54 protein-coding genes (2 of these 54 cut by a window edge) are annotated in these 57,671 nt (G+C 42.4%); all 54 read left to right on the top strand.

Annotated features, from left to right (window positions below; all coding sequences use genetic code 11):
* Positions 1–789 carry the 3' portion of a flagellar biosynthesis protein FlhB gene (flhB, locus tag JOC33_RS08095; protein WP_205091987.1) on the top strand. 300 nt of this gene lie to the left of the window's left edge, so the window shows 789 of its 1,089 coding nt (coding positions 301–1,089); its start codon lies beyond the left edge, outside the window; its stop codon occupies positions 787–789.
* Positions 790–801: 12 nt separating this feature from the next.
* Positions 802–2,835, top strand: a complete 2,034-nt coding sequence (flhA, locus tag JOC33_RS08090; protein WP_205091986.1) for a flagellar biosynthesis protein FlhA — start codon at positions 802–804, stop codon at positions 2,833–2,835.
* Positions 2,832–3,935 carry a flagellar biosynthesis GTPase FlhF gene (gene flhF, locus JOC33_RS08085; RefSeq protein WP_205091985.1) on the top strand — a complete coding sequence of 368 codons (1,104 nt, stop codon included), beginning with the start codon at positions 2,832–2,834 and terminating at the stop codon, positions 3,933–3,935. The genes flhA and flhF overlap by 4 nt, the downstream gene beginning before the upstream one ends.
* A complete protein-coding gene (locus JOC33_RS08080) occupies positions 3,928–4,791 on the top strand; it encodes a MinD/ParA family protein (RefSeq protein WP_205091984.1) in 864 nt (287 codons plus the stop codon). Before flhF ends, JOC33_RS08080 begins: the two co-directional genes overlap by 8 nt.
* Positions 4,792–4,797: 6 nt before the next feature.
* Entirely contained in the window at positions 4,798–5,862 is a 1,065-nt protein-coding gene (locus JOC33_RS08075) for a protein-glutamate methylesterase/protein-glutamine glutaminase (protein WP_205091983.1), read from the top strand.
* 12 nt (positions 5,863–5,874) lie between these two features.
* Complete coding sequence (locus tag JOC33_RS08070) at positions 5,875–7,905, top strand: chemotaxis protein CheA (RefSeq protein ID WP_205091982.1); 2,031 nt, start codon at positions 5,875–5,877, stop codon at positions 7,903–7,905.
* A gap of 47 nt (positions 7,906–7,952) precedes the next feature.
* Complete coding sequence (locus JOC33_RS08065; protein WP_205091981.1) at positions 7,953–8,423, top strand: chemotaxis protein CheW; 471 nt, start codon at positions 7,953–7,955, stop codon at positions 8,421–8,423.
* Between the two features lie 6 nt (positions 8,424–8,429).
* Positions 8,430–9,065, top strand: coding sequence for a chemotaxis protein CheC (locus JOC33_RS08060; protein WP_205091980.1), 636 nt, complete (start codon positions 8,430–8,432; stop codon positions 9,063–9,065).
* Entirely contained in the window at positions 9,058–9,555 is a 498-nt protein-coding gene (locus JOC33_RS08055) for a chemotaxis protein CheD (protein ID WP_205091979.1), read from the top strand. The genes JOC33_RS08060 and JOC33_RS08055 overlap by 8 nt, the downstream gene beginning before the upstream one ends.
* Positions 9,555–9,866 (top strand): hypothetical protein, encoded by a 312-nt coding sequence (locus JOC33_RS08050; protein WP_205091978.1) that lies wholly within the window; start codon positions 9,555–9,557, stop codon positions 9,864–9,866. The genes JOC33_RS08055 and JOC33_RS08050 overlap by 1 nt, the downstream gene beginning before the upstream one ends.
* 44 nt (positions 9,867–9,910) lie before the next feature.
* A complete protein-coding gene (locus JOC33_RS08045; protein ID WP_205091977.1) occupies positions 9,911–10,684 on the top strand; it encodes a FliA/WhiG family RNA polymerase sigma factor in 774 nt (257 codons plus the stop codon).
* A 312-nt stretch (positions 10,685–10,996) separates the two neighbouring features.
* A complete protein-coding gene (locus tag JOC33_RS08040; protein WP_205091976.1) occupies positions 10,997–11,470 on the top strand; it encodes a hypothetical protein in 474 nt (157 codons plus the stop codon).
* 158 nt (positions 11,471–11,628) lie between these two features.
* Positions 11,629–12,378 carry a 30S ribosomal protein S2 gene (gene rpsB / locus JOC33_RS08035; RefSeq protein ID WP_205091975.1) on the top strand — a complete coding sequence of 250 codons (750 nt, stop codon included), beginning with the start codon at positions 11,629–11,631 and terminating at the stop codon, positions 12,376–12,378.
* A 127-nt stretch (positions 12,379–12,505) separates the two neighbouring features.
* The gene (gene tsf, locus JOC33_RS08030) at positions 12,506–13,390 is read left to right on the top strand and encodes a translation elongation factor Ts (protein WP_205091974.1); all 885 of its coding nucleotides are present in this window, start codon (positions 12,506–12,508) and stop codon (positions 13,388–13,390) included.
* Positions 13,391–13,530: 140 nt separating this feature from the next.
* The gene (gene pyrH / locus JOC33_RS08025; protein WP_205091973.1) at positions 13,531–14,253 is read left to right on the top strand and encodes a UMP kinase; all 723 of its coding nucleotides are present in this window, start codon (positions 13,531–13,533) and stop codon (positions 14,251–14,253) included.
* Positions 14,254–14,255: 2 nt separating this feature from the next.
* Positions 14,256–14,813 carry a ribosome recycling factor gene (frr, locus tag JOC33_RS08020; RefSeq protein WP_205091972.1) on the top strand — a complete coding sequence of 186 codons (558 nt, stop codon included), beginning with the start codon at positions 14,256–14,258 and terminating at the stop codon, positions 14,811–14,813.
* 181 nt (positions 14,814–14,994) lie between these two features.
* Entirely contained in the window at positions 14,995–15,762 is a 768-nt protein-coding gene (locus JOC33_RS08015) for an isoprenyl transferase (RefSeq protein WP_205091971.1), read from the top strand.
* Positions 15,763–15,777: 15 nt separating this feature from the next.
* Positions 15,778–16,566 (top strand): phosphatidate cytidylyltransferase, encoded by a 789-nt coding sequence (locus tag JOC33_RS08010; RefSeq protein ID WP_205091970.1) that lies wholly within the window; start codon positions 15,778–15,780, stop codon positions 16,564–16,566.
* Positions 16,567–16,639: 73 nt separating this feature from the next.
* Positions 16,640–17,785 carry a 1-deoxy-D-xylulose-5-phosphate reductoisomerase gene (gene dxr / locus JOC33_RS08005; RefSeq protein WP_205091969.1) on the top strand — a complete coding sequence of 382 codons (1,146 nt, stop codon included), beginning with the start codon at positions 16,640–16,642 and terminating at the stop codon, positions 17,783–17,785.
* A 15-nt stretch (positions 17,786–17,800) separates the two neighbouring features.
* Positions 17,801–19,057 carry an RIP metalloprotease RseP gene (rseP, locus tag JOC33_RS08000; protein ID WP_205091968.1) on the top strand — a complete coding sequence of 419 codons (1,257 nt, stop codon included), beginning with the start codon at positions 17,801–17,803 and terminating at the stop codon, positions 19,055–19,057.
* Positions 19,058–19,339: 282 nt separating this feature from the next.
* Positions 19,340–21,040 carry a proline--tRNA ligase gene (locus tag JOC33_RS07995; protein ID WP_205091967.1) on the top strand — a complete coding sequence of 567 codons (1,701 nt, stop codon included), beginning with the start codon at positions 19,340–19,342 and terminating at the stop codon, positions 21,038–21,040.
* A 206-nt stretch (positions 21,041–21,246) separates the two neighbouring features.
* Positions 21,247–25,539 (top strand): PolC-type DNA polymerase III, encoded by a 4,293-nt coding sequence (locus JOC33_RS07990; protein ID WP_205091966.1) that lies wholly within the window; start codon positions 21,247–21,249, stop codon positions 25,537–25,539.
* A gap of 303 nt (positions 25,540–25,842) precedes the next feature.
* The gene (gene rimP, locus JOC33_RS07985) at positions 25,843–26,316 is read left to right on the top strand and encodes a ribosome maturation factor RimP (RefSeq protein WP_205091965.1); all 474 of its coding nucleotides are present in this window, start codon (positions 25,843–25,845) and stop codon (positions 26,314–26,316) included.
* 15 nt (positions 26,317–26,331) lie between these two features.
* Entirely contained in the window at positions 26,332–27,447 is a 1,116-nt protein-coding gene (nusA, locus tag JOC33_RS07980; RefSeq protein WP_205091964.1) for a transcription termination factor NusA, read from the top strand.
* Positions 27,448–27,459: 12 nt separating this feature from the next.
* The gene (rnpM, locus tag JOC33_RS07975) at positions 27,460–27,732 is read left to right on the top strand and encodes an RNase P modulator RnpM (RefSeq protein WP_205091963.1); all 273 of its coding nucleotides are present in this window, start codon (positions 27,460–27,462) and stop codon (positions 27,730–27,732) included.
* Positions 27,729–28,043 (top strand): YlxQ family RNA-binding protein, encoded by a 315-nt coding sequence (locus tag JOC33_RS07970; RefSeq protein ID WP_205091962.1) that lies wholly within the window; start codon positions 27,729–27,731, stop codon positions 28,041–28,043. Before rnpM ends, JOC33_RS07970 begins: the two co-directional genes overlap by 4 nt.
* Before the next feature lie 4 nt (positions 28,044–28,047).
* Complete coding sequence (gene infB / locus JOC33_RS07965) at positions 28,048–30,168, top strand: translation initiation factor IF-2 (protein ID WP_205091961.1); 2,121 nt, start codon at positions 28,048–28,050, stop codon at positions 30,166–30,168.
* Positions 30,165–30,443 (top strand): DUF503 domain-containing protein, encoded by a 279-nt coding sequence (locus JOC33_RS07960; RefSeq protein ID WP_205091960.1) that lies wholly within the window; start codon positions 30,165–30,167, stop codon positions 30,441–30,443. The genes infB and JOC33_RS07960 overlap by 4 nt, the downstream gene beginning before the upstream one ends.
* A gap of 31 nt (positions 30,444–30,474) precedes the next feature.
* Positions 30,475–30,828, top strand: a complete 354-nt coding sequence (gene rbfA / locus JOC33_RS07955; protein ID WP_205091959.1) for a 30S ribosome-binding factor RbfA — start codon at positions 30,475–30,477, stop codon at positions 30,826–30,828.
* Between the two features lie 96 nt (positions 30,829–30,924).
* On the top strand, positions 30,925–31,818 hold the full coding sequence (gene truB / locus JOC33_RS07950) for a tRNA pseudouridine(55) synthase TruB (protein WP_205091958.1): 894 nt from the start codon (positions 30,925–30,927) through the stop codon (positions 31,816–31,818).
* A 39-nt stretch (positions 31,819–31,857) separates the two neighbouring features.
* Positions 31,858–32,796 (top strand): riboflavin biosynthesis protein RibF, encoded by a 939-nt coding sequence (gene ribF, locus JOC33_RS07945; protein WP_205091957.1) that lies wholly within the window; start codon positions 31,858–31,860, stop codon positions 32,794–32,796.
* Positions 32,797–32,927: 131 nt separating this feature from the next.
* Positions 32,928–33,197: a 30S ribosomal protein S15 gene (gene rpsO / locus JOC33_RS07940; RefSeq protein ID WP_205091956.1), complete on the top strand. Its 270-nt coding sequence runs from the start codon at positions 32,928–32,930 to the stop codon at positions 33,195–33,197.
* A 329-nt stretch (positions 33,198–33,526) separates the two neighbouring features.
* Positions 33,527–35,659 (top strand): polyribonucleotide nucleotidyltransferase, encoded by a 2,133-nt coding sequence (gene pnp, locus JOC33_RS07935; protein WP_205091955.1) that lies wholly within the window; start codon positions 33,527–33,529, stop codon positions 35,657–35,659.
* 284 nt (positions 35,660–35,943) lie between these two features.
* Positions 35,944–36,867: a polysaccharide deacetylase family protein gene (locus JOC33_RS07930; RefSeq protein WP_205091954.1), complete on the top strand. Its 924-nt coding sequence runs from the start codon at positions 35,944–35,946 to the stop codon at positions 36,865–36,867.
* Positions 36,868–36,887: 20 nt separating this feature from the next.
* The gene (locus JOC33_RS07925) at positions 36,888–37,127 is read left to right on the top strand and encodes a YlmC/YmxH family sporulation protein (protein WP_205091953.1); all 240 of its coding nucleotides are present in this window, start codon (positions 36,888–36,890) and stop codon (positions 37,125–37,127) included.
* Between the two features lie 579 nt (positions 37,128–37,706).
* The gene (gene dpaA / locus JOC33_RS07920) at positions 37,707–38,603 is read left to right on the top strand and encodes a dipicolinic acid synthetase subunit A (protein WP_205092467.1); all 897 of its coding nucleotides are present in this window, start codon (positions 37,707–37,709) and stop codon (positions 38,601–38,603) included.
* The gene (locus tag JOC33_RS07915) at positions 38,600–39,199 is read left to right on the top strand and encodes a dipicolinate synthase subunit B (RefSeq protein ID WP_205091952.1); all 600 of its coding nucleotides are present in this window, start codon (positions 38,600–38,602) and stop codon (positions 39,197–39,199) included. The genes dpaA and JOC33_RS07915 overlap by 4 nt, the downstream gene beginning before the upstream one ends.
* Positions 39,200–39,297: 98 nt before the next feature.
* Entirely contained in the window at positions 39,298–40,344 is a 1,047-nt protein-coding gene (gene asd, locus JOC33_RS07910; RefSeq protein ID WP_205091951.1) for an aspartate-semialdehyde dehydrogenase, read from the top strand.
* A 27-nt stretch (positions 40,345–40,371) separates the two neighbouring features.
* Positions 40,372–41,589, top strand: a complete 1,218-nt coding sequence (gene dapG, locus JOC33_RS07905) for an aspartate kinase (protein WP_205091950.1) — start codon at positions 40,372–40,374, stop codon at positions 41,587–41,589.
* Between the two features lie 32 nt (positions 41,590–41,621).
* Complete coding sequence (gene dapA / locus JOC33_RS07900; RefSeq protein WP_205091949.1) at positions 41,622–42,488, top strand: 4-hydroxy-tetrahydrodipicolinate synthase; 867 nt, start codon at positions 41,622–41,624, stop codon at positions 42,486–42,488.
* Between the two features lie 367 nt (positions 42,489–42,855).
* Entirely contained in the window at positions 42,856–43,605 is a 750-nt protein-coding gene (locus JOC33_RS07895) for a ClpP family protease (RefSeq protein ID WP_420825704.1), read from the top strand.
* Positions 43,605–43,814: a YlzJ-like family protein gene (locus JOC33_RS07890; RefSeq protein WP_205091947.1), complete on the top strand. Its 210-nt coding sequence runs from the start codon at positions 43,605–43,607 to the stop codon at positions 43,812–43,814. The genes JOC33_RS07895 and JOC33_RS07890 overlap by 1 nt, the downstream gene beginning before the upstream one ends.
* A gap of 235 nt (positions 43,815–44,049) precedes the next feature.
* Entirely contained in the window at positions 44,050–46,359 is a 2,310-nt protein-coding gene (locus JOC33_RS07885; protein WP_205091946.1) for a DNA translocase FtsK, read from the top strand.
* Between the two features lie 500 nt (positions 46,360–46,859).
* The gene (locus JOC33_RS07880; RefSeq protein ID WP_205091945.1) at positions 46,860–47,585 is read left to right on the top strand and encodes a GntR family transcriptional regulator; all 726 of its coding nucleotides are present in this window, start codon (positions 46,860–46,862) and stop codon (positions 47,583–47,585) included.
* A 124-nt stretch (positions 47,586–47,709) separates the two neighbouring features.
* Entirely contained in the window at positions 47,710–48,828 is a 1,119-nt protein-coding gene (locus JOC33_RS07875; protein ID WP_275576976.1) for a BMP family lipoprotein, read from the top strand.
* Positions 48,829–49,012: 184 nt separating this feature from the next.
* Complete coding sequence (locus JOC33_RS07870; RefSeq protein ID WP_205091944.1) at positions 49,013–50,539, top strand: ATP-binding cassette domain-containing protein; 1,527 nt, start codon at positions 49,013–49,015, stop codon at positions 50,537–50,539.
* Positions 50,539–51,585: an ABC transporter permease gene (locus JOC33_RS07865; protein ID WP_205091943.1), complete on the top strand. Its 1,047-nt coding sequence runs from the start codon at positions 50,539–50,541 to the stop codon at positions 51,583–51,585. The genes JOC33_RS07870 and JOC33_RS07865 overlap by 1 nt, the downstream gene beginning before the upstream one ends.
* A gap of 1 nt (position 51,586) precedes the next feature.
* Positions 51,587–52,546, top strand: coding sequence for an ABC transporter permease (locus JOC33_RS07860; protein ID WP_205091942.1), 960 nt, complete (start codon positions 51,587–51,589; stop codon positions 52,544–52,546).
* A gap of 169 nt (positions 52,547–52,715) precedes the next feature.
* A complete protein-coding gene (gene yfmF, locus JOC33_RS07855; protein ID WP_205091941.1) occupies positions 52,716–54,005 on the top strand; it encodes an EF-P 5-aminopentanol modification-associated protein YfmF in 1,290 nt (429 codons plus the stop codon).
* A complete protein-coding gene (yfmH, locus tag JOC33_RS07850; protein WP_205091940.1) occupies positions 54,006–55,298 on the top strand; it encodes an EF-P 5-aminopentanol modification-associated protein YfmH in 1,293 nt (430 codons plus the stop codon).
* A gap of 5 nt (positions 55,299–55,303) precedes the next feature.
* Entirely contained in the window at positions 55,304–56,023 is a 720-nt protein-coding gene (gene ymfI, locus JOC33_RS07845; protein WP_205091939.1) for an elongation factor P 5-aminopentanone reductase, read from the top strand.
* Positions 56,024–56,115: 92 nt separating this feature from the next.
* Positions 56,116–56,376 (top strand): DUF3243 domain-containing protein, encoded by a 261-nt coding sequence (locus JOC33_RS07840; RefSeq protein WP_205091938.1) that lies wholly within the window; start codon positions 56,116–56,118, stop codon positions 56,374–56,376.
* 220 nt (positions 56,377–56,596) lie between these two features.
* Positions 56,597–57,388: a DUF3388 domain-containing protein gene (locus tag JOC33_RS07835; protein WP_205091937.1), complete on the top strand. Its 792-nt coding sequence runs from the start codon at positions 56,597–56,599 to the stop codon at positions 57,386–57,388.
* Positions 57,389–57,408: 20 nt separating this feature from the next.
* Positions 57,409–57,671: the 5' portion of a helix-turn-helix domain-containing protein gene (locus JOC33_RS07830; protein WP_205091936.1), read on the top strand. It continues 682 nt past the right edge of the window; only the first 263 of its 945 coding nucleotides appear in the window; it begins with the start codon at positions 57,409–57,411; its stop codon lies beyond the right edge, outside the window.

The raw sequence follows: 57,671 nt of genomic DNA, 5'->3' as shown, positions 1-57,671 counted from the left end.
CCGATCATGGGTGTTGCCATCCTGGCAGGTCTTGCCTCCAACTGGCTTCAGCTAGGTTTTCTTTTTACAGCAGAACCACTGAAGTTCAAACTGGAAAAAATCAATCCTATTCAAGGAGCGAAAAAAATTTTTTCCGCCCGGGCTCTTGTCGAGCTGGTGAAGTCTTTGCTGAAAATAACTATTGTCGGTTCTATCGCATTCGCTGTCATCTGGATGAATAAGGGTGAAATGATGATGATGTCCCTCCATTCGCTTGATGGTGTGCTTGCGTTCTTCGGCCGTACCACCATAGTCATGGGAGTTACATCTGCTTTAGGTCTGCTTTTGATTTCTGTCCTTGATTACAGCTATCAGAAATTCGATTATGAAAAGAGTATCCGGATGTCAAAACATGATATTAAAAATGAACATAAAAACATGGAAGGCGATCCATTGATCAAGTCTAAAATTAAAGAAAAGCAAAGACAGATGGCGATGCAGCGGATGATGAGCGAAATTCCCGATGCAGATGTCGTCATTACGAACCCAACACACTTTGCGATTGCCATTCAATATAAGGAAGAAAAAGGAGATGCTCCTTATGTTGTTGCGAAAGGTGTCGATTTTGTAGCACAACGAATCAAAGATGTCGCCAAGGCGAATCAGGTCATCATGGTTGAAAATCGTCCGTTGGCAAGAGCATTGTACCAGCAGGTGGAAATCGGACAGCCGATTGGGGAAGAGTTTTACAAAGCTGTTGCAGAAGTCCTTGCATACGTCTACCGAATCCAGAAGCAAGTCCAGAAGTAAGGGGAGAGAGAAATGGCACCGAAGGATTTATCGGTATTATTAGGAGTTATATTAATCATTGTCATGTTAGTCATACCCTTGCCGGGCTGGCTTCTCAGCTTTTTGATTTTAGTGAATATTTCTTTATCACTAATCATCATACTCGTTGCAATGAATATGAAAGAAGCCTTGCAATTTTCCATATTCCCATCGTTATTATTATTGACCACCTTGTTCCGTCTCGGTTTAAACGTGTCCACAACACGGTCCATATTATCAAAAGCGGAAGCAGGGGGCGTTGTTCATACATTCGGTTCTTTTGTTATCGGGGACAATCCTCTCGTCGGGTTTGTTGTTTTCGTCATACTGGTTATCATCCAGTTTCTGGTGATCACCAAAGGGGCCGAGAGGGTATCTGAGGTCGCGGCACGGTTTACACTTGATGCTATGCCTGGAAAGCAGATGAGTATTGATGCTGATTTGAATGCAGGCATGATTTCAGAGCAGCAGGCAAAAGAGCGAAGGGAAAAAGTGGAGCAGGAAGCAGATTTTTATGGAGCGATGGACGGTGGAAGTAAATTCGTCAAAGGGGATGCCATCGCAGGTATCATCATAGTATTGATGAACATCATGTTTGGTTTGATTATTGGTATTGTACAGATGGATATGGGTTTTGCAGAAGCGGTGGATACTTACATGAGGCTTACTGTAGGTGATGGACTCGTAAGTCAAATACCAGCACTTTTGATTTCAACCGCCACAGGTATTGTGGTGACCAGAACAGCTTCTAAGGGTAACCTTGGGACCGATGTATCTGGTCAGCTCCTCCAAGACCCAAAACTGTTGTATATCGCTGCAGGAACGATTTTCTTTTTAGGGTTGACACCCATTAATTTCTTCTTGACTACGATGATTGCTTCTGTATTAGCTTTCGGCGGCTACTGGCTGTCACGCACTGGAAAGGAAGAAGAGTTTGAAATAACTGAGCAGGAAGAAGCTGAAGAAAGCACTCAGATGAAGTCACCGGAAAATGTCATAAGTTTAATCAGCATGGATCCAATTGAATTTGAGTTTGGCTATGCCCTTATACCTATTGCCGATACCAGTCAAGGCGGTGACTTACTTGACAGGATTGTAATGATCAGACGCCAGCTCGCCATCGAGCTCGGCATTGTGATTCCAGTTGTGCGAATCAGGGATAATATTCAGCTTGGACCCAATGAATACCGCTTAAAAATCAAAGGAAATGAAGTAGCAAGGGGCGAGCTTTTACTGGATCATTATCTTGCTATGAGTCCTGGGGTTGATGATGAGAGCATTGAAGGGATTGACACACAGGAACCGGCATTCGGGCTTCCGGCTAAATGGGTAACAGAAGAGGTAAAGGATGAAGCAGAACTGTCGGGGTATACAGTAGTGGACCCGCCTTCCGTTGTTTCCACCCATATTACGGAAGTTATCAAGCAGCATTCCCATCAGTTGCTTGGAAGACAGGAGACACAGCAGTTGATTGACCATTTGAAGGAGTCTTACCCAATTTTAGTGGAAGAAGTTACCCCTGATCCCCTATCTGTTGGGGATGTTCAAAAAGTATTAGCTAAATTACTTAGAGAAAACATTTCTGTGAAAAACCTGCCGATTATATTTGAAACACTAGCTGACTTCGGGAAAATGACGAATGATACGGAATTGTTGGGCGAATATGCAAGACAGTCGTTATCTCAGCAGATTACAAGGCAGTTTGTAAAAGATAATCAATCTTTAAACGTACTAACCGTTTCGGGAAAAGTGGAAAAATTACTGGCAGATCATATTCAGCAGACAGAGCATGGCAGTTATTTGGCTTTAGATCCGGAAACACAGCAGACGATTATCCAATCGGTTGCAGAGCAGGCAGAAAAAATGTCATTACAGGAGGAAACAACTGTCGTCCTTTGTTCTCCGGCAGTAAGAATGTATATGAAACAACTGCTTGATCGTTTCCTGCCCCAGGTGATCGTGCTGTCTTATAACGAATTAGAACCGACGATCGAAGTACAAAGTGTGGGAGTGGTGAACGTAGCATGAAAGTGAAAAAGTTTGAAGCTAAGACAATGCCAGAAGTCATGCTCCAAGTGAAAAAAAACCTGGGAGAAAATGCTGTCATATTGAATTCAAAAGTTGTCCATCGTGGCGGTTTTCTGGGTATGTTCAAGAAAAAAAATATTGAAGTCGTAGCAGCAATTGATCCCTACGCTGATAATCCAGGCAAATCCCAAGTTGAAGTTAATTCCAAGCAATCAACTTCATCTCCATTTTCTATACAGAGTGAAAATAATGCAATTATGAAAGAAATCCAGTCACTGAAAAAAATGATGGTTAATCAGCAAAAATTGGATTCGGCCATTACAGGTCCAACACAAGAGCTTTGTGAATACCTGTTATCCCAGGAGCTGGATCAAAAATTAGTAGAAGAATTAACATTACCTGTTATGGAAAAAGAACCTGGTTCCCTTCTCGAAGCGAAAGAGGAATTAGCAAGAACTTTAACTTACCAAATGAAAGAATATGCTTATGGTGGGCTGGATTATGAAAAACAATATATCCATCTTGTCGGCCCAACCGGAGTAGGAAAAACTACTACTATTGCAAAGATTGCCGCCGAAGCAGTGTTAAATCATGGAAAGCAGGTGGCTTTCATTACAACTGATACTTACAGGATTGCGGCTATTGACCAACTGAAAACGTACGCAAGAATATTGAATATCCCGGTCGAAGTCGCTTATTCGATCGAAGACTACTTGAATGCAAGGGATAAGTTCAAGGAATACGATTTAGTATTAGTAGATACAGCGGGCCGAAATTTCCGCGACTCTAAGTATATACACGAACTAAAAAAAATCATAGACTTTAAATCTAATATAGCAACCTATCTCGTATTGTCCTTAACTTCACGACAGCGAGATATGCAGGAAATCTATGATCAGTTCTCCAGCATTCCGATTGAAAAGCTAATCTTTACTAAAGCTGATGAAACTTCCAGTATTGGTGCTGCTATTCAAATGATGTTTCATAACAGTGTGGGAGTCGCCTACCTGACAGATGGACAGAATGTGCCAGACGACATTAAATCTGCAACTCCAGAGTTGTTCATTTCCCGTTTAGTTGGTGAACTTCAACATGCATGATCAAGCACAGGCTCTCCGCGATCGGCTCCACAATAAAGCTCAAGCGGCTACTGCTAAAACAATTGCTATTAGCAGTGGTAAAGGGGGTGTAGGAAAATCAAACATCGCACTTAATTTCTGTCTGGCATTAACGGAAGAAAAGAAACGTGTGCTGCTGATTGATTTAGATATTGGCATGGGTAATATCGATATTCTCATTGGAAAGACTTCTACGTATAATTTTACTGACATTTTCAGTCGAAATTTGCCAATTCGTGATATTATTGAACTAGGACCAAAAACCCTTTCCTATATTGCCGGAGGGTCAGGGATGAGTGATATTTTCCATATGGATGAGCCGCAATTTAATATTTTTATGAACCAATTTGAGCAAATGGTAACGGAATATGATTATATCGTATTTGATCTGGGGGCTGGTGCAACAGAGGAAGGGCTTCATTTCATACAGGCGGTCGATGAAGCAATGATTATTACAACGCCTGAACCGACGTCTATGACAGATGCCTATGCCATGATCAAGCATATATACCGTGTCCAAAAAAATTTGAAGATTTACATTCTCGTCAATCGTGCACTTACTAGCGGAGATGGAAAACGGTCTATCGACAGGTTAGAGAAGGTGGTAAGACAGTTTTTAAATAAAGATGTCCACCCACTTGGTATTTTGCCGGATGATCGCGGTGTCCCTCAGGCAGTGAAGGAACAAGTGCCATTTCTGCTTCATGACGAACAATCGCCGGCGGCAAAATCTATCAGGATGATAACCAGACAATATTTAGACGAATCGATAGATTTGGATCGAAAACCATCCTTCCGTTTTTTGTCCAAATTAAAAAGACTTCTGGCAGAAAGGTAGAAGAACATGACAAAAATTAAGGTAATGGTGGTTGATGATTCAGCATTCATGCGGAAAATGATCAGTGCCATGCTGGAAGATGACCCAAGAATCGAGATAGCAGCCACGGCGCGAAATGGGAAGGATGCACTGGATAAAATAAAAGTACACCACCCAGACGTCATAACACTGGATGTAGAAATGCCCGTTCTGGACGGATTGAGTACACTCCAGGAAATTATGGCTGCTGATCCTGTTCCTGTAGTCATGTTATCAAGTCAGACAACAGCCGGTGCTGACAGTACCATTAAAGCGATCAATCTTGGGGCAGTGGATTTTTTGTCAAAACCTTCCGGCGCCATTTCTTTAAATATAGAGACAATTAAACGGGAATTTATCGAAAAAGTGGTAATGGCCTCCAAAGCAAATATCCAGCCATTAGTTAGAAGCCCGTTACTGGAAGAAGACATTCCCTTAAAAAAACCTAACAAGAGCGCACACAAAACCCCGCGAAGGAAAATAGTTGCTATTGGAACATCTACAGGAGGACCACGGGCACTCCAGGAAGTATTGACTACACTTCCGAAAGACTTCCCTGCTCCCATCTTAATAGTCCAACATATGCCTGCAGGATTCACGCAATCACTCGCCAGGCGTCTGGACACGTTATCTGCAATTAAGGTAAAAGAAGCGGAAGATGGTGAATGGATAGAAAATAGTACAGCATATATCGCACCTGGTGATTATCACCTTACTATACATAACAAACCAGGTGACAGGCTTGCAGTCAAATTACATCAATCCGAACGAGTTAAAGGTCACCGTCCATCTGTAGATGTCATGTTGGAATCTCTCGGAAGTCAGTCGGCCTACATACCAATTGTTGTGATCATGACAGGCATGGGTGCAGACGGAACAAAAGGACTGAAGATATTAAAGAATGTCTATCCAGAAACAACGGCAATCATAGAAGCAAAGGAAACGGCAGTAGTTTTCGGTATGCCGAATGCTGTGATAAAAGAAAATTTGGCTGATGAAATTGCTCCTGTCGGAAACATTGGTGCAGTAATGCAAGTTCATGCAGGAGTGTAGGAGGTTCTATTAATGGATGTGAATGAGTATCTGGATATTTTCATTGAAGAAAGTAAAGAGAATCTGCAAATGGTTAATGACCAATTACTGAGGCTTGAAGAGACCCCGAATGATCTTTCGATTGTTGGAGAAGTTTTCCGAGCCGCACATACTCTTAAAGGGATGTCAGCGACCATGGGATTTCAGGATCTCGCTGATTTGACTCATAAAATGGAAAATGTTCTGGATGCTGTCCGGAACGAAATAATATTGGTTACCCCTGAAATGCTGGATGTTGTCTTTGAAGCAGTCGAAGCTTTAGAGGCAATTGTCGTTGATATTGCAGAAGGCGGTCAAGGAAATCATGATGTGGCAGAAGTAGTAGAAAAATTAGGAACCATAGAGGCGGGAGAATGGGCGGGTTCCATTCAGACCAATTCAGAATCCGAATTGGATAATGCCAGGATATTTACTCTGGATGAATTTGAAACAGCTGTACTGCAGGAAGCGAAGGAAACCGGCTATCATCACCAGGAAATAAAGGTGAAGCTAAGGGAAGATTGTCTCTTGAAAGCTGCGAGAGTTTTTATGGTTTTCGAGATTTTGGAACAAGTGGGAGAAGTGATAAAAACAATCCCTACAGTCGAAGATTTGGAAAATGAACAGTTTGACCAAGCGTTCACCATTCTGATTGCAACAAAAGCCGCAGGAGAGGATATCCAAGCGAGAGTCCTAAAAGTCTCTGAAATTGAAGAAGTACTTGTCGTTCCTTTTGATATGGAAGCTGATCACAAGAATAACAGGGTATCTGATGTAATTAAGAATGAGACAATTGAAACTGGTGATCATGAAGATCCTCAAGAGGCAAGTTCTCTTTCAAATGCGGTCAAACCTAAAGCAGGAAGAAGTGTTGTCTCAAGTAAAACGATCCGGGTTAACATTGATCGGCTTGATGTTTTAATGAATCTTTTCGAGGAATTAGTGATTGACCGCGGAAGATTAGAACAAATTTCAAAAAGTCTTGAACATAACGAATTGGAAGAAACTGTGGAACGGATGTCACGTATCTCTGGTGATCTTCAATCTATTATATTGAATATGCGCATGGTTCCGATCGATCAGGTGTTTAATAGGTTCCCTCGAATGGTCAGGCAGCTTGCCAGAGACCTTGGAAAACAAATTAAGCTTGATGTGAGTGGTGCTGATACTGAACTGGACAGAACTGTCATCGATGAAATTGGGGATCCCCTCGTCCATCTCATCAGAAATGCAATTGATCATGGTATAGAATCACCTGCAGAAAGAAACCAAAAAGGAAAGCCCCCAGAAGGGACTGTAGAGCTAAAAGCTTACCATAGCGGCAATCATGTCTTCATAGAAATATCCGATGATGGGGCAGGAATCAGGAGGGAGAAGGTCGTTCAGAAAGCGATCCACAGTGGAATTATCACTCATGCACAGGCAGACAAGCTTACCGACAAACAAGTCTATGAACTTATCATGGCAAGCGGGTTTTCCACAGCGGATGCTGTCTCAGAAGTTTCGGGCAGAGGTGTGGGACTGGATGTGGTTAAGAGCACGATCGAATCAATTGGCGGAACGATTGAAATAGATTCTGTACTTGACCAGGGAAGTACATTCTCCATTCAGCTTCCACTGACACTATCAATCATTTCCGTCATGCTTGTCCAAATACAAGAGGAAAAGTACGCGATTCCATTAAACTCTATTATTGAAACAGCCATTGTGAAAAAAGAAGACATCATGCATGCCCACAATAAGAAAGTGATTGATTTTCGTGAAAAAGTAGTACCATTAGTTTTTTTACAAGATATCTTTGACATACCTGGTCCACCAGAAAGTAATGATTATTATTCTCTGGTCATTGTAAGAAAAGGGGAAAAGATGGCCGGATTAGTTGTCGATTCTTTCATCGGCCAACAGGAAGTTGTGTTGAAATCACTTGGGGATTATCTAACCGGAACTTATGCTATTTCAGGAGCAACTATCCTTGGGGATGGGCAAGTGGCATTGATTATGGACAGTAATGATTTAATCAAATGAGGCAATGATGTTTTTAAAAGAATAATAGGAGAAAGAAGGACGAGTAAATGAGTGATTACAAGAACCAGGATTTGAAAGTGATTGTTTTTCAGTTAAACAATGAGGAGTATGCCGTCCCTGTAAACCAGGTAGGTTCGATTGAAAGGGCTCAGCATATTACCAGGGTGCCAAGCACAAAGGAATTTGTGAAGGGAGTCATCAACTTAAGAGGAGTAGTAACTCCTATTATAGATTTGAGAAGCAGGTTTGGTTTGGAAGAAGCTGCGCATACCGAAAGCACAAGGATTATTATCGTCTATATGGATGAGCTTGAGGTCGGCATTATTGTTGACGCTGCCAATGATGTCATTGATATTCCTGCAAACTTTATTGAACCACCTCCAGAGGTAGTAGGAACGGTTGAAGCGGAATATATTCGCGGTGTTGCCAAACTGGAAAATCGCTTGCTGATATTATTGAATCTTCATAAAGTCCTTAACGAAGAAGAAGCAAACTCTATTAAGTCCATGGAAGGGTAGTCACTGATGTCGTTCATTGATAAATTCACCATTTCCCATCTGGATGCTTTAAAGGAGGCTGGGAATATCGGGGCAGGGCATGCTGCAACATCTCTATCACATTTGCTTGACAGGAAAATAAATATGCATGTCCCATCGGTCAAGCTTGCCAGTTTCGATGAGATGATGGATATTGCAGGAGATTCGGACAGAAAGGTGGTTGCCGTTTTTTCAAGGATTCATGGGGAAGCCCCTGGTAATATGTTTTTCGTCCTGCCACCTGAGCAGGCTTCCAGGTATATAAAAATAATGACGGGTAACAACGATTTTCAACTAGACAAGCCCCCGCTTGATGAAATTGGACTTTCTGCATTACATGAACTTGGCAATATATTATCAGGCTCCTACATATCATCATTGGCTGATTTTACAAACCTTGATCTCTATATAACAGTCCCAGCCTTGACAATTGATATGTTTGGAGCTGTCATGAGTCATGGACTCCTTGAAATATCTCAAGTGAGTGATTATGGAATTGTCATTGAAACCACTGTTGCAGAAGCTTCTGCTACCGGACAAATCACTGGTCATTTTTTTCTTCTTCCGGACCCAGAGTCTTATCACAGGATATTTCTTGCATTGGGAGTGGAATCAGATGAATGACGCTCCTCACATCATAAAAGTCGGCATAGCTGGAATGGAAACAGTTCAAGCTCCAGATATTATAAGGACATCAGGTCTAGGCTCTTGTGTAGGGGTTGTCGTTTTCGATAAATCGAGAAAGATGGGAGGCATGTGTCATGTCATGCTTCCTGACAGCAGCATGGCGAAAAGCGGGTCACCCAATAAAGGTAAGTACGCTGACAGCGCCATCGATGAGCTTATAAAAATGCTGCTTCAGGCAGGTTTGAAAAAATACACACTTAAGGCGAAGCTGGCTGGGGGTGCCCAGATGTTCCAGTTTACCTCTGCAGATGACAAAATGCGTATTGGTCCCAGGAATATCAAAGCGGTTAAAGATAGGCTCAGTCTGCATGGCATTCCTGTGTTAGGGGAGGATGTGGGAGGGAACAGCGGCAGAACAATTGAATTCGATCCTGATACGGCTATGCTAACGATCAGGAGTGTGAATAAGGGGGTAGCGGATATTTAATGGCAGGAAGCTTGTTTTGGAATTTGACCTTTTCAATAATTGCTTTTTTATTATCTTTTACTTTTTCAATTATTTCTAACACGCTTAATACTTCTATGGTGAGAGCTGCTGCCGCTTTCTTTATCTTATTCTTATTCACATTTTTGTTCCGCTTGCTGGCAGGTTTTGTGAAAAAAAGTCAACGACCAATTAAAAGAATAAAGGAAGACACTGAAGAAAAGACCGATCACTTTTCAGAAGGTAATCAGTATAAGGATCTAGCTAATGCTAAAGCAGCATCAGAAACGATCAGATCCTTATTAAATGAGTAAGACATTCATATTCAGCAATTTAGAAAGCATCGAGGAGGGATTGTATGGCTAACTCGCTATCACCACAAGAACTAGAGTTATGGAGTCTGTGGCAGCGTCATCAGGATGCCGAAGCAGCAGATGAATTAGTCAGGAAATATGTCCACCTGGTCAACTTCCACGTACAGCGTATTTCTGCCCATTTGCCTGGAAGTGTCAGTAAAGAGGATATAAAAAGCCTTGGTTTACTTGGCTTGTACGACGCTTTAAAGAAATTTGACCTTGAGAGGGATCTAAAGTTTGATACATATGCATCTTTCCGTATTCGAGGTTCTATCATTGATGGACTCAGAAAAGAAGATTGGCTTCCACGATCTATTCGTGACAAATCCAAAAAAATTGAACAGGCTTCAGAGCAGCTGGAACAAAAGCTGCAAAGACAGCCTACGTCGGGAGAAGTGGCAGCTTTCCTCGGAATCGAAGAAGGCGAAGTAGTAGAGGTAATGAAAGACTCCTTATTTTCAAATGTACTATCTATGGAAGAGCACACAAAAGACGGGAAAAGCGATCAGAAAGAAGGGATCGGGTATTCGTTGCCGGATCGAAATACTGTACCACCAGAAAGCAGAATGGTACGTAATGAAAACTATCAAGAACTGGCTGAAGGAATTAAACAATTAAAAGAAAAAGAGCAGCTCGTAATTAGTCTTTTTTACCATGAGGAATTGACACTTACTGAAATCGGTCAAGTTCTGGGCTTGACAACTTCGCGTATTTCTCAAATACACGCCAAAGCTTTGTTCAAATTAAGAAATAACCTTACCGAACTCGTACACTAGTGATAAAAAAACGTGGTTTACAAAACAGTAAGTTAAGGGATTTTATAATGGAATCATCTCCTTTTTAAAAAATAGATATCTATTTGTCGCAGACAGAAATACATACTTGATAAAACTTTTCATGTCTATAGAAAGACCGGAATCATCATGTCCAAGCATCCGTGATTTCACACCAGTAAAATTCAGAAGAAATTTTGAGAATAATAGTGCCGAGAATCAAGGGGAAAGACCGACTCCTGGTAAGAAGCATCTAAGCATGACGATTAACAGCTATAAAGATGAATATTAGATTACAGTAGGTGACAGCAGATTATGACAACATTTTTATTAATTCTCAGCTTTTTGTTACATGGGGTAACCATCCTCGTACTCATAACAATGGCACAACGCCTCAAAACATCTGAAGAATTGGAAAAACGTCAACAAAACGTTTCAGAGGAAATCGAGCAACTATTTACCGCTTATCTTATGGAAATTAAAGAAGAAAACGAAAGATTACAATACTTGCTTGATTCCAGTGAACAACATTCCTTCACTGGAAAAGAATCTCAACCGCCGAAGACAGAAAAAGAAAAAAAGAGCAATCCGGTAATATCATCTCCCGAAAAGGAAGGCTATCATCCCCCTCTTCCAGATGAAGATACGATAGACTACCGACCATCCCTTCAAACTCAGATCATAGCCTTGCGGAAGATAGGGGAATCAACCGAAAGTATCGCGAAACAGCTGAACCTCGGCAAGACGGAAACTGAGTTGTTCCTCAAATTCAACGAACGAAAAATGTGATTACTACTTGATTGCGGCAGAAGCTTGTGATATATTTACTTTTGGTGTCAATACACACGTCTGTGGATTCCTTTTAACGGTGCTCTTTATAAAAAGAGTTTTAAAAGGGAGATGAAAGAGGCGGAGGATACTAAAAAACCAAAACAGGAGGAAGAAAAATGTCTGTAATTTCAATGAAACAGCTACTTGAAGCTGGTGTTCATTTCGGACACCAAACTCGCCGCTGGAATCCGAAGATGAAAAAGTACATCTTCACAGAAAGAAACGGCATCTATATCATTGACCTTCAAAAGACGGTTAAGAAAGTAGATGAAGCGTTCAACTATGTTAGGGATATCGCTGCCGATGGAGGCAACATCCTTTTTGTTGGAACGAAAAAACAAGCGCAGGAAACAGTGCGTGATGAAGCTACCCGTTGTGGAATGTTCTACATCAACCAACGCTGGTTAGGTGGAACACTAACAAACTTCCAAACTATCCGCAAACGTATCAATCGTCTTAAAGACATTGAGCGTATGGAAGAAGACGGCACTTTTGATGTCCTGCCTAAAAAAGAGGTAGTCGGACTTCTTAAGGAAAAAGATCGTCTTGTGAAATTCCTTGGCGGTATTAAAGAAATGAAGAGTCTGCCGGATGCAATCTTTGTCATTGATCCACGCAAAGAGCGCATTGCGATCGCAGAAGCACACAAACTGAACATTCCGATTGTCGGAATTGTTGATACAAACTGTGACCCGGATGAGATCGATTATGTCATTCCGGCGAATGACGATGCCATCCGTGCTGTCAAATTGCTTACTTCCAAAATGGCAGATGCTGTTTTAGAAGCTAAACAAGGCGAAGAAACTGAAGTTGCAGAAGAAGAAGCTGCTGAATCAGAAGCAGATGCTCAAACTGCAACAGAGTAACGAAGGTTTCAAAGGTGATAAGAGGGGAGAACCTTTTATCACCTTTTTTAAACAATAAGATTGACACAGAACCATTACTTGGGATATGTCAGAACAGTATAATTTGTCAATTTAAGGAGGAAATAGTATGGCAGTAACTGCAAAAATGGTAAAAGAATTACGTGAAAAAACAGGTGCAGGGATGATGGACTGCAAGAAAGCTCTTCAAGAAAACGATGGAGACATGGATAAATCCATCGAATGGCTTCGTGAAAAAGGTATTTCTAAAGCCCAAAAGAAAGCGGACCGTATCGCAGCAGAAGGATCTGCTCACGTACACACCGACGGAAATACAGCAGTGTTACTTGAAGTAAACTGTGAAACAGATTTCGTTACAAAAAACGACCAATTCAAATCACTTCTGGAAGAATTAGGAAAACACCTACTGAACCAAAAGCCTGCAACCGTAGAAGAAGCATTGGAGCAGAAGCTTCATGGAGAAGGCGATACTGTCAACGAATACATCACATCAACCATTGCGAAAATCGGTGAAAAGATTTCCCTTCGCCGTTTCACAGTGCTTGAGAAAACAGATAACGACGCTTTCGGCGCGTACATTCATATGGGCGGCAGCATCGGAGTTCTGACTCTTCTTGAAGGTACTACGGACGAAGCTGCTGCAAAAGATGTCGCCATGCACATTGCAGCGGTGAACCCACGTTACGTTTCTCGTGATCAAGTCTCCGAAGAAGAAGTCAACAAAGAGCGTGAAGTGCTAAAAACCCAAGCATTGAATGAAGGCAAGCCTGAGCATATTGTCGAGAAAATGGTAGAAGGACGACTTGGCAAGTTCTTTGAAGAAATCTGCCTGCTTGAACAAAGCTTTGTTAAGGATCCGGACCAGAAAGTAAAGCAATATGTGAAGGATAAAGGCGCTACTGTCAAAGGCTTTGTCCGTTATGGTGTGGGCGAAGGCATGGAAAAGCGTGAAGATAACTTTGCTGAAGAAGTTATGAGTCAGGTAAAAAAATAATTAACCTTTTGAAAAATGGGGGACACATCGTGTTCCCTATTTTCAAACGTGCTACATAACAAGATAAATGTGGCAGATTGCAATTTTACAAATAAAATAATTCATAATAATTACAGAATAAGAGATATACGGAGGTTACTATGACTGCAGCGCGTTACCGTCGAATCGTATTGAAATTAAGTGGTGAAGCCTTAAGTGGGGAGCAGGGATACGGCATTGATCCTGCTGTCATCCAATCTGTAGCGAAACAGGTCAAGGAAGTTGCCGAGTTAGGCGTGGAAGTAGCCGTTGTCGTTGGCGGCGGTAACATATGGAGAGGAAAAGTCGGAAGTGAAATGGGAATGGACAGGGCAAACGCTGATTATATGGGGATGCTGGCGACAGTAATGAATTCCCTCGCCCTCCAGGACAGCTTAGAAAATAATGGAATCCCGACACGTGTCCAGACCTCTATTGAAATGAGGCAAGTGGCAGAACCGTATATCCGCCGGAAAGCGATCAGACACTTGGAGAAAAAGCGAGTTGTCATATTTGCTGCGGGAACTGGGAACCCATACTTTTCTACCGATACCACTGCAGCCCTGCGTGCGGCGGAAGTGGAAGCGGATGTTATCTTGATGGCAAAAAATAATGTCGATGGAGTCTATGATTCTGACCCTAAACTCAATAAAAATGCTGCTAAATACGACCGGCTTTCCTACCTTGAGGTTTTGAATGAAGGATTGGGTGTCATGGATTCAACGGCATCTTCCTTATGTATGGACAACGACATTCCTTTACTGGTATTCTCAATAACAGAGGAAGGGAACATTAAAAAAGCGGTTCTTGGTGAAAATATTGGAACGATTGTAAGGGGGAAATAAACATGGGTAAAGAAGTAATCAATGAAACGAAAACAAAAATGGAGCAGGCGGTCCAGGCCTATTCCCGTCAACTGGCTACGGTCCGTGCAGGCCGCGCCAACCCAAACCTTCTGGACAGTGTCAATGTGGACTATTACGGAGCATCTACCCCTCTGAACCAGCTTGCGCAGGTTTCTGCACCTGAAGCCCGCCTTCTGGTAATTACACCATATGATAAGTCGGCGATTGCAGAAATCGAAAAAGCAATCCAGAAAGCCGACCTTGGTCTTTCGCCATCCAGTGATGGTAATGTAGTGCGCATTAATATTCCTGCTTTGACAGAAGAGCGCAGGAAAGATCTTGTCAAAGTCGTCGGTAAATATGCGGAGGAAGCTAAAGTACAAATCAGGAATATCCGCCGCGAAAGCAATGATAAACTGAAGAAAGCCGAAAAAGACGGAGACTTGACTGAAGATGAACTGCGCGGGTATCAGGATGATGTCCAAAAAGTAACTGATGAGTACGTTTCCAAGGTTGACGAACTATCTAAGAATAAGGAATCCGAAATTCTAGAAGTATAAGCTCATCTGGCGACGATATCTATCCGTGTTAAAAAATAAGCCGCGCTGCAACTTTTGTAAGCGCGGCTTTCTATTTTTTCAGGTAGATATATTGTTAATTAGTTAAATATGTCATTTGCAGCATGATATGGGATTATAGTATATAATAATAAGATAAGTATCCTTATTGGAGGATGTAGTTATGCCGATCAAACTTCCATTCTTGAAAAATAAAAGCAATACCAATATCCAGAACCTCCGTCTGGATAAAGAACTTCTGCCCTGCCATGTTGCAATCATCATGGATGGGAATGGCCGGTGGGCAAAAAGTAGAGGAATGCCACGAATAGCGGGCCATAAAGAGGGTATGAATGTTGTGAAAAGAATTGTAAGATACGCCTCTGATCTCGGCATAGATATCTTGACGCTTTATGCATTTTCGACGGAAAACTGGAAGCGTCCAAAGAAAGAAGTCGATTTCTTAATGAAGCTCCCAATGGAATTTTTGAATACATATCTTCCTGAACTCATTGAGAAAAATGTTCGTGTCGAAACCATCGGTGATTTTGACCGGCTGCCGGAGCATACAAAGAAAGCGGTCCAGGAAGCGAAAGACCGGACAGCTGATAACACAGGTCTTATATTAAATTTTGCATTAAACTATGGCAGTCGCAATGAAATGATTGAAGCAGTTAAACAGGTTGCAAAACAAGTGCAGGAAGGTGAAATTAATATACAGGATATAGATGAATCCTGTTTTACAGATCATCTTTTCACCGCTGATCTGAAAGAGCCTGACCTGTTGATACGGACAAGCGGCGAGCAGCGGCTGAGCAATTTCCTGCTTTGGCAGCTTGCTTATAGCGAGTTCTGGTTTACGGACGTATTTTGGCCGGATTTCGACGAATCCTATTTTGAGAAGGCCCTCTACGATTATCAAAACAGAAAACGTCGTTACGGCGGTATCTAAGGTGTTGAACTAATAATGAAACAGCGAGTTATCACAGCAATAGTCGGAGTATTGATTTTCCTTCCTCTGGTAATTCTTGGGGGGTATCCTTTCCAGATATTTGTATATCTCATCGCAAGCATTGGTATATTCGAATTAATGAGAATGAAAAGGATTGCGAGGTATTCGATACCTTCTCTGCTTACATTGCTGCTTTTATGGGCTCTGATGTTCCCTACTGATTGGAGCGCAGAGCTTGGAATAATCGTTCCGAAATCCGAGTTGACATTATTTACAGTACTGCTGCTTCTCAGCTATACCGTACTGGTGAAAAACAGGTTTACGTTTGATGATGCTGGTTTTTTACTGCTTTCTGCCATTTATGTAGGTATGGGGTTCCATTACCTGATTGAAACTCAAGATGCGGGTCTGGAATATGTCTTCTATTCCCTGTTCGTCATTTGGGCTACGGATACAGGTGCCTATTTCTTCGGCCGTACATTCGGAAAACGCAAACTTTGGCCGAAAATCAGTCCTAAAAAGACAATTGAAGGGGCGTTAGGCGGAGTAATTCTGGCTTGCATCGTAGCTTTTGTATTTCAGATTGTATATCCACTTCCGCCTGGCATGCTGATAGTATTATTTGTCACAACCCTCGTTTCAGCCTTTGGCCAGATTGGAGATCTTGTTGAATCTGCCTTTAAACGACATTATGCTGTTAAGGATTCCGGCAATATCCTCCCCGGGCATGGAGGTGTCCTTGACCGTTTTGACAGCTTGATATTTATTTTGCCATTATTGCACTTTATCAATTTCGTAGGGTAGTAAAACGGGTAACTGTATATATAAGTAGTTTTGTCTTCTTTTTAGGCATCAAGGTGAGGAGAGTTATTTATTTATGAAGCAGATCACGTTACTTGGGGCTACAGGTTCAATAGGTCTTCAGACAATGGAAGTCATCCGGAACCACCCTGACAACTTTCAGCTTTATGCATTGGCATTTGGAAAAAACGTAAAAAAAGCATTTCCGCTGATTCGTGAATTTAAGCCATGTAAAGTGGTGGTTCAGGATGCTCATGCAAGAGAATCAGTTAAGAGAGAGTTCCCTGATGTAACAGTTTTATCAGGTACAGAGGGAATGATAGAAGTAAGTACGGATGACAAGGTTGATATATTGTTGAATGCTGTAATGGGAAGCATTGGCCTTCCAGCAACTCTTGAAGCGATTAAAGCGAAAAAGAAAATCGCGATCGCAAACAAGGAAACACTTGTTACTGCGGGTCATTTAGTCATGGAGGAGGCAAAAAAACACCATGTTGACCTGCTCCCGGTAGATAGTGAACATTCTGCTATTTATCAGTGTCTGAATGGAGAGAAAAAGAGAGACATAAAGAGACTGGTCCTAACCGCTTCAGGAGGAAGCTTCCGGGATAAGACTAGAGCTGAACTTGAAGGTGTAACTGTCGATGATGCCTTAAACCACCCCAACTGGAGCATGGGGGCGAAAATCACAGTGGATTCGGCATCTATGATGAATAAAGGACTGGAAGTGATTGAAGCTCATTGGCTATTCGATGTACCTTATGAAGATATAGATGTACTTCTTCATAGGGAAAGCGTTATCCATTCCATGGTCGAATTTGTGGATAGAAGTGTGGTGGCTCAGTTGGGAACGCCGGATATGAAAGTTCCTATCCAATATGCCCTTACCTATCCTGATCGCCTTGATTTACCCATGACAAAACGTTTAAACTTAGAGGAAATCGCCAAATTGCATTTTAAAGCAATGGACTACGAGCGCTTCCGTTGTCTTCAGATGGCATTTGATGCTGGTAAAGAAGGTGGTTCAATGACTACAGTCTTAAACGCAGCTAATGAAGAGGCTGTCGACCTATTTTTAAATGGGCAGATATCTTTCCTTGATATTGAATCATTCATCGAGCAAGCAATGGAGCGTCATCAGACGATTCAACAGCCGGATTTAGATACGATTTTACAAATCGATCAAGAGACGAGACGACAGGTGCGCTCGTACTCAAAATAAAGGAAGGTGCTTCTTTTGACTACAGTTATCGCTTTTGTACTCATGTTCGGCCTGCTTGTCTTTGTACATGAGTGGGGGCATCTGATATTTGCCAAACGGGCAGGGATGCTGGCCAGAGAGTTTGCAATCGGGATGGGACCGAAACTATTCGCGTTCACGAAAAACGAAACCCTCTACACGATTCGACTCCTGCCGATCGGCGGTTATGTCCGTGTGGCAGGAGAGGACCCGGAAATAGTAGAGCTTAAAGCCGGGCATCATGTTGGTCTTGAGTTCAATGAGTCGGGAAAAGTCAGCAAGATCATCGTGAATAATAAATCAAAGCACCCTCATGCAAGGGTGATTGAAGTAGAAAAAGCCGATCTCGATCATAAGTTAATGATAGAGGGATATGAAATAGACGAAGACGAAAAACTTTATTTTGAAGTAGATCCTAAAGCACAGTTTGTTTTAGATGAAAAAGAAACACAGATTGCGCCATACAACCGACAGTTCGCTTCCAAATCAGTACTTCAACGCGCCATGCAGCTCTTTGCTGGCCCATTAATGAATTTTGTATTGGCTATGATCATCTTTTTCATTCTTGGATTTATTCAAGGAGTTCCAGTCAACGAAGCCAAACTGGGTGACATTATTGCTGACACTCCTGCTGAACAGGCAGGTCTGCAGGCAGGGGATGAAATCGTCTCGATTGATGGAGAGCAGGTTTCCACTTGGGAAGAATTCACTGAAATCGTCCGTGACAACCCAGGTGAAGAACTGGATATGACAGTCCTTCGAAATGGAGAAAGACAGGAAGTATCCGTAACTCCTGACAGTCTGAAGCAGCGTGATGTAACGATTGGACAGATTGGTGTAGAAAGGGCATTCGATGATTCTTTTATCAAGACGATCCAATTTGGTTTTACCCAGACATATGAATGGACCAAGCTGATCCTGGTCAATTTAGGAAAGCTCGTAACGGGGCAATTCTCTTTAGATATGTTATCGGGACCTGTGGGTATCTATGATGCTACGGACAGAGTCGTCCAGACAGGGTTTATTAATTACCTGATGTGGACAGCGATTTTGAGTATTAATCTGGGAATTGTTAATTTGCTTCCATTACCAGCCCTTGATGGCGGAAGACTGTTGTTCGTTGGTATTGAGGCTGTAAGGGGAAAACCTATTGATCCTCAAAAAGAAGGGGTCGTGCATTTTATAGGTTTTGCTTTACTGATGCTGCTGATGCTGGTAGTAACCTGGAATGATATCCAACGATTATTCCTATAATAGCCGCTATTGCCCCATACAGAAGAGGCCCATACTTTTTACAGACAGCTGGAAGTAAAGCAATTTCACCATATGCTTCTTTACTTCCAGTTTTTTTATACTTTAAGAAAGTTTAACTTTGTTAAAGTATTAAAGTATAAGTAAAACTAAGGCTTTCGCATAAGTACTTGGCGACAGGCCAAGTTATTCTAAATTAAGATGTGGTACCCGGTATCCGATTCCGGGGTATGATTCAATATAAGAAGCCAGTTAAACATGAGTATTAAATAGAGGTGTTTATATATGAGACAAAGTGAAATGTTACTCCCTACTCTAAGGGAAAATCCAGCTGATGCTGAAATTAAAAGCCATCAGCTCCTGGTAAGGGCAGGTTATATTCGCCAGGTAGCTTCTGGAGTATACAGTTTCCTTCCAATTGGTAGAAGGGTGCTTAGAAAAGTGGAAGAAATCGTACGGGAGGAAATGGAAAAAGCAGGCGCACATGAAATGTTGATGGCTGCACTACAGCCTTCCGAGTTATGGAAAGAAACGGGAAGGTGGAATACATTCGGCCCTGAATTGATGCGAATGCATGATCGCCATGAGCGGGAATTCGCACTTGGGGCAACCCACGAGGAAGTCATCACCAGTATCATCCGCGATACGGTAAACAGTTATAAAAAACTGCCGCTGACTGTCTTCCAGATTCAGAATAAATTCCGAGACGAGAAGCGTCCAAGATTTGGCCTGCTGCGTGGCAGGGAATTTTTGATGAAGGACGCCTATTCTTTTCATGATTCATTTGAAAGCCTGGATGGTACCTATCAAAAAATGTTTGATGCCTATTCCAACATCTTTCGCCGGTGTGGCTTGAATTTCCGTGCAGTAATCGCTGATTCAGGCGCAATGGGCGGTAAAGATACCCATGAATTTATGGTGCTTTCTGATGTAGGGGAAGACACAATCGCTTATTCAGACACGTCACGTTATGCTGCGAATATTGAAATGGCCCCAGTCGTGACTACTTATGAACAATCAGCTGAAGCACCTAAAGAGATGAAGAAAGAATCAACACCTGGGCAGAGAACGATGAAAGAGGTAGCAGATTATCTGGGTCACAGCCTTGATAAAGGTTTGAAAGCTATCATGTTTAAGGTAGATGACCAGTTTGTAATGGTCGTTACAAGAGGCGACCATGAAGTGAATGATGTTAAGTTGAAAAATTTGTATGATGCAAGTTTCCTTGACTTAGCTTCCGAAGAAGAGACAAAATCATTGATGGGAACAGGTTTTGGGTCACTTGGCCCTGTCAATGTCCCAGAAGGCGTTGAAGTGATCGCAGATCTCGCTGTTGAAAAAATGGTGAACGCTTCGTGCGGTGCCAATGAGGAAGGCTGCCACTATGTAAATGTTACTCCTGGTACGGATTTTGAAGTTTCTCAGTATGCGGACCTCCGGTTCATACAGGAAGGGGATCCCTCGCCAGATGGAGAAGGGACCATCAAATTTGCCAGAGGCATTGAAGTGGGACATGTTTTTAAACTGGGTGAATTCTATGCAGAAAAAATGAATGCCTCTTTTCTGGATGATCAAGGTAAAGCAAAAACGATGATTATGGGCTGTTATGGTATCGGGGTTTCCCGTACTCTTGCTTCGATTGTCGAACAATATCATGATGAGAAGGGAATTACTTGGCCTGGTACCGTTACTCCTTTCCATGTTCATTTGCTGGTTTTGAATCCGAAGAAAGAAGAACAATTAAATCTGGGAGAAGACCTCTATCAAAAATTGCAAGCTGCCGGAATTGAAGTGCTGATTGATGACAGGAAAGAGCGCCCTGGTGTCAAATTTACTGACAGTGATTTGGTTGGAATACCATTACGTGTTACTGTTGGTAAACGGGCAGGCGAAGGCATTGTAGAATTGAAAGAACGAAGTACAGGGGAGCAGTCAGAAGTGGAGAGTGCTTCTGTGATTGGGCAGATTAAGAAGTATTTATCCTGAGGAATGACCAGATAAATTAAACTTGATTTAATGGATATACCCTTGCTACATTTAATAGTACAAGGGTATATTTTCTTGTTTGAAAATCAAACGTTAATTATGATCTAATCACTCTAAGGGCCTATAAATCGCATTACAGGATAGAATTGTCGTACAACAGAGAGAAATACAGCCATGGAGGCTGCCGAGGATGGGGAGGAATCATCATGGATGTAACAAATAGGGAGAAAATGAAGCTGCTGATTGATCAGATAGATTTTCCAAAGGAAATCGCTGATGAACATCTGGTTAACGGCAGTTTAAAGAAACTGGAGGTTTATAAGCAATTAAAAAAATGGCATTTTCATTTTGAAATGGATGCCCCTATGCCCCCTTCTGTTTATCAGTTATTTACAGCAAAACTTCAAGAAGGTTTCAGGCACATAGCCGAAGTGGACTGGACGATACATACTGCCAGCCAGGAGTTGCAAGACGGAGACCTTAATGCTTATTGGAAGTGCTTTATTGAATCAATACCTAAACTTTCCCCCGCCTATAAGGATCTGGTCGAACAACAGCAGCCCGAAATCAATGGCAACAAAATCCTGGTGACATGCCGTAATGAAGCAGAAAGCCACGCTGTACAAAAACGTTTGCATGAACCCCTGCTTGATTTTTGTAAAAAAGTCGGTATTTCTCCTTGCATGGTAACAACAAGAGTTAAAAGTCAGGAGGAAGAAATCAAGAAATTCCAGGAGGAAAGGAAAAAAGAGGATCGCCTTTTTGTAGAGCAGGCTGTTAAGGAAAAAGAAGAACGTGCCAAACAAAGTGCAGAAAGCGAACATCAAGGACCAGTCATGATCGGCTACAACATTCAGGAAGAGCCAGAACAAATGGGCGAAATACAGGAAGAAGAGCGCCGAAAAATTGTACAGGGCCACGTTTTCGATGCCGAAGTGAAAGAACTTCGATCTGGAAGGCATCTGTTATTGTTAAAAGTGACAGATTATACTGATTCATTTTCGATCAAAATGTTTTCCCGCGGTGATGACCATGCTGAAAAGTTCCAGGCCATTAAGAAAGGTATGTGGATTAAAGCAAGAGGCAGTATTCAGACTGACAATTTCACTACAGAATTGACAATGATGGCAAATGATATTAATGAGATTAAACCAGTGCTGCGGATGGACAAGGCCGAAGAAGGAAAAAAACGCGTGGAATTGCACTCCCATACGACGATGAGCCAGATGGATGCTCCTGTTTCTCCTTCCCGTTTGATCGAAACAGCCGCACGATGGGGACATGATGCAATTGCAATCACCGACCATGCGGTGGTTCAGGCATATCCGGAGGCACACGCTGCAGGCAGCAAACACGGTATTAAAATCATTTATGGTGTGGAAGCTAATCTGGTTGATGATGGGGTGCCAATCGCCTACGAAGAACAGGACCGGGAGCTGGATTCGGATACATATGTTGTATTTGACGTCGAGACTACTGGACTTTCAGCTGTTTACGATAAAATCATTGAGCTTGCCGCCGTTAAAATCAAAGATGGCGAAATCATCGATCGGTTTGAGTCATTTGCAAATCCCCATCATCCTTTATCCCAGACGACTATCGACTTGACGGGAATTACCGATGATATGGTTAAAGATGCACCGGAGATTGGCGATGTCCTGAAACGTTTCCATGAATGGACTGGTGATTCTATTCTTGTTGCCCACAATGCAAGCTTTGATATGGGCTTTTTAAACGCCGGTTACAAAACTATCGGCATTGGTAAATCAGAACTTCCAGTCATTGATACACTCGAACTTGCGCGTTTTCTCGTACCAGAATTGAAAAATCACCGGCTGAACACATTGTGTAAGTATTTCGACGTAGAGCTGACGCAGCATCACAGGGCCATTTATGATGCGGAAGCAACCGGCTATCTGATGTGGAAACTTATTAAAAAAGCGTTGGCCAAAGGAATCACCAACCATAAACATTTAAATGACTATATGGGGGAAGGTAATGCTTATCAGCGCTCCCGTCCGCATCATTGCACTTTGCTCGCTGCAAATTTCACAGGGCTAAAGAACATTTACCGTCTTGTGTCCCATGCTCATGTCGATTATTTTTACCGTGTACCAAGAATCCCTCGCTCTAGGCTCGCCAAACTTAGAGAAGGGATATTAATAGGCTCCGGCTGCGACAAAGGGGAAGTTTTCGAGACAATGATGCAGAAGTCGGAGGATGAAGCTGAACAAGCAGCTCAATTCTATGATTATATTGAAATTCAGCCCCCGGGAAACTATCATCACTTGATCGAGAAAGAGCTTGTACAAAATGAAGCACAAATTTATGATATTTTGAAGAAACTGACTGCTTTGGCAGAACGCCTTGGCAAAAAAGCAGTCGTTACAGGAAACACACATTACGTGGAACCGCATGAAAAAATGTACCGTCAGATTTTGATTTCCTCTCAAAACGGGAATCCGCTCAATCGCCAGACGCTCCCGGAAGTTCATTTCAAAACCACTAACGAACTGTTGGAAGAATTCTCATTTTTAGGAGAAGAGAAGGCTTTTGAAGTGGTGGTGCACAATTCACAGGCGATTGCAGGGGATATTGAAGAAGTCTCCCCTGTTAAGGATGACTTGTTTACTCCTAACATTGAAGGCGCTGATCAGGAGATAAGGGAAATGTCTTACAATCGTGCCAAAAGCTTATACGGGGATCAGCTCCCTGAACTCGTAGAAAAAAGGCTGGAAAAAGAACTGGACAGCATTATTGGACACGGATTTGCAGTCATTTATCTAATATCCCAAAAGCTTGTAAAAAAATCCTTGGATGACGGTTACCTTGTAGGGTCCCGTGGCTCGGTCGGTTCTTCCTTTGTTGCGACAATGACGGAAATTACCGAGGTTAATCCTTTGCCGCCGCACTATGTATGCCCGAATTGCAAAAATCCGGAGTTCTTTACGGATGGTTCTGTCGGCAGCGGATTTGACCTGCCGGAAAAAGCCTGTCCTGATTGCGGGGAGCCTTTGAATAAAGATGGCCAGGATATTCCGTTTGAAACGTTTCTTGGGTTTAAAGGGGATAAGGTGCCGGATATTGATCTGAACTTTTCAGGAGAATACCAGCCACAGGCCCATAACTATACAAAAGTGCTGTTCGGGGAAGAAAAAGTCTTCCGAGCAGGTACAATCGGAACTATCGCTGAAAAAACGGCTTATGGTTATGTGAAAGGTTATGCAGGCGATCATGAGCTGCAATATAAAAATGCAGAAGTTGATCGGCTTGTCCAGGGATGTACTGGAGTAAAACGGACTACAGGTCAGCACCCAGGGGGAATTATCGTCGTACCGGATGACAAGGAAATTTACGATTTCACACCAATTCAATTCCCAGCCGATGATACAAAATCAGAATGGAAAACAACTCACTTTGATTTCCATTCCATCCATGATAATCTCCTAAAGCTGGATATACTTGGGCACGATGACCCGACAGTCATTCGTATGTTGCAGGATTTAAGTGGAATCGATCAGAAAGAAATACCCGTTGATGATCCGGAGGTAATGAAAATCTTCAGCGGTCCGGAAGCACTCGGGGTAACGCCTGATCAAATCTTGTGTAAAACGGGTACACTTGGTGTCCCGGAGTTCGGTACTCGGTTTGTCCGTCAGATGCTTGAAGATACAAAGCCGAAAACCTTTGCTGAACTGGTCATCATTTCCGGTCTTTCCCACGGAACGGACGTTTGGCTGGGGAACGCACAAGAACTGATTAATGATGGGATATGCTCTCTGCCAGAAGTAATCGGCTGTCGTGATGATATCATGGTGTATTTGATGCATAAAGGTCTTGAACCATCGCTTGCATTTAAAATCATGGAGTTCGTGCGTAAAGGCCGTGGGCTGCAGGACGAATGGATTGAAGCAATGAAAGAACACGGTGTACCGGACTGGTATATCGAATCCTGTAAAAAAATCAAATATATGTTCCCGAAAGCCCATGCTGCCGCTTATGTATTGATGGCTGTACGGATAGCTTATTTCAAGGTACATTATCCGATTTACTTTTATGCCGCTTATTTTACGGTCCGGGCAGGGGACTTTGAACTGGAAACGATGATCAAAGGCTCGGAAGCCATCCGGATGCGTATCGAAGAAATTCTTGCTAAAGGCAACGATGCAACACCAAAAGAGAAAAGTTTGCTTACGGTTCTCGAGTTGTCACTGGAAATGTGTGAGCGGGGTTATTCTTTCCAGAGTGTCGATTTATATCGTTCCAGCGCTACAGATTTTCTTGTTGATGGGGACACTCTTATTCCACCGTTCAATGCTGTGGATGGATTAGGGACAAACGCAGCAATCAGTATAGTGAAAGCACGGGAAGAAGGAGAATTTCTCTCTAAACAGGACCTCAGGGAACGAAGCAGGATTTCTAAAACCGTTCTTGAATATTTAGATGAACAGGGTTGTCTAAAAGGAATGCCAGAAGAGAACCAATTATCTTTGTTTTAAGTTTCTCTTAAAAAGTGAGGCAAAAATAGGGCATTCTTGCATTTAAAAGGAAGCTATGGTATATTTTTATTGGTTAGAAGATTGATACGTGAAGCGATGAAAGAGTGGGGCAACCCACTCTTTCGTTTATCTTTTCCATCAATTAATGTTTCTTTGTAATCAACCAAAGCGTTTTTTGCACTTGTTGCGCACTACACCAGTTGTAGTGCCGTATTTATTTAACGGAAATATTCGTTACATGCCTGTACTGATAAGGATTGGTTACAAAAGAAATACTAAGGTTATCAAGAAGGAGGGAAAGACATGGGTGATAATGTTATACGCTTGACAGAAGAGCTGGTTCAGCCTGTATTGAAGGATATGGACCTTGATCTTGTCGACGTTGAATTTAAAAAAGAAGGAAAGAATTGGTTCCTTCGTGTATTTGTTGATAAAGAGGGCGGTGTAGATATCGAAGAATGCGGGCATGTCTCCGAACAGCTTAGTGAAAAGCTGGATGACATCGATCCGATTGACTTCCCTTATTTTTTAGAAGTAGCTTCCCCGGGGGCAGAACGACCTCTGAAGCAGAGAAGCGATTTTGAAAACAACATCGGCCGCCAGGTTCATCTCAAATTATATGAACCAATTGCCGGTGATAAAGAATACGAAGGTAAGCTGCAATCCTTTCAAGGTGATATAGTGAAAATTGATATCAAGATTAAAGCAAGAACAAAATCAATTGAAATTCCTTATGATAAAATCGCTAAAGCGCGGTTAGCAGTAAGTTTCAATTAAAGGGGGAGAAAACAGTTGAGCAACGAACTTTTTGAGGCGATCCAATACTTGGAGAAGGAAAAAGGGATTGATAAGGATGTATTGATAGATGCATTAGAGGCAGCTTTAATTTCTGCTTATAAGAAAAACTTCAATTCTGCAACGAACGTGCGCGTCCACCTCAATGAAGAAGAAGGATCCATGCGGGTATATGCGAGAAAAAATGTAGTGGAGGAAGTAACAGACCCTCAACAGGAAGTTTCCGTAGAGGATGCCAAGCAAATTGATCCGAATTATGAAGAGGAAGATGTCATTGAAGTCGAAGTGACTCCAAGGGACTTCGGCCGTATAGCTGCGCAGGCGGCCAAACAGGTAGTTACACAGCGTGTACGAGAAGCGGAACGCGGTGTCATTTATGGAGAATTCAGTGATCGTGAAGAGGACGTCATGACAGGCATTATCCAGCGGAAGGACCCAAGGTTCATTTATGTGAACCTTGGGAAAATTGAAGCACGGCTTCCTGAAGGAGAACAGATGCCAACAGAAACATATGAGGTACATGACCGTCTGAAGGTATATATTACGAAAGTGGAAAACACCAATAAGGGCCCACAAATTTATGTTTCTCGTACGCATCCTGGTTTACTGAAAAGGCTATTTGAGATGGAAGTCCCCGAAATCTTCGATGGGATTGTCGAAATAAAATCAGTGGCCCGTGAAGCAGGTGACCGCTCCAAAATCTCTGTATTTGCAGAGGACGAAGAAATCGATCCGGTTGGTTCCTGTGTCGGCCAACGCGGCCAGCGGGTTCAGGCAATTGTTAACGAACTGAAAGGTGAAAAAATTGATATTGTCCAATGGTCGGAAGATCCAGTCACCTATGTTTCTAATGCTCTAAGCCCTTCTAAAGTAGTCAAAGTACTTGTTGATGAAGATGAAAAAGCGACTACGGTCATTGTTCCTGATTATCAACTCTCTCTTGCGATTGGTAAGCGGGGACAGAATGCTCGTCTTGCAGCCAAACTAACTGGGTGGAAGATTGATATCAAGAGTGAGTCTGAGGCAGAAGAAGAAGGTCTGTTAGATGAAGGTACCGAGGAACATGAAGAAGATAGTGCTTATTCTACTGTCGATGAAGATCGGTTTGAATAAGGGGAGAGTCAAATGACACGTTCTAAAAAAATACCACTTAGAAAATGCGTCGTCACTAAAGAAATGAAACCTAAGAAGCAATTAATCCGTATTGTCCGTAATAAGGAAGGTGAAGTGTTCGTCGATCCTACTGGTAAAAAAAATGGACGGGGAGCATATGTATCCAGGGATTTGAATGTAATTGAAACAGCACAGGATCAGGATATCCTCAGTCGCCAGCTCAACACTAAGGTAGATGCCAGCATTTATGATGAGCTAAAAGCATTAGCCGGAGAAGAAGTATGAACCGGAAAGCCCTGAATCTGGTTGGATTGGCGTTCCGGGCGGGCAAATGTACGCTGGGAGAGGAAGCCATTACTAAGGATATCCAAAAGAAAAAAGCAAAGCTTGTGCTGATTGCCGATGATACAGGTTATCAAACGAAAAAAAAGCTTGTGGACAAATGCAGCTTTTATAATATACCCTACTATCTCGTGGCCGATAGGGACACATTATCCCAGGCTATAGGTAAGGAGGGGAGAGTCGCGATCGCAGTTCTAGATCAAGGATTTGCGAAAAAGATGCAATCGCTGCTCGATGAATCTATTCGGGGGTGAACATATGAGCAAGATGCGTGTTTATGAATATGCCAAAAAGAACGATTTAACCAGCAAACAAGTTATTAATAAATTAGGGAAAATGGATATAGTGGTGACCAACCATATGTCAACTATTTCTGATGAAACAGTTTCCAAACTTGATAGTGAGTTCAACAGTAAAAAAGAGGAAACTCCAAAACCTGAAACTAAAGCCAATAATAAGAAGGAACAAAGCAAAGGGAATAATATGAACAAACCTAAACAACAGAACAAACCTTCCAATAACCAGCAGCAAAAGAAAAAATCAAATCAAAACAAGAAAAAGCAGAATAACCAAAAGAAAAACCGTCAGCAGCAACAAGCTCAAAGACCTGCAGCAAAAAAGGAAACACCAGAAAAGATTCTTTTCTCCGGTACACTTACTGTTGCCGAACTTGCTGACAAATTAAATAAAGAAACTTCTGAAATCATCAAGAAGCTGATGATGCTTGGTGTAATGGCGACGAAGAACCAGGACTTAGACAGCGACTCCATTGAGTTGATTTGCGGAGAGTTTGGTGTAGAAGTTGAAGAAGAAGTGAAAGTGGACGAAACAGATATCGAAAATTATCAGTTTGAAGACGCTCCGGAAGACTTGAGTGAGCGTCCTGCAGTAGTTACCATCATGGGCCATGTCGATCATGGTAAAACCACTTTGCTTGATTCCATCCGTGACACAAAAGTGACGGAAGGTGAAGCAGGCGGGATTACCCAGCATATCGGCGCTTATCAGGTAGAAGAAAACGGAAAGAAAATCACTTTCCTTGATACACCAGGTCACGCAGCATTTACCAGTATGCGATCTCGCGGGGCGCAGGTAACTGATATCGCTATTCTTGTTGTAGCTGCTGATGATGGTGTCATGCCTCAAACCGTAGAGGCAATCAACCATGCAAAAGCAGCGGAGGTACCAATTATCGTAGCTGTAAACAAAATGGATAAAGAAGGTGCCAACCCTGACCGCGTCATGCAGGAATTGATGGAATATGAATTGATATCGGAAGATTTTGGCGGAGATACGATCTTTGTTAAGATGTCTGCGGTTAAGCATGAAGGTATCGATGATCTGTTAGAAATGATTGTTCTAGTTTCTGAAATGGAAGAATTGAAAGCAAACCCTAATCGTTCTGCTTATGGAACAGTAATTGAAGCAGAACTCGATAAAGGAAGAGGTTCTGTTGCGACACTACTTGTCCAAAATGGTACTTTAAATGTCGGAGATCCGATTGTAGTTGGTAATACATTTGGCCGAGTACGGGCAATGGTCAATGATCTTGGACGCCGGGTGAAAACCGCCGGTCCTTCTACCCCTGTTGAAATCACTGGGCTGAATGATGTACCTCATGCAGGAGACCGTTTCCTTGCATTTGAAGATGAGAAAAAAGCACGTGCAATCGGGGAAGCACGTCAGCAGAAACAAATTGAAGCTCAACGCAGTGACAAAGCAAAAGTCAGCCTTGATGACTTGTTCGAGCAAATCAAACAGGGTGAGGTCAAAGATATTAATCTTATCTTGAAAGCAGACGTTCAAGGTTCTGTGGAAGCACTAGCCTCTTCCCTTGAAAAAATCGAGGTCGAAGGCGTCAAGGTTAAAATCATCCACACTGGTGTGGGGGCCATCAATGAATCCGACATTTCCCTTGCTTCTGCATCAAATGCAATTGTTATCGGATTTAACGTCCGACCGGATGCGAATGCGAAAAAAGCAGCAGAGTCCGAAGATGTAGAAATTCGTCTTCACCGCGTCATTTACAAAGTAATGGAAGAAATTGAAGCGGCGATGAAAGGGATGCTTGACCCTGAATTTGAAGAGAAAATCATTGGCCAAGTCGAGGTAAGGGAAACATTCAAGGTTTCTAAGATCGGGACCATTGCCGGCGGTTATGTCACTGATGGGAAAATCACCAGGAATTCCGGTGTTCGTGTTGTTCGCGATGGTGTGGTCATCTTTGAAGGTGAGATTGATACACTGAAGCGTTACAAAGATGATGTCAAAGAAGTAGCACAAAACTATGAGTGTGGTATTACAATTAAGAATTATAATGATATCAAAGAAGGAGATGTCATTGAGGCATATGTTATGGAGGAAGTTGAACGCACATGATTCTGAGTGCAGAAGTAGAATGCTTCATCTATAATGCCCAATCGTTGAAAGAAAAACGCTCGGTCTTAAAGCGTGTTATCACTCGATTGCAAAACGAGTATAACATTTCAGTAAGCGAGATGGATCATCATGATCTTTGGCAGCGTACAGTCATTGGAATAGTTACCATATCCAATGACCGAGTTCAGGCTGAGCGTCTTATTCAACAAACACTTGCCTTTATTGATTCATTTCCTGAAATTGAAAGGACCGACACCAGCGTTGAATGGTGTTGAGTGCCTTTCGTTAGTAAAGAGGTGAAAGAAAATGAGCGAACTACGTGCCAACCGTGTCGCTGAACAAATGAAAAAAGAGTTGGGCGATATTATAAGTAAGAAAATCAAAGATCCACGAGTCGGTTTTGTAACTGTAACAGACGTGGATGTGACAGGCGACCTTCAACAAGCCAAAGTTTATATTTCCGTTCTCGGAGATGACAAAAAACAGCAGGACTCTTTACTTGGTCTTGCAAAAGCTAAAGGTTTTATCCGTTCTGAAATCGGAAAAAGAATTCGTCTGCGCAAAACACCTGAAATTGCTTTCGAGTTTGATGAAGCAATTGAGCGAGGAAACCGGATAGAAACAATTTTACGTGGATTGAACGAAGACGACAGCAATTGAATTTAAAGAGGTTTTCCGGACCCTCCTCAGTGTGGAGGGTCTCTTTATTTTGAGTTTGTAAATCTAGTGTTTGCCTTGCATTAAGGGGGGGAAAGTATGGACGGCATTTTACCACTTTGGAAACCAAAAGGATGGACATCCCATGATTGTGTAATGAAAGTGAGAAGGTTGTTACATACCAAAAAAGTTGGCCACACAGGTACTCTGGATCCTGACGTGGAAGGTGTACTGCCACTTTGTATAGGAAGGGCTACTAAGATTGTTCCTTTTTTGACGGACACTAACAAAGTTTATGAAGCTCAAGTTGCGATTGGAGTTGCGACAGAGACAGAGGATGCTTCAGGGGCTGTTATTGAACGAAAAGAACCTGTTACACTTGAAGGTAATGACATCAAACAGATGCTTGAAAATTTCAAAGGGGCCATCACCCAGATCCCTCCTATGTATTCAGCAGTGAAAGTCAACGGAAAAAAATTATATGAATACGCGCGGGAAGGTATTTCGGTTGAACGTCCGGCCAGGGAAGTATATATTCATCATATAGACTTCATAGAGGGTTCTGAACAATGGACCGAATCGACGTTCCGGTTTTCCATTCATGTTATCTGTTCAAAAGGGACATATATCCGTACATTATGCACGGACATCGGGAAGGCTTTTGGTTACCCTGCCCACATGTCGTTTCTGGTCAGAAAGCAGACAGGAGAGATTGCAGACAAAGACTGTTATACATTAGATCAGATCAAGAACTTCGGAGAACAGGGACGAGCGGAAGAATTGCTTCTGCCAATTCAAAAAGGCTTAACTCATCTGGATAGCTGGGATGTTGATAAGGAAACGGCCTGGCGAATCGAGCATGGACAGGTATTAAATGAACCAACTGATACTTTAAGGAATCCATTTTGTGTCACACACCAGGGAGAAGTGCTCGCCATTTATCAATACCACCCGGAGAAGCCAGGAAAAATAAAGCCGGTACGTGTTTTTTAAAAGCTTACCGGTACTGCCTTATAAAAGTAGGTGATGAACATGCAAGTAACGGAACTGGAATACCCACATTCCTATAGTAAAGAGGATTTCCCCTCAACGGTGGTCGCTGCCGGCTTTTTTGATGGAGTGCATAAAGGCCATCAGAAACTGATTGAAACAGCGGTTGCTTTAGCCGAACAGAAACAGCAGCAATCCGCAGTGATGACATTTTATCCTCATCCATCAGTTGTATTAAAAAAAGATGTGCAGCATGTCCAATATATCACCCCTCTTCCTGAGAAAATAAAAATATTCGAATCCCTGGGAGTTGATCAGCTATTCATTGTGACATTTAATGAACAGCTTGCAGAGTTGCTACCTCAAGAGTTTGTCGACCATTTTTTTATCGGCTTGAATGTGCGCCATGTCATTGCTGGTTTTGATTTCAGTTATGGAAGACTAGGAAGAGGAAACATGGAAACATTGCCTTTTCACTCTCGTGGAGAATTTGAGCAGACGATTATTGAAAAAGTAGAAACAGAAGGTGAAAAAATAAGCTCGACACGAATCCGCAAAGATATGGAAGAGGGGAATATGCAGGAAGTTACCCGGCTTTTGGGCCGCCCCCATTCTATGTCAGGCATCGTAGTTAAAGGTGACCAGCGGGGTCATACCATTGGATTCCCCACTGCAAATATTGAGGTGAGCAGCGATTACCTGCTACCTAGAATCGGGGTGTACGCGGTGACAGTCCGTGTAAAGGGAGGAGAATTCTATGGTATGGCGAACCTCGGTTATAAGCCTACTTTTCAGGAAGATGCCATACGTCCGAATATTGAAGTTAATATTTTTGATTTTGAGGGCGATATATACGGGGAACCGATTGAAGTGAACTGGTACACATTTATCCGTCAGGAAGTGAAGTTCAATGGAATTGACGAGCTCGTAAGCCGGTTGAAGCAGGATGAACGGGAAATAAGACGTTTTTTTTCCATTTGACGGGAACAAACCCTTGCATTTTAGGCATAAAAGTTGTACCCTTAAATACGGAACCTTCGCTTGGCAGAACGTAACTCCGGCGTCTGCTAGGGGAAAGGGAATATTTATAGAACTATAGGAGGTGTAGCCTTATGGCAATCACACAAGAACGTAAAAATGAAATCATCAATGAGTACAAGACACATGAAAATGACACTGGGTCTCCAGAAGTCCAAATTGCTGTACTCACGGAACAGATCACAAGCTTGAACGATCACTTGCGTACACACAAGAAAGATCACCATTCACGCCGTGGTTTGTTGAAAATGGTAGGTAAGCGCCGTAATCTTCTTAACTACCTACGTAAAAATGACATTACACGTTACCGCGAGTTAATCAAAAGTCTTGGCTTGCGTCGTTAATGGTAAAGACAAAAAGCGGGAGTATTCCCGCTTTTTCTGTATGTAATGGTATCTTAAATATGGAACACTACTTTGCTAAACTGAAAAAACTCACGTGTACCAAAAGGGTGTAGCCTTTCTGTTACATTCTTTTTTCATTTTGTACCACAATAATGGACAGGACTATCATTTCTGGAGGAAATGACCCTGCCAAGAGGCGGTGCAAACAACGAGCAGATCACAATGAATGCATCGAGTATGCAAGGATAAGTGACTGCATTATTCCAGCCTGACTGGAGAAAGTTCCATCACTTTGGAAAAAAGTGATAGTGAGAGGAGTAAGAAATTATATGGCAGATGAAAAACAAATTTTTTCAATCGAAGTCGGTGGCCGCACATTCTCCATTGAACTTGGAGAACTGGCTAAACAAGCCAATGGTGCCTGTATGGTACGCTATGGGGATACATCTGTATTATCCACTGCGACAGGTTCCAAGGAGCCGAAAGATCTTCCTTTCTTTCCACTGACTGTCAACTATGAAGAGCGCTTATATGCCGTAGGTAAAATCCCTGGAGGTTTTATCAAACGAGAAGGACGGCCAAGTGAAAAAGCTGTTCTTGCCTCCCGTTTGATTGACCGACCAATCCGCCCAATGTTCCCGGACGGGTTCCGAAACGATGTGCAGGTCATCAGTACTGTAATGAGTGTCGATCAGGATTGTTCTTCGGAAATGGCAGCGATGCTGGGATCATCCCTGGCGCTTGGTATTTCAGACATTCCTTTTGCAGGGCCTATCGCAGGAGTGATAGTTGGACGTATCGATGGAGAATTCATCATTAACCCGACTACAGAACAACAGAACAAAAGCGACATAAATTTGACAGTTGCCGGCACCAAAGATGCGGTTAATATGGTCGAAGCAGGAGCTCTTGAAGTACCAGAGGAAGACATGTTAGAAGCTATCATGTTTGGTCATGAAGAAATCAAGAAGCTTGTTTCCTTCCAGGAAGAAATTATAGAGGCAGTAGGAAAAGAAAAAATGGAGGTTACTCTATTTGACCTTAATGCCGAATTGAAAGAGCGAGTAGTGGCAGAAGCTAAGGAAACAATGATCTCAGCGATCCAGACGCACGAGAAAAAAGCCCGCGAGGAAGCCATTGATACTGCTAAGAAACAATACGTAGAAAAATATGAGGAAAATGAAGCAGACGAAGACACGATTAAAGAAGTCAAAGCTATTTTGGATGATATGGTTAAAGCCGAAGTACGCAGACTTATAACCAAAGAAAAAATTCGACCGGATGGCCGTTCACCAGAAGAAATCCGCCCATTATCTTCCCGGGTAGGGGTATTGCCAAGAACACACGGATCCGGCCTTTTCACAAGAGGACAGACTCAGGCGCTGAGCGTATGTACACTTGGGGCTTTAGGTGATGTACAGATTCTTGATGGACTTGATCTCGAGGAATCCAAGCGTTTTATGCATCACTATAACTTCCCGCATTTTTCCGTCGGGGAAACTGGTCCAATTCGCGGACCTGGACGTCGTGAGATCGGTCATGGTGCTTTAGGGGAACGAGCACTGGAAGTAGTTATTCCATCAGAAACTGATTTTCCTTATACAATCAGGCTAGTATCCGAAGTGCTGGAATCCAATGGTTCCACATCCCAGGCAAGTATTTGTGCAAGTACGCTTGCTATGATGGATGCCGGTGTTCCAATTAAAGCGCCAGTTGCAGGAATTGCAATGGGACTTGTGAAATCAGGCGAAGATTATACCATTTTAAGTGATATTCAAGGGATGGAAGACTTCCTGGGAGATATGGACTTCAAAGTTGCAGGTACCTCAAAAGGTGTAACTGCTCTTCAGATGGATATTAAAATTGAAGGACTTTCCCGTGAAATTCTGGAAGAAGCATTGACCCAGGCTAAAAAAGGCCGCATGCATATACTTGACAGCATGCTTGCGACAATTCCGGAAACACGTGGTGAATTGTCACCGTATGCACCAAAAATTCTGACTATGCAAATCAAGCCGGATAAAATCCGTGATGTCATCGGGCCAAGCGGAAAACAGATCAATCAAATCATTGAAGATACCGGCGTGAAAATTGATATTGAACAGGATGGCAAAGTATTCATTTCTTCTACCGATGCGGAAATGAATGCCAAAGCGAAGCAGATCATTGAAGATATCGTCCGTGAAGTGGAAGTTGGAGAAGTTTACGAAGGTAAAGTGAAGCGGATTGAGAAATTCGGTGCTTTTGTTGAATTATTCAAAGGTAAAGATGGTCTGGTTCACATTTCCGAAATGGCTGAAGAACGGATCGGAAAAGTGGAAGATGTAGCGAAAATCGGTGATACTTTGAAGGTGAAAGTCAAAGAAATCGATAATCAGGGTCGTGTCAATCTTTCCCGTAAAGCAGTTCTTCTGGAAGAGAAAAAAGAAAACGAAGCTAAGAAAAATGAAAACGTTAGGTAATAAGGAAGAAGCTGGCCAGCCAGTTTCTTTTTTTATTGTCTAAGAATATTTGTCGTCTTAAGCTGGTCGGGGGTGAACAAGGCGCTGTAGCTTTTGATTCATCCAGCTCCAGCGCCTACCCCCTCGAGGTCTTAAGTCAATCCTCTCTGTGACAAAGATCGTCACGGCGAGGCTCGTCTTAAGCTGGTCGGGGGTGAACAAGGCACTGTAGCTTTTGTTCTTGTCTTTTTCCCTGTTCTACCTTGTCCGTTCTTCCCATAGAATGGGGTAAGGGGGAAATAGGTATGTCCAGATATAAGAAATCATTTATCATTATAGCAGCTGTTTTGGTGACTTTATATTTATTGAGGGATTTACAAACACCTGATATACCTACAGTGAATACAGAAACGAATTCCTTATATAATGAGATAAAATCAAAAAGTGAAAAATATAATAAACCTCCTGAGGTTGCTTATATTGATAAAGTATGGAAAAAAACTCCCGGGAGAAACGGTAAACAGGTTAATGTAGATAAATCCTTTAAAAACATGAAAAAACTCGGCAAGTTTAACCCGGATTTACTTGTTTACGACAAATTGAGTCCGTCTGTTTCTTTGGATGATCTGCCCCCTGCTCCTATATATAGGGGGCATCCGGAGAAAAACATGGTGACCCTGCTGATCAATGTTTCCTGGGGCAACGAGTATATTCCGTCTATGCTTAAAACTTTGAAAGAATTGAAAGTAAAAGCGAACTTCTTTGTGGATGGCCAATTCGGGGAGAATTTTCCTGACTTAGTCAAAATGATAAACGAGGAAGGGCATCTTATTGGGAATCATGCCTATAACCATCCTGATATGAGCAGGATGGGGGAAGAAGCCATACGAGAGCAAATTGAACGTACAAATCGCATTCTTTCAGCATTGATCAATGAAAAACCAAAATGGTTTGCCCCTCCTTCGGGCAGCTATAATCAAGCAGTTATTACAACGGCGGATGAATTAGGCATGGAAACTGTATTATGGACAGTGGATACCATTGACTGGAAGAAACCAACAAAGCAGGTGATGGTCAATCGTGTGGTTTCAAAGGTACACCCGGGTGCTACTATACTGATGCATCCGACCAGTGTAACTGATCAGGCGCTTGAAAACATGATAAAGGGTATTAAAGCAAAAGGTTACCGAATCGGTACAATTGAGGCGTTAGTCAGTGAATCATGGTAATTAAAAAAGGAGGCTGCACCGTGAGATTCAAAAGCCTGAGCGGCAAGGAAATTGTGGATGTTTCAAGTGGTACCAAGCTGGGTGTCCTCGGCCAGACCGACATGGAAATTGATGTGACAACCGGGCAGATAAAATCGTTTGTAATCCCTGAATATAAATGGTTCGGTGTAAAATCAGGGGCAGAAGGCCATCGGATAACCTGGCAGGAAATCATCAGGGTTGGCGAGGATATGATTCTTATCCAGCCGAAAAAAAACTAATTTCCATAAAGCGATAGATGTATTGGAAAAAGTTGGATTTAGAACTGCGTATTTATCGGATCCTTATAAAAACTTGATTGTAGCTGTGTTGGACTCTTAGAGATGTCCTATACTATACCTATTATTTAAGGTTGTCGAGAAAATCTCGACAACCTTATTTTTTTGGTGTTTTTTCCAAATTCCTGTGTCTTTGTTTGTTATTCTAGACACAGAAAATCTTTAGAGGCGGTAATTGTACAGTCGCTGATGACGGCTGCCTGCCAGAACATGAAAAAGGTTGTCCTCCATCTGGCTAGGGTGAGCTAGCTTAAGGACAACCTCTGTTTTATAAGAAATTCCAAGGAGCGATTACACTTCCACTCCTGCAGAAGAACGAGGAAGCTTGGGCGCTCGTCATCGGAAAGGGAAGGGTCCTTCGCTCCTGGCGGTAAGAAAAAAAGCTTGCTGAAAAAAGGTGCCATTGGGCACTTTTTTTTTGCTTTTAACCAGCTTGGGAGTTGTAATACAGGAACGAACCAAATCAGCTTTCATAGGATAGAGGGAGTAAGGAAAGTGCAAGTGAAGAAGGGGGTGTCCGGTATGCTGACCGGGTTGAACGTGGCAATTTTAGGAGGAGATGCACGGCAAATCGAAATGGTCCGAAAATTGAATGAATGGGATGCCACGCTCCATTTAGCAGGCTTCGATCAATTGGACTATGGATTTACCGGGGCAAACCATTTTGATATGGATGAAGATCTGGTTGAAAAATTCGATGCTGTTATCCTGCCTGTACCAGGGACAGATGAAAGCGGGAAAATCGACAGCATATTTTCTAACCAGCAAATGATACTGGATGAAGATTGGGTGGCACGCACTCCAGAGGGTTGTGTTTTTTTCACTGGGATAACGAATGATTACTTGAATTCATTATTCCAAAAGGTGAACCGCACGTTAATACCTTTATTTTCCCGCGATGATGTCGCTATTTATAATTCCGTACCAACTGTCGAAGGCACAATTATGATGGTAATCCAGAATACTGATTTTACTATTCACTCCGCTCGTGTCCATGTGCTGGGGCTTGGACGTGTGGGAATGAGTGTAGCCAGAGCCTTTCATGGTCTTGGGGCTAAAGTGCATGTCGGAGTAAGGAAGTCTTCTCATTTTGCAAGAGCTCTTGAGATGGGGTTATCACCTTTTTATTTGAAAGACCTGAAAGAAGCGGCTGGTGAATGCGATATTCTGATCAACACGATTCCAGTTCCGATTGTCACTGCCTCTATTATCCAGAAGATGCCTGGTCATACGTTTATTCTGGATCTTGCATCAAAGCCAGGTGGTACAGATTTCAGGTATGCAGAGAAAAGGGGTATTAAAGCCATTCTGGCCCCAGGTCTCCCAGGGATTGTAGCACCAAAATCGGCAGGGAAAATTCTTGCCAATGTCATCTCCCAAATTCTAATGGAACATAGAAAGGGTGAACAACAAACATGAACTTAGCCGGTAAAACGATTGGCTTTGGCCTGACTGGCTCTCATTGCACCTATGATGCTGTTTTTCCAGAAATCCAAAAACTGATTGATGAAAAAGCGAAAGTAATACCAATCCTGTCTTATACAGTCCAGAAAGTGGATACCAGATTTGGTGATGCTTCCGACCATTTAGAAAAATTGAAGCAGCTGACAGGAGAGAAACCCATCACAACTATTCCAGAAGCAGAACCACTCGGACCAAAGCGGCCATTAGATTGCATGGTCATTGCTCCGTTAACAGGTAATTCCATGAGTAAGATGGCTAATGCCTTGACAGATTCTCCTGTATTAATGGCAGCTAAAGCAACACTTCGTAACGGTGGTCCTGTTGTATTGGGAATCTCCACGAATGATGCACTTGGTTTGAATGGAGTTAATTTAATGCGATTGATGGCGACGAAAAATATCTATTTCATCCCATATGGCCAGGATCATCCGTTCAAGAAACCAAACTCGATGGTCGCCGAAATGAATCTATTACCCGAAACGGTGTCTGCAGCCATGGAAGGCAGACAATTACAGCCCGTAATCATCCAGCGCTATTTCGAACAGGAATAGGTTATCCCTAACAACTCCCTTATGAATATGATAAAATACAATGTTAGTGACTCTATATTTAAAATATTCAATCAATCATAAGGAAAGGGGATCTAGATATGAGTCAAACTAAAACATTCCATGTAGCAGTTGTAGGGGCAACAGGTGCTGTTGGCCAAAAAATGATCGAAACTCTTGAAGATAGGGACTTTCCTATTGACACGTTAAAATTGTTATCCTCCAGTCGTTCAGCTGGTAAAAAGGTTACTTTTAAAGGAGAAGAACTTACAGTAGAAGAAGCGACTCCAGAAAGTTTTGAAGGAGTCGACATTGCTTTGTTCTCAGCTGGTGGTTCTGTTTCAAAGAAGCTTGCTCCTGAAGCAGTAAAACGGGGAGCAGTAGTCATTGATAACACGAGCGCATACCGGATGGATGATCAAGTACCACTTGTGGTACCGGAAGTAAATGAGTCAGATTTAGAAAACCACCAGGGTATCATTGCTAATCCGAACTGCTCCACTATCCAAATGGTAGCTGCTCTTGAGCCGATTAAGAAACATTTTGGGATTTCACGCGTTATTGTTTCCACTTACCAGGCTGTTTCCGGATCAGGTACGGAAGCAGTTGAAGAGCTTCGGGAACAGTCTCAGGACTTTTTGAATGGTAATGAAATGAAATCAGAGATATTACCAGTCAAAGGAGATAAGAAACATTTTCCGATAGCCTTTAACGCGCTACCACAAATTGACACCTTTGAAGAGAATGGCTACACCTATGAAGAAATGAAAATGATCAATGAGACGAAAAAAATCATGCATGCAAATGACCTTCCAGTGGCGGCAACCTGTGTCCGTCTGCCAATATTCACTTCTCATGCGGAGAGTGTTTATATCGAAGTCGAAAAGGATGGAGCCAGTGTAAATGATATTCAGGAAGCCCTGAAGAACGCAGAAGGGGTGGTTCTGGAAGATGATCCAGCCACACAATCTTATCCAACTCCACTGAGCGCCGCAGAGAAAAGAGAAGTTTTTGTAGGCAGAGTGAGAAAAGATCTTGATCAGAAAAACGGTTTTCATTTATGGATAGTATCTGACAATCTATTAAAAGGAGCAGCTTGGAATTCAGTACAGATCGCCGAACGTCTTATCGCGAACGATTGGTTGTAAACTTCCAATTTGATGAGGTGTAACACCATGAAAATACTTGTGCAAAAATTTGGGGGGACTTCGGTTCGGAATAAAGAAGGTAGAAAGAACGCAATCAGCCATGTACGAACTGCATTGGAACAGGGATACAAAGTAGTCGTGACAGTATCAGCCATGGGGCGTAGTGGAGAACCATACGCAACAGACACACTGCTAAGCCTTGTGGATTTCCCTGCATCCAGCATATCACCCCGTGAACGGGATTTACTCATGTCCTGCGGGGAAACGATTTCTTCGGTTGTTTTTTCCAATGAATTAAAACGTTCCGGTATTCATGCCATTGCTCTCACTGGAGGGCAGGCTGGTTTCATTACCAATGGTGATTTTACAAAAGCAAAAATCATCCGAATGGATACTACACGCATCCTGGATGAACTTGCAAACCATGATGTTGTCGTGGTTTCCGGCTTTCAGGGAAGGTCGGAAGATCACGAAATCACTACCATTGGAAGAGGCGGGAGTGATACGACCGCTGCGGCGTTAGGAGCTTCCCTCCAAGCCGAGTATGTCGATATTTTCACGGATGTAGAGGGGATCATGACAGCGGATCCACGAATAGTGGAAAGCGCCCGAGCATTAGAGAAGGTTACGTACACTGATATTTGTAACCTCGCTTATCAGGGCGCTAAGGTTATACATCCGAGAGCTGTTGAAATTGCCATGCAGGCAGATGTTCCCATCAGAGTAAGGTCTAACGCTTCTCCGGATCTAGGTACGCTGGTCACTTCATCCAGAGGGACAGAGACAGGTAAAGACGTTCCTGACCGTCTTGTAACTGGTATCGCCCATCTTTCAGGTATTACCCAAATACGTGTTATGGCCAGGGATGAACCTTATCAATTACAATCTGAAGTTTTCAAATCAATGGCTGAGGCTGGAATCTCGGTTGATTTCATCAATATATCTCCCAGTGGCGTCATTTACACTATTGAGGACATGTATACTGAGCAGGCAGTCGGAATATTAAAAGGGCTTGGATATGAGCCGGAAATCACCCGTAATTGTGCCAAGGTCTCAACAGTGGGAGCAGGTATGACAGGTGTACCTGGTGTTACTGCAAAAATAGTTCACACGTTGACAGAGTCTGGCGTCCAAATACTTCAGTCAGCGGATTCGCATACAACCATTTGGGTTTTGATTCCGCAGGAGGATCTGGTGCAAGCTGTCAACGCATTACACGGTATTTTTGAGCTCGACATCGCTTAATCAGCGGATAGGAAAGGAGAAAGGCCAAAGAAATGGATTTCGGCAGAGTATTGACAGCAATGGTCACTCCGTTTGACAGTCGAGGCAGCCTGGATTTAGAAAAAACAACAAAGTTGATTGAGTATTTGATCGCAAACGGCACGGATGGACTTGTGATCACTGGGACGACAGGAGAATCGCCTACTTTGACCCGAAATGAGAAGAGAGAGCTGTGGGAACATACCGTCAAAGTAGTTAATAAACGTATCCCGGTTATCGCAGGGACTGGATGTAATGACACAAACTCTTCTGTAGAGCTGACAAAAGAAGCGGAAGCCTCAGGTGTCGATGCCGTCATGCTGGTCACCCCATATTATAATAAGCCTGATCAACGAGGGCTTTTTGAACACTTCAAAACAATTGCCGCAGCAACTAACCTGCCCGTCATGCTTTATAATATCCCAGGAAGATCAGTGGTTTCTCTCACCAAAGAAACTGTTCTTGCATTAGCTGAGATTGACAATATTGTATCTATCAAAGATGCAAGTGGGGATATGGATACCATATCTAAGTTAATTGAAGATTCTCCCGATGATTTCTCTGTATACAGTGGGGAAGACAGTCTCACCTTGCCAATCAGAGCGATAGGCGGGGATGGAATTGTGTCAGTAGCTTCCCACATCATTGGGAAGGAAATGCAGGAAATGCTTGATAAATTTGATCAGGGAGAAGTAAAGTCAGCTTCAAATCTTCATAGGCAACTTGTTCCGCTAATGAATGAATTGTTCCTTTTCCCATCACCTGCCCCAGTAAAGGCAGCTTTAAAATTAAAAGGTATAGATACAGGGGGAGTAAGATTACCGCTGGTGCCGCTTTCAGTGGATGCCTGCAAGCGGCTTTCCGCTATGCTGCATCAGTGACACACGAAAAACTCCTGTGTGAAAGCATAAAAGACGAACATTCAAATATGCATTTTAAGCGTAGTCAATATCCGCAGACTCATGAGGGAATAGCACCATCCGAAGATCCCGAGAGAAAAACTGCTTTCTGAGGGAGCTGAGGCTGTGCCCACGGAAAGCGAAGGAAATTGACGAAGCGGATGCTGAATTAAGAAACCTGAACATTATAACTGTTCAGGTTTTTTAATGGATATAGCTTTTGTCTGACATCATATTTTTTTGTATCATCCTCTATCTATTTGCAGCTATCATTGAAAACAAACGAAAAGATACTTAAGAACTGAATGGTATGTTTGGGACTGGCTCATACTATTCGTAAGAAAGGGGTATGAGTATGTCACCAAATAATGATCAAACGAAACAACCGAATGATAAACAGAAGGATCAACAGCAGGGAAAGTCCGAGTTAGTAGAAAAAATTCAGCAGCTCGGCCAGCAAAATGTCCCGCAGGCACCAGATTCGAATATCCATGTCCTGCCGATTGTCGGTCAAATAGAGGGACACGTGCAACTTCCTCCACAAAATAAAACTACCAAGTATGAACATCTGCTTCCTCAACTGATTGCAATTGAGCAAAACCCTAAGATTGAAGGGCTGGTTGTTTTATTGAATACTGTAGGAGGGGACGTGGAAGCAGGACTTGCGATTTCAGAAATGATAGCTTCGCTTTCTAAACCGACTGTGTCCATTGTTCTTGGCGGTGGACATTCGATCGGGGTGCCGATCGCAGTTTCGACGGATTATTCATTCATTACAGAAACAGCTACCATGACTATCCATCCGATCAGACTGACAGGACTAGTGATCGGAGTTCCACAAACTTTTGAGTACATGGATAAAATGCAGGAGCGAGTCGTCAGCTTTGTGACACGTAATTCCAGTGTAACAGAAGAAAAATTTAAAGAATTGATGTTTGCCAAAGGTAATTTAACTAGGGATATAGGTACGAATGTGGTTGGCGATAAAGCTGTAGAATATGGATTGATTGATGCAGTAGGCGGAGTAAAAGATGCGATGGCAAAACTTAATGAGGAAATCGAACAAAGAAAGTCTGAACAGCAGCAGGTGATCCAGTAATGGTGCTCTATACACCTTTATGTGAAAATGATATTTTTCCGGCAGACCAAAAAGACTACGATAATATGGTTATTACCAATTACAATTCTCGTCAGGTAAAAGCCATGAAGCTTCCTGATGGTAATTATCAGCTCATGCAACTGTTATCGACGGATCCTTCCGACTATCTTCATCCTGATTACCAGCCGGGAATTCAATTTAAGCCTTGAAACTTACACCAAACAAATGCTTGCCTGTGATATAATGGTAGAAGATATGCATGTACGCAGCTGAACGGGCGTTGCTGCATGCAGTTTTTATTTTCTTAAGGTGCTTTTTTGTTATTACAGAAGTGAGCGAAGACGACGACGTTGCCATTTGATGTGGTAACGTCGCAAGTCATTCTGAAGGTATCATTCTGTAAAATCCACCAAAGAACCAACTTATTTGTATTGAGGTGAAAGCATGGCGAAAAAACGAAAGAAACAAAAGCAGTCCAAGATGAAAAGTCAAATGAAAGTCGAATTACTTGGACTGCTGTTCTTATTGCTTGCCGTCTTTGGCAGCGGCGCAAGTGCCATAAGTGATGGTGCCATACCAGGGGGATTAGAGCATATTTTCCAATTTTTCTTTGGGGTATGGTATTTTGTTGCTTCTGTATTCCTGCTGGTTCTTGGTATCTTTTTGATGATCAAAAGAAGGTGGCCGTTTTTCTTACATAAGCGTATGGTGGGCTTTTATATAATTTTCCTTTCAACTTTACTTTTCACCCACATCCAGTCATTTGAAGGTATCCTGGCAGGAGTGGTTAAACCTTCAATATTAAAAACAACATGGGGCCATTTTTTTGCCTATTTGGATGGGGAAATTCCTTATTCCATGCTTGGGGGAGGAATGGTCGGTGCGGTGCTATTTGCGTTAACGTATTTTCTGTTTTCTGCAGCAGGAGCAAAAATCGTATCTGTGTTTGGCATTATTATAGGTATCATATTTTTGACTGAATGGTCGATTGGATCCTGGCTTGAAAAAGTGTTTGGAAGAATGTCAGGGTTCGCAAAAAAACAATGGGCTGACAGGAAATCAGGTAAGGAAGAAAAACAGAAAGAAACACGTTCAGGGAAACGTAAAAAGAAGAAAGAAAAAGAAGTTGAGGAAACCGAGGAGGAGGAAGCTGAAACTAATCCTCCAGATGTACAGGAACCGATCATCCAGGATTTTACGGATATTGCATACTCGACAGACATGCTCGAGCAGCAGCCGAAAGCTTCTGATGCACAGGAAACGAAAGAAGCGGAAAGTAAGGACGATGATGACCTTGCTCAAAGATTGCCGATGACTGAGGTGGAGAACATAGACTACCAGCTGCCAAGCATGGATCTTCTTGCAGAACCGACTCATAACTCTCAATCCCAGGAGCGATCCCAAATCCAGGCAACTGTTAGAAAATTAGAAAAAACATTTCAGAGCTTCGGCGTAAAAGCGAAAGTGACAAAAGTCCATGTTGGACCAGCCGTCACTAAATATGAAGTATACCCAGATGTCGGGGTGAAAGTAAGTAAAATAGTTAATCTTCATGATGACCTGGCACTTGCCCTTGCTGCCAAAGATATCCGGATTGAAGCTCCAATTCCCGGAAAGTCTGCGGTAGGAATTGAAGTGCCTAATCAGGAAGTCGCAATGGTGTCTTTACGGGAAGTCCTTGAGTCTACCCATGCAAAAAACGGTTCCAAACTTGGGTTTGCACTAGGTCGTGATATATCCGGTGATGCTGTCATTGGTGAATTAAATAAAATGCCGCATCTCCTTGTTGCAGGTGCCACCGGAAGCGGGAAAAGTGTCTGTATCAACGGAATTATCACCAGCATTCTGATGAGGGCAAAACCTCATGAAGTAAAGATGATGATGATTGATCCGAAAAAAGTAGAATTAAATGTTTATAATGGAATACCTCACTTGTTGTCACCGGTTGTAACGGACCCTAAAAAAGCAGCCCGTGCCTTGAAGAAAGTAGTTTCGGAAATGGAACGCCGGTACGATTTGTTTTCAGATACCGGTACTAGAAATATCGAAGGGTATAATGAATACATCCATAAACAGAATCAGAACCAAGGGGAAAACCAGCCTCAGCTGCCGTATATTGTTGTTTTAGTAGATGAGCTCGCAGACTTAATGATGGTGGCATCGAATGATGTAGAAGATGCAATTACTCGTTTAGCACAGATGGCGAGAGCTGCAGGCATTCATTTAATTATTGCGACTCAGCGCCCTTCCGTGGATGTTATTACTGGTATTATCAAAGCAAATATACCTTCAAGGATTGCATTCAGTGTTTCATCTCAGACAGATTCACGGACAATTCTGGATTCAGGCGGTGCTGAGAAATTACTTGGGCGAGGGGATATGCTGTTTATGCCTGTCGGAGCCTCCAAACCGACACGTGTCCAGGGTGCTTTCCTCTCGGATGAAGAAGTGGAAAGAATTGTTAATAATTGTGTAGAACAACAGCGTGCCCAATATCAGGAAGAAATGATTCCAGAGGAAGAAAGTGAAATGAAACAGGAAGTGGACGATGATTTGTATCCCGAGGCTGTTCAATTAGTGATCGAAATGCAAAGCGCAAGTGTTTCTATGCTGCAGCGCAGATTTCGCGTCGGCTATACAAGAGCCGCCCGTCTGATTGACGCCATGGAGGATAACGGGATCGTCGGTCCATATGAAGGCAGTAAACCAAGAACAGTTTTAGTCTCCCAGACCACTGAGGAACAAAGTTCATAATTCAAAAAACCCATGAAGCATCTGTTAGTGCTTCATGGGTTTTTTGAATGTCTAAGAAATTATTAAAATGGTGGTTGTGGATAGCCCTATACTGCGGGCTACGTCCAACTCCATCACCTCCCCCAGTTAATCCTCTCTGTGACAAAAAATCGTCACGCGAGGTTTGGCTTAAGCTTGTCGGGGGTAAGCAAGGCGCTTTCGCTTTTGTCTCATCCAGCTCCAGCGCCTACCCCCTCGAGGTCTTAAGTCAATCCTCTCTGTGACAAAAAATCGTCACGCGAGGCTTGACTTAAGCTTGTCGGGGGTGATTAAGGCGCTTTCGCTATTGTACTTAATCAAAAAGAAATGATACATACTAACCAGAAAAAATATGTCTTAATTCATAAAAAATATCATTCTCCTATTTATTTATGTCTAGAATAGTGGTATATTATTTTCGAACAAGATGTGTCTAACGTCAGATGTCAGATCTCTTACGTTAGGTAAATGGAGGGACACCCATGTCAATTAGACAAGATACTCGACACTTGTACCTTCAGGTGATCGATCAGGTAAAACGCGACATAGAAAACGGTATCTATCAGGAAAAAGAAAAACTTCCCTCTGAATTTCAGTTATCGAAAAAACTGGGAGTCTCACGGGCTACATTGCGTGAGGCACTCCGGATATTAGAAGAAGAAAATATCGTCACAAGACGTCATGGAGTAGGTACGTTTGTTAATCCGAAACCTGTATTTTCCTCCGGCATTGAGGAGTTGACAAGTGTGACATCCATGATTTCCAAATCTGGCATGACACCAGGGACGCAATTTTTATCAACGGAATTCATCGAACCAACTGAGGATGATATAAACAGGTTTGATCCTATAGAATTACATACGTTAGCAAAAATAGAAAGAGTACGGACAGCAGATGGACAGCCAGTTGTGTATTGTATCGATAAGATACCGGAACGGCTAATCCCCGTCAGAGACGTGTTGGAAACGGATTCTATATTTAAAGTGATGGAAGAGTTCGGTAAAAAAAGAGTCAGTTATGCAGTGACTTACATTGAGCCTGTCGGATACCATGAAAAGATATCACCAATACTTGAGTGTGAACCGGAACAATCCATGCTCTTACTGAAACAAATGCATTATACCGAACAGGATGAACCTGTGCTATATTCCTCCAATTATTTCAGAGCAGACAAGTTCAGCTTTCACGTATTGAGAAAAAGGGTGTAGGAGCCAAGTAATTTGGACTTGCTTGCAGAACAACTTTTAGGAGGTGATGGGCAGAATTTCGACTCTTCAAGGTTTAACATATAGTCACTGGCTTATGGTTTAAGAATTTAAGGGGGTAAGTAATTTGAAAAGACATCGTTTTCTATTAGTTTTTGCCTTATTACTGGCAGTTGGTATGATTCTTGGTGCTTGTGGCGGTGGAAAAGATAATGCCGATGGCGGCAATGAAGGAAATACAAGCGGTGAAGGCGGCGGAGAAGGAGAGGGCAAAGGTGACTTTACCGTAGCCATGGTAACAGATGTCGGCGGTGTTGATGATAAATCATTCAACCAGTCTGCATGGGAAGGATTAAAAGCATTTGGTGAGGAACATGGCCTAAAAGAAAAAGAGGACTATGATTATGCCCAGTCTAACAGCGACGCAGATTACAGCACGAACCTAAATCGTCTTGTACGGAGTGACTATGATCTGATTTTTGGAATCGGTTACAAACTGGCCCCAGCAATTGAAGAAATTGCCGGTCAATTCCCTGAAACAAACTTCAGTATCGTAGACTCTGTTGTCGAAGCAGATAACGTATCAAGCATTACGTTCAAAGAGCATCAAGGTTCATTCCTTGTAGGTGTTGCAGCAGCTATGAAAACGGAATCCAACACAGTTGGCTTTATCGGTGGTGTCGACAGTGACCTCATTAATAAATTCGAAGCTGGGTACCGTGCAGGTGTGAAATCTGTAAACCCGGATATCGAGGTTAAAGTACAATACGCCGGCGCATTCGACGCACCGGATGATGGTAAAACAATCGCTTCTCAAATGTATTCCCAAGGCGTGGATGTCATCTACCATGCTGCTGGAGGAACTGGGAACGGGGTATTTGCAGAAGCTAAGGATATCAAGCAAAGCAATCCGGACAAAAACGTGTGGGTGATCGGGGTTGACCGTGACCAATACGAAGAAGGTCAGATTGGCGACATGAACGTAACTCTTACTTCCATGGTTAAACGCGTAGATATCGCTGTTCAGGATATGGCAACCAAAGCCATGAATGGAGAATTCCCAGGCGGTGAAGTCATCGAGTATGGATTGGAAGATGAAGCTATCAGTGTGGCCCGTACGAATGAAAAAGCACTCACAGAAGAAATCATCACAGAAATCGAAAGCTGGAAAGAAAAAATCATCAACGGTGAAGTTGAAGTTCCTAGTACCAAAGACGGAATCAAACAATTCGAAGAATCATTGTAAACAGTTTGAAAAGGCAAAGGGCCGGGAAATCCGGTCCTTCCATTCATAATCGAGAAGAACACCAAATGAAGGGCCCCCCCTCTTTTCATTTGGTGTTTTTAAAGAGCAAACCATTTTAAAAACATCTCAGGCGTCTTTAACAGCCAGGGACAGCTATTGTCTGTTTATAAAGGGAGTGAAAAACGTGGAATACGTGATAGAAATGCTGAACATCCGAAAAGAGTTTCCGGGTATTGTTGCAAATGATGATATCACTTTACAGGTGAAAAAAGGGGAGATTCATGCACTGCTGGGTGAAAACGGTGCAGGAAAATCCACCCTCATGAATGTGCTATTTGGATTGTATCAGCCTGAAAAAGGAGAAATCAAGGTAAAAGGCAAAGAAGTCCAAGTAACTGATCCAAATGTAGCGAACAGACTAGGAATCGGGATGGTCCACCAACACTTTATGCTGGTTGACACATTCACCGTTACAGAGAATATCATTTTGGGAAGTGAACCCAAAAAAGGTGCTACGGTTGATCTCAAGAAAGCAGAAAAAGAAGTTGCGCACTTATCTGAGTTATATGGGTTAAAAGTTGACCCTCGTGCGAAAATACGTGATATATCAGTCGGTATGCAGCAGCGCGTAGAAATTTTGAAGACCTTATACCGTGGAGCAGAAATTTTAATTTTTGATGAACCGACAGCGGTTCTGACCCCTCAGGAAATAAAAGAACTGATTCAGATTATGCGCGCATTGATCCGTGAGGGTAAATCTATTATTCTAATCACCCATAAGTTAAAGGAAATCATTGAAGTATGTGACAGATGTACTGTCATACGAAAGGGAAAAGGAATAGGAACAGTTGAAGTCTCAGAAACAAATCCAACTGAACTGGCTTCCTTAATGGTTGGACGGGAAGTCAGTTTTACGACAGAGAAGACTGCTGCCGTTCCTAAAGATACGGTATTATCCATCCGTGATTTATCCGTTAAAGATTCACGTAACGTACAAATGGTCAACAACTTACAGCTGGATGTTCGTGCAGGTGAAATAGTAGGGCTTGCCGGGGTTGACGGAAATGGGCAGTCTGAATTGATTGAAACCATCACAGGGTTAAGGAAAGCTGATAGCGGCACTATCTCATTGAATGGGAAACCGATAACAAACCTGAACCCTAGAAAGGTGACGGAATCTGGGGTCTCGCATATTCCACAGGACCGGCATCGGTTTGGTCTTGTGCTTGATTTTCCTGTAGGGGAAAATATGGTTCTCCAAACCTATTATCAGGCACCATTTGCAAATAAAGGCATGCTGAAATATAAGGATATTTATGAAAAAGCAAATGCTTTAATTGAAGAATATGATGTCCGCACGCCATCAGTTTATACAAAAGCCCGTGCATTGTCCGGGGGGAATCAGCAGAAAGCTATCATCGGCCGGGAAGTTGACAGGTCACCTGATCTGATCATTGCAGCTCAACCGACCCGCGGTCTTGATGTGGGTGCCATAGAGTTTATTCATAAAAAGTTGATAGAAGAGCGGGATAAAGGACGTGCTGTTTTATTGTTATCATTTGAACTGGATGAAATTATGAATTTAAGTGACCGGATAGCAGTTATGTTTGATGGCCAGATAGTTGCTGATATGAAACCGGAAGAGACGAATGAACAGGAACTTGGTCTTCTGATGGCTGGAAGTAATCAGCAGAAGGCGGGTGATAAGTGATGTTTACCAATCGATTAGTAAATATTCTTATCCCTGTCATTTCTGTAATTCTTGGCCTTTTATTCGGCGCATTTATCATGCTTGGTTTCGGCTATAATCCTATTAATGGTTATCTGGCTTTATGGGAAGGTGCATTTGGAGATTCTTACTTCTTCGGAGAAACTTTGCGCCAGGTTACTCCGTACATTTTATCTGGGCTTGCGGTAGCATTTGCTTTTCGGACTGGACTTTTTAATATCGGGGTGGAGGGACAGGTGATCATGGGATGGCTTGCCTCGGTGTGGGTCGGTCTTGCAGTCGATGCTCCGATGATCATCCATTTGCCTCTAGCAGTAATTGCGGCAGGGGTTGCTGGTGCTGCCTGGGGCTTCCTTCCGGGGCTTTTGAAAGCGAAGCTTGGTGTTCACGAGGTAATTGTCACCATTATGCTGAATTATGTAGCTTTATACACATCGAATGCCATTGTACGTAACGTCATAACTGATGGGAGAGACCGGACGGAAAGAATCCCGGAAACTGCTTCCCTGAGCTCTGAATGGATTTCCTCCTTAACACAATATTCAAGACTGCACTATGGACTTTTAATCGCATTGTTTGCTGCAGCGGTGATGTGGTTCATGCTGAACAAAACCACCCGCGGCTTTGAATTACGTGCTGTCGGCTTCAATCAGGATGCTTCCAGGTATGCGGGGATGAATGTGGGAAGGAACATCATTCTTTCCATGGTCATCTCTGGGGCTTTTGCGGGACTTGCCGGCGCCATGGAAGGTATCGGCACTTTTGGATATCAATCTGTTAAAGGCGGTTTTACAAACATAGGATTTGACGGTATCGCAGTTGCCTTGCTTGGTGCAAACGCTGCTATTGGGGTCATACTTGCAGCAATTCTGTTCGGTACTTTGAAAGTAGGAGCACTGAATATGCCAACTGGTGCAGGTGTACCATCTGAATTAGTAGATATTGTGATTGCTATGATTATATTTTTTGTAGCCTCCAGTTACATGATCCGCTGGTTTATTCTGAAAATGAAAAAGGAGGGGAAATAACATGGGATTTTTTGATATATTGCAATCGGTTATAGGACCAGCAGTATTTTTTTCAGCCCCTCTCATTTTCACAGCCATAGGCGGAGTATTCAGTGAACGCTCTGGAGTTGTTAATATCGGGCTTGAAGGGCTTATGGTCATGGGTGCTTTTGTAGGAATCGTTTTTAATCTGACGTTTCATGACATGCTGGGTGATTGGACCCCATGGATATCCATTTTGGTTGCGATGATTGTGTCGTCAATCTTTTCCATTATCCATGCAATTGCGTCGGTAACTTTTCGTGCAGATCAGGTCGTCAGTGGAGTTGCGATTAACTTTCTGGCCCTTGGACTGGGATTGTTTCTGACAAAACAATGGTACGATAAAGGGCAGACAGATATGGTGGAAAGGCCATTTTATACGATGGATATTCCAATCCTTTCTGATATTCCGTTTATCGGCCCGCTGTTTTTCACAGGTATGTATCTTACATCCTATCTTGCCATTCTCCTGGCATTTGTCGGTTGGTTTGTATTATATAAAACCCCGTTCGGTCTCCGTTTAAGGTCTGTCGGTGAGCACCCAATGGCGGCTGATACGAACGGAATTAATGTTGCAAGAACACGTTATATAGCTGTAATGATCTCTGGAGCGATGGGAGGACTTGGAGGTTCCGTCTTCGCTTTGACAATAGCCTTGAACTTTTCCCATTCGACGATAGTCGGGCAGGGGTTCATCTCCTTAGCAGCTGTCATCTTTGGGAAGTGGCATCCGCTTGGCGCAATGGGAGCTGCATTGTTTTTCGGTTTTGCCCAGAGCTTGAGTATCGTCAGCTCGGGTATCCCGCTGTTGCAGGATGTTCCCCAGGTATTTTTGATGATTGCACCATACCTGCTTACTATCCTGGCATTGGCGGGGGTCATCGGACGGGCAGAAGCACCAAAAGCTATCGGTACCCCATATGTCAAGGGCAGCCGGTGATTCTTCTCCCGTCTGCTATTCACCCGGTACTTACAACCCGGGTGAATTTTTTTTACTTTTCTTTTATTATCACGTAGGATAAGATATGGAAACATCTATTCATGATGGATAAATATAGATAAGTTAGAAAAAATAAGTGATGCAGATAAAACCCTTAGGAGGTATGAAGATGAAAGTCAACAAGGAACAAATGGTTGAAAAGCAAGGGTACAGGTTACATATCCTTCCAAGCAAAAAATACAAGACAATTAATATAGTAGCGAAATTCAAATCAGATTTAAAAAAGGAGTGGATGACTAAGCGGGCATTATTGCCGATGGTTTTACAAAAAGCCACAAAAAATCATCCTTCCGCCCGATCGCTGCAATCTGCCCTTGAAAATTTATATGGAACGGTATTAAGCAGTGACAGTACTAAAAAAGGCGAAAATCATGTGATCAGCTTTCGGATGGAAGTTGCTAACGAAGCTTATTTACGTACGGAGACTTCCCTTTTGAAGCAGGCACTCGAGCTTTTTCATGAAGTTATTTTTGAACCAAAAGTAGAGCAAGGCGCATTTGATGAAAAAATCTTCTCAAGGGAAAAACAGACACTTGAACAGAAAATCACCTCCATTAAAGATGAAAAAATGAGCTATGCTAATATGCGTTTGATCGATGAAATGTGTAAGGATGAGCCATATTCCCTGCATGTCCATGGTTATCTGGATGACCTGAAAGCTCTGGATTCGAAAGAATTATACGAATATTACCAGCATTTCATCACGAATGACTTATTGGATGTCTATGTCATTGGAGATTTTGAAGCTGATGCGATAGAAGAAATGATTGATGGCTGCTTTACTCGAGAAGCTGGTGATAATACAGCAGTTGATCAAGAAAGCCCTCATAAGCATGTAGAGGAGCCAAAAGAGATAATAGAGGAAGATGATTTGAACCAGGGAAAACTTCATTTAGGCTTCCGTACCCATACCACATTCGGGGATGAGGACTACTATGCACTCCAGATTTTCAATGGATTGTTTGGCGGATTCCCAAGTTCAAAACTATTCATGAATGTCAGAGAAAAACACAGCCTTGCCTATTATGCGGCTTCCCGCTTTGAGAGCCATAAAGGTCTGCTGCTGGTTTTCAGCGGGATTGACCCGAACAATTATGACCAGGCGAAGACCATCATCCTGGAACAGATGGATGCTATGAAAAAAGGCGATTTTACTGAAGAGGAAGTAGAACAGACGAAAGAACTCGTCGTCAACCAGCTATTAGAAACCATGGATAATTCCCAAGGGTTAATTGAAATTCTCTACCACCAGGTGCTCTCTAAGCATCAGATTGAAGCAGAGGAATTGATTGACCGCATCCGAAAAGTAACCCATAAAGAAGTGGCCGATGTGGCAAGCAAACTGGAACTTGACACCATTTACTTCCTGACCAGCAGGAAAGAAGGGGGAGAACAATAAATGGAAGAATTAGTATATGAACAAATGAAAGAAAAAATTTATACAGAAACACTTGATAATGGTTTGAAGGTGTTTTTGCTTTCCAAACCGGAAATGGCTAAAACCTATGGCATTTTTGCAACGAATTACGGATCAATTGACCAGACATTCATTCCAATAGGCAGCAATGAAACTGTAACAGTACCTGAGGGAATCGCTCACTTTCTTGAACATAAACTGTTTGAAAAGGAAGATAGGGATGTATTTCAGGACTTCACTAAACAAGGTGCATCCGCAAATGCGTTTACTTCCTTTACAAAAACAGCTTATCTGTTTTCTGCAACAAACCAAATTGAAAAAAACGTGACCACTTTGCTGGATTTTGTTCAGGATCCATACTTCTCTGACCAGTCAGTAGAAAAAGAGAAAGGTATTATCGCACAGGAAATTCGCATGTATGATGACCAGGCGGACTGGCGGTCATTTTTTGGTACCATTCAAAGTCTGTATCATAAACATCCGGTTCGAGTAGATATTGCCGGGACGGTAGAATCCATTCAGGAAATTACCAAGGAAGATTTGTATACATGCTATGAAACGTTCTATCATCCATCTAACATGACATTGTTCATAGCAGGCAATATTGAACCGACAGAAATGATGGAACTTGTCAGAAAAAATCAGGGACAGAAAAGCTTCTCCCCTTCACCAGAAATTGGAAGATCCTATCCGGAAGAACCAGCAGAAGTAGCGAAAAAATTCAATTCCATCGAAATGCCGGTGACAACATCTAAATGTATGGTCGGAATCAAGGAAAAAGTATCGGGCTTGAGTGGAAAAGAGATTTTACGCGCAGAGCTGCTATCCAGCATGATACTTGGCCATTACTTTTCCAAGAGCGGTGAATTTTACGAGGAGCTTTATAATAGCGATTTAATTGATGACAGCTTCCATTTTGAAACAGACCTTGACAAAGAGTTCGGCTTCACCATTCTTGGAGGGGACTCCAGAAATCCTGAAAAACTTGCTGAAAGAGTTAAAGAAATGCTCCATCAATTGAGAGAAGAAAAGGTTTCAGAAGAAGATTTCGAACGTATGAAAAGAAAAAAAATCGGGCAATTCCTTCGAGCGATGAATTCCATGGAGTTTATTGCTAACCAGTTCACCCAATATCATTTGCTAGGCGTAGATCTTTTTGATGTCCTTCCTGAAATTGAAAGCCTTACTGTAAAAGATGCGGAAGAATATCTGGAAAACTGGATTCAGGAAGATCATATTGCCGTTTTCCAAATCAAGCCATCTAAGCAAGGATAAGTAACGTGACAGCTAATGTTCTTGTAATAGGAGCCAGTGGAGATATCGGAAAAGCGATCGTCCGGCAATTGATAAAGGATGGAAAGAGGGTTCTTTTACAATACTTCCATAATAGAAAAGCAGTAAATGATCTGCAAACAGAAATAAGCAATGAACAGTGGCTTGGCGCCATTCAGGCAGACCTGACCACCTCTGCCGGCATCACAGGTTTTATTGGCGAACTTTTTATCCAAATAGATGCCGTTGTGTTTGCCGGCGGGGCAAGTGTTTATGGATTATTCCAAGATATGGACGAAGAAGTTATGGATAGGCTGTATCATCTTCATGTAAAAACCCCTTGGCTGGTGACCAGGCATCTTCTTCCTGGAATGATTCAGCGCAAAGGCGGCCACATACTGGTAATCTCTTCTGTCTGGGGAAGTGTCGGTGCCAGCATGGAGGTTTTATACAGCTCGGTTAAAGGTGCACAGGACAGCTTTGTCAAAGCCTTGGCAAAGGAAGCAGCCACGAGTAACGTTTCTGTGAATGGCATAGGTCCAGGCTATATTGAAACAAAAATGAATAACATTTTTAATGAGGAAGAGAAAGCTGCAATTATTGAGAGCATCCCAAGCGGGCGTCCTGGATTGCCGGAAGAAATTGCAGCTTTGGCATCTTTCCTAATGTCTGAAAAAGCCAGTTATATACGTGGTGAAATCATTAAAATAGACGGAGCCTGGTGCTGACATGATATTTTTTCTCCTAATCCTTCTTTTGTGTATAATATTTGCCATTTTTCTCAAACTAAGGGTGTATTTTAATTAAAGGAGGAAAAAACATGTCTGTACTGGATAATTTCGATTCCTGGAAGTCCTTTTTAGGTGACCGTCTTCATCAAGCAGAAGGACAAGGGATGAATCAAAACGCCGTTTCTGAGGTTGCTTATGAAATAGGTGGTTACTTAGCTAAACAAGTAGACGCGAAGAACGATCAGGAAGCAATGCTCCGTGACCTTTGGAATGTCGCAGACAAAGAAGAACAACATGCTATTGCAAACATGATGGTTAAGCTTGTTCAAAGCGAAGGCACCCAACAATAAAATCATTCATAAGACAAAAGTCGCGCCATTAGTTTGCGCGACTTTTGTTAATTATTGTCGAATTATCCATAAATTGCGTTTTAAATGGGACTAAATGCGGAACTAGTCGAAATATACATTCCCTCCTTTTCTAATATATTAAAATCATTTATTATAAGAGAAGAGCTTAAAATGAGGGAATACGACTTTCTACATAATATTTTTCCAGAGGAGTTGTATTATGGAAAAAAAAGAGTGGTATTTGGAATACGAAATTCAATATAATCGCCCGGGACTATTGGGTGACATTTCATCGCTGCTTGGAATGCTGGCAATCAATATCATCACCATAAATGGTGTGGAAAATTCGCACCGGGGTATGCTGTTATTGTGTAAAAATGAAGAACAAATCGATCGACTGAAATCGATTTTAAAAACAATGGATACCATTAAAATAACAAAACTTAGAAGGCCGAAGCTTAGGGATACACTTGCTGTCAGACACGGAAGATACATACATAGTGATGTGGATGACCGTAAGACGTTCAGATTCATTCGTGAGGATCTGGGTCTTTTGGTGGATTTTATGGCTGAATTGTTTATGAAAGAAGGCCATAAGCTTGTTGGCATCAGGGGAATGCCGCGCGTTGGGAAAACCGAATCAATCGTAGCATCCAGTGTCTGTGCCAATAAGCGGTGGCTTTTTGTATCTAGTACCTTACTGAAGCAGACCATTCGCAGTCAGCTAATAGAAGAAGAATACAGTGAAGACACGCTCTATATCATTGATGGGATTGTATCCACCAGAAGAGCAAACGAAAAGCATTGGCAATTGGTTAGAGAAATCATGCGTCTTCCTGCTACAAAAGTAGTGGAACACCCGGATGTATTCGTTCAGGAATCGGAGTATAAAATGGAAGACTTCGACTATATCATTGAACTGCGAAATAACGAGGATGAAGAAATAAAGTATGATACCGTTGAAAAACCGGAGCTGTCTCCAAACGACGGTTTTTCTATGTTTGATTTTTAAAATATTGGATGGTGTTATAGATGGAGCTTGATCTTGGTAACCGCCTGAAACAGGCGCGAGACGCCAAAGAATTATCATTAGAAGACGTCCAACAGGTAACGAAAATACAAAAACGCTATCTTCAGGCAATCGAAAATGGAGATCACAGTGTACTTCCAGGCACTTTCTATGCCAGGGCTTTTATACGGGAATATGCAGCTGCGGTAGGGCTGGATCCTGATATTATCATGGAAGAACATAAGAGTGAACTTCCTTCTTCCTCAGAAGATAGTACAATTACTTA

It is taken from the genome of Thalassobacillus pellis (assembly GCF_016908295.1).
Classification (GTDB): domain Bacteria; phylum Bacillota; class Bacilli; order Bacillales; family Halobacillaceae; genus Thalassobacillus; species Thalassobacillus pellis.
The sequence above is the reverse complement of the archived record's forward strand: the minus strand, read 5'-3'. Positions and strand labels throughout refer to the sequence as shown.

Excerpts from the sequence above, each read along its gene's own strand:
- JOC33_RS08060 (WP_205091980.1), top strand. The coding sequence starts at position 8,430 with ATGTCGTTCATTGATAAATTCACCATTTCCCATCTGGATGCTTTAAAG.
- tsf (WP_205091974.1), top strand. The coding sequence starts at position 12,506 with ATGGCAGTAACTGCAAAAATGGTAAAAGAATTACGTGAAAAAACAGGT.
- frr (WP_205091972.1), top strand. The coding sequence starts at position 14,256 with ATGGGTAAAGAAGTAATCAATGAAACGAAAACAAAAATGGAGCAGGCG.
- dxr (WP_205091969.1), top strand. The coding sequence starts at position 16,640 with ATGAAGCAGATCACGTTACTTGGGGCTACAGGTTCAATAGGTCTTCAG.
- dpaA (WP_205092467.1), top strand. The coding sequence starts at position 37,707 with ATGCTGACCGGGTTGAACGTGGCAATTTTAGGAGGAGATGCACGGCAA.
- JOC33_RS07995 (WP_205091967.1), top strand. The coding sequence starts at position 19,340 with ATGAGACAAAGTGAAATGTTACTCCCTACTCTAAGGGAAAATCCAGCT.
- JOC33_RS07960 (WP_205091960.1), top strand. The coding sequence starts at position 30,165 with ATGATTCTGAGTGCAGAAGTAGAATGCTTCATCTATAATGCCCAATCG.
- pnp (WP_205091955.1), top strand. The coding sequence starts at position 33,527 with ATGGCAGATGAAAAACAAATTTTTTCAATCGAAGTCGGTGGCCGCACA.
- JOC33_RS08045 (WP_205091977.1), top strand. The coding sequence starts at position 9,911 with ATGGCTAACTCGCTATCACCACAAGAACTAGAGTTATGGAGTCTGTGG.
- rpsO (WP_205091956.1), top strand. The coding sequence starts at position 32,928 with ATGGCAATCACACAAGAACGTAAAAATGAAATCATCAATGAGTACAAG.
- JOC33_RS08075 (WP_205091983.1), top strand. The coding sequence starts at position 4,798 with ATGACAAAAATTAAGGTAATGGTGGTTGATGATTCAGCATTCATGCGG.
- ribF (WP_205091957.1), top strand. The coding sequence starts at position 31,858 with ATGCAAGTAACGGAACTGGAATACCCACATTCCTATAGTAAAGAGGAT.
- JOC33_RS07860 (WP_205091942.1), top strand. The coding sequence starts at position 51,587 with ATGGGATTTTTTGATATATTGCAATCGGTTATAGGACCAGCAGTATTT.
- rpsB (WP_205091975.1), top strand. The coding sequence starts at position 11,629 with ATGTCTGTAATTTCAATGAAACAGCTACTTGAAGCTGGTGTTCATTTC.
- JOC33_RS07895 (WP_420825704.1), top strand. The coding sequence starts at position 42,856 with ATGAGTATGTCACCAAATAATGATCAAACGAAACAACCGAATGATAAA.
- JOC33_RS07840 (WP_205091938.1), top strand. The coding sequence starts at position 56,116 with ATGTCTGTACTGGATAATTTCGATTCCTGGAAGTCCTTTTTAGGTGAC.
- JOC33_RS08055 (WP_205091979.1), top strand. The coding sequence starts at position 9,058 with ATGAATGACGCTCCTCACATCATAAAAGTCGGCATAGCTGGAATGGAA.
- JOC33_RS08070 (WP_205091982.1), top strand. The coding sequence starts at position 5,875 with ATGGATGTGAATGAGTATCTGGATATTTTCATTGAAGAAAGTAAAGAG.
- JOC33_RS08065 (WP_205091981.1), top strand. The coding sequence starts at position 7,953 with ATGAGTGATTACAAGAACCAGGATTTGAAAGTGATTGTTTTTCAGTTA.
- dapA (WP_205091949.1), top strand. The coding sequence starts at position 41,622 with ATGGATTTCGGCAGAGTATTGACAGCAATGGTCACTCCGTTTGACAGT.
- asd (WP_205091951.1), top strand. The coding sequence starts at position 39,298 with ATGAGTCAAACTAAAACATTCCATGTAGCAGTTGTAGGGGCAACAGGT.
- dapG (WP_205091950.1), top strand. The coding sequence starts at position 40,372 with ATGAAAATACTTGTGCAAAAATTTGGGGGGACTTCGGTTCGGAATAAA.
- truB (WP_205091958.1), top strand. The coding sequence starts at position 30,925 with ATGGACGGCATTTTACCACTTTGGAAACCAAAAGGATGGACATCCCAT.
- flhA (WP_205091986.1), top strand. The coding sequence starts at position 802 with ATGGCACCGAAGGATTTATCGGTATTATTAGGAGTTATATTAATCATT.
- JOC33_RS07880 (WP_205091945.1), top strand. The coding sequence starts at position 46,860 with ATGTCAATTAGACAAGATACTCGACACTTGTACCTTCAGGTGATCGAT.
- JOC33_RS07865 (WP_205091943.1), top strand. The coding sequence starts at position 50,539 with ATGTTTACCAATCGATTAGTAAATATTCTTATCCCTGTCATTTCTGTA.
- pyrH (WP_205091973.1), top strand. The coding sequence starts at position 13,531 with ATGACTGCAGCGCGTTACCGTCGAATCGTATTGAAATTAAGTGGTGAA.
- rbfA (WP_205091959.1), top strand. The coding sequence starts at position 30,475 with ATGAGCGAACTACGTGCCAACCGTGTCGCTGAACAAATGAAAAAAGAG.
- infB (WP_205091961.1), top strand. The coding sequence starts at position 28,048 with ATGAGCAAGATGCGTGTTTATGAATATGCCAAAAAGAACGATTTAACC.
- yfmF (WP_205091941.1), top strand. The coding sequence starts at position 52,716 with ATGAAAGTCAACAAGGAACAAATGGTTGAAAAGCAAGGGTACAGGTTA.
- JOC33_RS08015 (WP_205091971.1), top strand. The coding sequence starts at position 14,995 with ATGCCGATCAAACTTCCATTCTTGAAAAATAAAAGCAATACCAATATC.
- JOC33_RS07990 (WP_205091966.1), top strand. The coding sequence starts at position 21,247 with ATGGATGTAACAAATAGGGAGAAAATGAAGCTGCTGATTGATCAGATA.
- yfmH (WP_205091940.1), top strand. The coding sequence starts at position 54,006 with ATGGAAGAATTAGTATATGAACAAATGAAAGAAAAAATTTATACAGAA.
- JOC33_RS08010 (WP_205091970.1), top strand. The coding sequence starts at position 15,778 with ATGAAACAGCGAGTTATCACAGCAATAGTCGGAGTATTGATTTTCCTT.
- JOC33_RS07915 (WP_205091952.1), top strand. The coding sequence starts at position 38,600 with ATGAACTTAGCCGGTAAAACGATTGGCTTTGGCCTGACTGGCTCTCAT.
- JOC33_RS07970 (WP_205091962.1), top strand. The coding sequence starts at position 27,729 with ATGAACCGGAAAGCCCTGAATCTGGTTGGATTGGCGTTCCGGGCGGGC.
- rimP (WP_205091965.1), top strand. The coding sequence starts at position 25,843 with ATGGGTGATAATGTTATACGCTTGACAGAAGAGCTGGTTCAGCCTGTA.
- JOC33_RS07890 (WP_205091947.1), top strand. The coding sequence starts at position 43,605 with ATGGTGCTCTATACACCTTTATGTGAAAATGATATTTTTCCGGCAGAC.
- flhF (WP_205091985.1), top strand. The coding sequence starts at position 2,832 with ATGAAAGTGAAAAAGTTTGAAGCTAAGACAATGCCAGAAGTCATGCTC.
- JOC33_RS07835 (WP_205091937.1), top strand. The coding sequence starts at position 56,597 with ATGGAAAAAAAAGAGTGGTATTTGGAATACGAAATTCAATATAATCGC.
- rnpM (WP_205091963.1), top strand. The coding sequence starts at position 27,460 with ATGACACGTTCTAAAAAAATACCACTTAGAAAATGCGTCGTCACTAAA.
- JOC33_RS08040 (WP_205091976.1), top strand. The coding sequence starts at position 10,997 with ATGACAACATTTTTATTAATTCTCAGCTTTTTGTTACATGGGGTAACC.
- JOC33_RS08050 (WP_205091978.1), top strand. The coding sequence starts at position 9,555 with ATGGCAGGAAGCTTGTTTTGGAATTTGACCTTTTCAATAATTGCTTTT.
- JOC33_RS07930 (WP_205091954.1), top strand. The coding sequence starts at position 35,944 with ATGTCCAGATATAAGAAATCATTTATCATTATAGCAGCTGTTTTGGTG.
- JOC33_RS07885 (WP_205091946.1), top strand. The coding sequence starts at position 44,050 with ATGGCGAAAAAACGAAAGAAACAAAAGCAGTCCAAGATGAAAAGTCAA.
- JOC33_RS08080 (WP_205091984.1), top strand. The coding sequence starts at position 3,928 with ATGCATGATCAAGCACAGGCTCTCCGCGATCGGCTCCACAATAAAGCT.